The 42,550-nt window shown below is 54.3% G+C and carries 46 protein-coding genes and 5 pseudogenes; 15 read left to right on the plus strand and 36 right to left on the minus strand.

Features of this window, described 5'->3' with window-relative positions; all coding sequences use genetic code 11:
* Window positions 1–198, plus strand: a 198-nt coding sequence (locus FHC51_RS23145; protein WP_309236295.1) for a hypothetical protein, incomplete at its 5' end; no start/stop codon positions are given.
* Window positions 199–632: 434 nt separating this feature from the next.
* On the opposite strand, the gene FHC51_RS02055 is transcribed toward FHC51_RS23145, so the two are convergent.
* The 5 genes from FHC51_RS02055 to FHC51_RS02075 all read right to left on the minus strand — a co-directional run bounded on the left by FHC51_RS02055 (window position 633) and on the right by FHC51_RS02075 (window position 7,179).
* A complete protein-coding gene (locus tag FHC51_RS02055; RefSeq protein ID WP_000851062.1) occupies window positions 633–1,637 on the minus strand; it encodes a LacI family DNA-binding transcriptional regulator in 1,005 nt (334 codons plus the stop codon).
* A gap of 29 nt (window positions 1,638–1,666) precedes the next feature.
* The gene (locus FHC51_RS02060; RefSeq protein ID WP_220434805.1) at window positions 1,667–3,067 is read right to left on the minus strand and encodes a sucrose-6-phosphate hydrolase; all 1,401 of its coding nucleotides are present in this window, start codon (window positions 3,065–3,067) and stop codon (window positions 1,667–1,669) included.
* A complete protein-coding gene (locus tag FHC51_RS02065; RefSeq protein ID WP_000345203.1) occupies window positions 3,067–4,437 on the minus strand; it encodes a sucrose-specific PTS transporter subunit IIBC in 1,371 nt (456 codons plus the stop codon). The genes FHC51_RS02060 and FHC51_RS02065 overlap by 1 nt, the downstream gene beginning before the upstream one ends.
* A 135-nt stretch (window positions 4,438–4,572) precedes the next feature.
* Window positions 4,573–6,090 carry a carbohydrate porin gene (locus FHC51_RS02070; RefSeq protein WP_220434806.1) on the minus strand — a complete coding sequence of 506 codons (1,518 nt, stop codon included), beginning with the start codon at window positions 6,088–6,090 and terminating at the stop codon, window positions 4,573–4,575.
* Between the two features lie 165 nt (window positions 6,091–6,255).
* The gene (locus FHC51_RS02075; RefSeq protein ID WP_000992321.1) at window positions 6,256–7,179 is read right to left on the minus strand and encodes an aminoimidazole riboside kinase; all 924 of its coding nucleotides are present in this window, start codon (window positions 7,177–7,179) and stop codon (window positions 6,256–6,258) included.
* Window positions 7,180–7,352: 173 nt separating this feature from the next.
* Between FHC51_RS02075 and FHC51_RS02080 the strand changes: the two genes are divergently transcribed.
* Window positions 7,353–8,500, plus strand: a protein-coding gene (locus tag FHC51_RS02080) for an IS3 family transposase (protein ID WP_220434807.1) whose coding sequence is annotated in 2 segments (ribosomal slippage) — window positions 7,353–7,590 and window positions 7,590–8,500 — 1,149 coding nt in all. Because the reading frame shifts where the segments join, the coding sequence is not laid out codon by codon here.
* A 234-nt stretch (window positions 8,501–8,734) separates the two neighbouring features.
* On the opposite strand, the gene FHC51_RS02085 is transcribed toward FHC51_RS02080, so the two are convergent.
* From FHC51_RS02085 to FHC51_RS02105, 5 genes are all read right to left on the minus strand, one after another.
* Complete coding sequence (locus FHC51_RS02085; protein ID WP_220434808.1) at window positions 8,735–9,853, minus strand: FAD-binding oxidoreductase; 1,119 nt, start codon at window positions 9,851–9,853, stop codon at window positions 8,735–8,737.
* Between the two features lie 32 nt (window positions 9,854–9,885).
* Window positions 9,886–10,959 (minus strand): Gfo/Idh/MocA family oxidoreductase, encoded by a 1,074-nt coding sequence (locus tag FHC51_RS02090; protein ID WP_038992757.1) that lies wholly within the window; start codon window positions 10,957–10,959, stop codon window positions 9,886–9,888.
* Window positions 10,959–11,705, minus strand: a complete 747-nt coding sequence (locus FHC51_RS02095) for an amino acid ABC transporter ATP-binding protein (RefSeq protein WP_220434809.1) — start codon at window positions 11,703–11,705, stop codon at window positions 10,959–10,961. The genes FHC51_RS02090 and FHC51_RS02095 overlap by 1 nt, the downstream gene beginning before the upstream one ends.
* Before the next feature lies 1 nt (window position 11,706).
* Window positions 11,707–12,519 (minus strand): amino acid ABC transporter permease, encoded by an 813-nt coding sequence (locus FHC51_RS02100; protein WP_032693912.1) that lies wholly within the window; start codon window positions 12,517–12,519, stop codon window positions 11,707–11,709.
* A gap of 73 nt (window positions 12,520–12,592) precedes the next feature.
* Window positions 12,593–13,414, minus strand: coding sequence for an ABC transporter substrate-binding protein (locus tag FHC51_RS02105; RefSeq protein WP_032693914.1), 822 nt, complete (start codon window positions 13,412–13,414; stop codon window positions 12,593–12,595).
* A 195-nt stretch (window positions 13,415–13,609) separates the two neighbouring features.
* Here FHC51_RS02105 and FHC51_RS02110 point away from each other — a divergent pair, with 195 nt between their 5' ends.
* On the plus strand, window positions 13,610–14,686 hold the full coding sequence (locus FHC51_RS02110; RefSeq protein ID WP_032693915.1) for a LacI family DNA-binding transcriptional regulator: 1,077 nt from the start codon (window positions 13,610–13,612) through the stop codon (window positions 14,684–14,686).
* Between the two features lie 148 nt (window positions 14,687–14,834).
* On the opposite strand, the pseudogene FHC51_RS23190 reads toward FHC51_RS02110, so the two are convergent.
* From FHC51_RS23190 to FHC51_RS02120, 3 genes and pseudogenes are all read right to left on the minus strand, one after another.
* Window positions 14,835–15,223 (minus strand): annotated as a pseudogene (locus FHC51_RS23190) (IS3 family transposase); the annotation flags it as partial.
* 397 nt (window positions 15,224–15,620) lie between these two features.
* The gene (locus FHC51_RS02115; protein ID WP_255584729.1) at window positions 15,621–16,112 is read right to left on the minus strand and encodes a DMT family transporter; all 492 of its coding nucleotides are present in this window, start codon (window positions 16,110–16,112) and stop codon (window positions 15,621–15,623) included.
* Between the two features lie 50 nt (window positions 16,113–16,162).
* Window positions 16,163–16,282: pseudogene (locus FHC51_RS02120) on the minus strand (IS5/IS1182 family transposase); the annotation flags it as partial.
* Between FHC51_RS02120 and FHC51_RS02125 the strand changes: the two are divergent.
* Together FHC51_RS02125 and FHC51_RS02130 are read left to right on the plus strand one after the other, a co-directional pair.
* A pseudogene (locus tag FHC51_RS02125) lies at window positions 16,276–16,374 on the plus strand (IS1 family transposase); the annotation flags it as partial. The pseudogenes FHC51_RS02120 and FHC51_RS02125 sit on opposite strands and share 7 nt — an antisense overlap.
* A gap of 605 nt (window positions 16,375–16,979) precedes the next feature.
* Window positions 16,980–17,969, plus strand: coding sequence for a tyrosine-type recombinase/integrase (locus FHC51_RS02130; RefSeq protein ID WP_220434810.1), 990 nt, complete (start codon window positions 16,980–16,982; stop codon window positions 17,967–17,969).
* Between the two features lie 50 nt (window positions 17,970–18,019).
* On the opposite strand, the gene FHC51_RS02135 is transcribed toward FHC51_RS02130, so the two are convergent.
* Window positions 18,020–19,167 (minus strand): IS3 family transposase gene (locus tag FHC51_RS02135; RefSeq protein ID WP_220434811.1). Its coding sequence is split into 2 segments (ribosomal slippage): window positions 18,020–18,930 and window positions 18,930–19,167, totalling 1,149 coding nucleotides; the frame shifts between segments, so codons are not numbered across the junction.
* A gap of 179 nt (window positions 19,168–19,346) precedes the next feature.
* Between FHC51_RS02135 and FHC51_RS02140 the strand changes: the two are divergent.
* A pseudogene (locus FHC51_RS02140) lies at window positions 19,347–19,445 on the plus strand (IS1 family transposase); the annotation flags it as partial.
* Between the two features lie 197 nt (window positions 19,446–19,642).
* Here FHC51_RS02140 and FHC51_RS02145 read toward each other — a convergent pair.
* The 3 genes from FHC51_RS02145 to FHC51_RS02155 all read right to left on the minus strand — a co-directional run bounded on the left by FHC51_RS02145 (window position 19,643) and on the right by FHC51_RS02155 (window position 21,687).
* Window positions 19,643–19,816, minus strand: coding sequence for a hypothetical protein (locus tag FHC51_RS02145; protein ID WP_168194531.1), 174 nt, complete (start codon window positions 19,814–19,816; stop codon window positions 19,643–19,645).
* A 90-nt stretch (window positions 19,817–19,906) separates the two neighbouring features.
* Window positions 19,907–20,479 carry a hypothetical protein gene (locus FHC51_RS02150; RefSeq protein ID WP_104677981.1) on the minus strand — a complete coding sequence of 191 codons (573 nt, stop codon included), beginning with the start codon at window positions 20,477–20,479 and terminating at the stop codon, window positions 19,907–19,909.
* Between the two features lie 86 nt (window positions 20,480–20,565).
* Entirely contained in the window at window positions 20,566–21,687 is a 1,122-nt protein-coding gene (locus FHC51_RS02155) for a tyrosine-type recombinase/integrase (protein ID WP_220434812.1), read from the minus strand.
* A 356-nt stretch (window positions 21,688–22,043) separates the two neighbouring features.
* Between FHC51_RS02155 and FHC51_RS02160 the strand changes: the two genes are divergently transcribed.
* Both FHC51_RS02160 and FHC51_RS02165 read left to right on the plus strand, forming a co-directional pair.
* Window positions 22,044–22,346 carry a hypothetical protein gene (locus FHC51_RS02160; protein WP_220434813.1) on the plus strand — a complete coding sequence of 101 codons (303 nt, stop codon included), beginning with the start codon at window positions 22,044–22,046 and terminating at the stop codon, window positions 22,344–22,346.
* A 441-nt stretch (window positions 22,347–22,787) separates the two neighbouring features.
* Window positions 22,788–23,552, plus strand: a complete 765-nt coding sequence (locus tag FHC51_RS02165; protein WP_220434814.1) for a hypothetical protein — start codon at window positions 22,788–22,790, stop codon at window positions 23,550–23,552.
* 52 nt (window positions 23,553–23,604) lie between these two features.
* On the opposite strand, the gene FHC51_RS02170 is transcribed toward FHC51_RS02165, so the two are convergent.
* Window positions 23,605–25,110, minus strand: a complete 1,506-nt coding sequence (locus tag FHC51_RS02170) for a terminase (RefSeq protein ID WP_220434815.1) — start codon at window positions 25,108–25,110, stop codon at window positions 23,605–23,607.
* Window positions 25,110–26,522: a hypothetical protein gene (locus tag FHC51_RS02175; protein ID WP_220434816.1), complete on the minus strand. Its 1,413-nt coding sequence runs from the start codon at window positions 26,520–26,522 to the stop codon at window positions 25,110–25,112. The genes FHC51_RS02170 and FHC51_RS02175 overlap by 1 nt, the downstream gene beginning before the upstream one ends.
* 606 nt (window positions 26,523–27,128) lie before the next feature.
* On the opposite strand from FHC51_RS02175, the gene parM reads away from it, so the two are divergent.
* Both parM and FHC51_RS02185 read left to right on the plus strand, forming a co-directional pair.
* Window positions 27,129–27,992 carry a ParM/StbA family protein gene (parM, locus tag FHC51_RS02180; RefSeq protein WP_255584969.1) on the plus strand — a complete coding sequence of 288 codons (864 nt, stop codon included), beginning with the start codon at window positions 27,129–27,131 and terminating at the stop codon, window positions 27,990–27,992.
* A complete protein-coding gene (locus tag FHC51_RS02185) occupies window positions 27,989–28,417 on the plus strand; it encodes a hypothetical protein (RefSeq protein ID WP_104677974.1) in 429 nt (142 codons plus the stop codon). Before parM ends, FHC51_RS02185 begins: the two co-directional genes overlap by 4 nt.
* A gap of 753 nt (window positions 28,418–29,170) precedes the next feature.
* On the opposite strand, the gene FHC51_RS02190 is transcribed toward FHC51_RS02185, so the two are convergent.
* The 11 genes from FHC51_RS02190 to FHC51_RS02240 form a co-directional block, all read right to left on the minus strand.
* Window positions 29,171–29,404, minus strand: coding sequence for a hypothetical protein (locus tag FHC51_RS02190; protein ID WP_104677973.1), 234 nt, complete (start codon window positions 29,402–29,404; stop codon window positions 29,171–29,173).
* Window positions 29,405–29,413: 9 nt separating this feature from the next.
* On the minus strand, window positions 29,414–29,914 hold the full coding sequence (locus FHC51_RS02195; protein ID WP_104677972.1) for a hypothetical protein: 501 nt from the start codon (window positions 29,912–29,914) through the stop codon (window positions 29,414–29,416).
* 6 nt (window positions 29,915–29,920) lie between these two features.
* Window positions 29,921–30,295, minus strand: a complete 375-nt coding sequence (locus tag FHC51_RS02200; protein ID WP_104677971.1) for a helix-turn-helix domain-containing protein — start codon at window positions 30,293–30,295, stop codon at window positions 29,921–29,923.
* Window positions 30,296–30,375: 80 nt separating this feature from the next.
* Window positions 30,376–30,651 carry a type II toxin-antitoxin system RelE/ParE family toxin gene (locus FHC51_RS02205; protein ID WP_104677995.1) on the minus strand — a complete coding sequence of 92 codons (276 nt, stop codon included), beginning with the start codon at window positions 30,649–30,651 and terminating at the stop codon, window positions 30,376–30,378.
* A 157-nt stretch (window positions 30,652–30,808) separates the two neighbouring features.
* Entirely contained in the window at window positions 30,809–31,345 is a 537-nt protein-coding gene (locus FHC51_RS02210) for a hypothetical protein (RefSeq protein WP_104677970.1), read from the minus strand.
* Window positions 31,342–31,782, minus strand: a complete 441-nt coding sequence (locus tag FHC51_RS02215; protein ID WP_146090762.1) for a hypothetical protein — start codon at window positions 31,780–31,782, stop codon at window positions 31,342–31,344. Before FHC51_RS02215 ends, FHC51_RS02210 begins: the two co-directional genes overlap by 4 nt.
* A gap of 23 nt (window positions 31,783–31,805) precedes the next feature.
* Window positions 31,806–32,219: a hypothetical protein gene (locus tag FHC51_RS02220; protein ID WP_104677968.1), complete on the minus strand. Its 414-nt coding sequence runs from the start codon at window positions 32,217–32,219 to the stop codon at window positions 31,806–31,808.
* A gap of 421 nt (window positions 32,220–32,640) precedes the next feature.
* Entirely contained in the window at window positions 32,641–32,961 is a 321-nt protein-coding gene (locus tag FHC51_RS02225; protein WP_220434817.1) for a helix-turn-helix domain-containing protein, read from the minus strand.
* Window positions 32,954–33,160: a hypothetical protein gene (locus tag FHC51_RS02230; RefSeq protein ID WP_220434818.1), complete on the minus strand. Its 207-nt coding sequence runs from the start codon at window positions 33,158–33,160 to the stop codon at window positions 32,954–32,956. The genes FHC51_RS02225 and FHC51_RS02230 overlap by 8 nt, the downstream gene beginning before the upstream one ends.
* A gap of 439 nt (window positions 33,161–33,599) precedes the next feature.
* Window positions 33,600–34,190, minus strand: coding sequence for a hypothetical protein (locus FHC51_RS02235; RefSeq protein WP_139157132.1), 591 nt, complete (start codon window positions 34,188–34,190; stop codon window positions 33,600–33,602).
* Window positions 34,187–34,840 carry a VRR-NUC domain-containing protein gene (locus FHC51_RS02240; protein WP_220434819.1) on the minus strand — a complete coding sequence of 218 codons (654 nt, stop codon included), beginning with the start codon at window positions 34,838–34,840 and terminating at the stop codon, window positions 34,187–34,189. Before FHC51_RS02240 ends, FHC51_RS02235 begins: the two co-directional genes overlap by 4 nt.
* A gap of 880 nt (window positions 34,841–35,720) precedes the next feature.
* Between FHC51_RS02240 and FHC51_RS02245 the strand changes: the two genes are divergently transcribed.
* Window positions 35,721–35,900 carry an MbcA/ParS/Xre antitoxin family protein gene (locus FHC51_RS02245; RefSeq protein ID WP_114388498.1) on the plus strand — a complete coding sequence of 60 codons (180 nt, stop codon included), beginning with the start codon at window positions 35,721–35,723 and terminating at the stop codon, window positions 35,898–35,900.
* A gap of 316 nt (window positions 35,901–36,216) precedes the next feature.
* Here the strand turns inward: FHC51_RS02245 and FHC51_RS02250 are convergent, their stop codons facing one another.
* From FHC51_RS02250 to FHC51_RS02265, 4 genes and pseudogenes are all read right to left on the minus strand, one after another.
* Window positions 36,217–36,456, minus strand: coding sequence for a hypothetical protein (locus FHC51_RS02250; RefSeq protein WP_114388499.1), 240 nt, complete (start codon window positions 36,454–36,456; stop codon window positions 36,217–36,219).
* A gap of 88 nt (window positions 36,457–36,544) precedes the next feature.
* A complete protein-coding gene (locus tag FHC51_RS02255) occupies window positions 36,545–36,961 on the minus strand; it encodes a type II toxin-antitoxin system HigA family antitoxin (RefSeq protein ID WP_114388500.1) in 417 nt (138 codons plus the stop codon).
* Window positions 36,958–37,707 carry a type II toxin-antitoxin system HigB family toxin gene (locus tag FHC51_RS23150; RefSeq protein ID WP_375373802.1) on the minus strand — a complete coding sequence of 250 codons (750 nt, stop codon included), beginning with the start codon at window positions 37,705–37,707 and terminating at the stop codon, window positions 36,958–36,960. Before FHC51_RS23150 ends, FHC51_RS02255 begins: the two co-directional genes overlap by 4 nt.
* Window positions 37,590–38,158, minus strand: a pseudogene (locus FHC51_RS02265) (IS3 family transposase); the annotation flags it as partial. The gene FHC51_RS23150 and the pseudogene FHC51_RS02265, both read right to left, overlap by 118 nt.
* Before the next feature lie 128 nt (window positions 38,159–38,286).
* Here FHC51_RS02265 and FHC51_RS02270 point away from each other — a divergent pair.
* Window positions 38,287–38,607 carry a hypothetical protein gene (locus tag FHC51_RS02270; RefSeq protein ID WP_114388503.1) on the plus strand — a complete coding sequence of 107 codons (321 nt, stop codon included), beginning with the start codon at window positions 38,287–38,289 and terminating at the stop codon, window positions 38,605–38,607.
* 38 nt (window positions 38,608–38,645) lie between these two features.
* Here FHC51_RS02270 and FHC51_RS02275 read toward each other — a convergent pair whose 3' ends face one another.
* The gene (locus tag FHC51_RS02275; protein WP_114388504.1) at window positions 38,646–38,951 is read right to left on the minus strand and encodes a Lar family restriction alleviation protein; all 306 of its coding nucleotides are present in this window, start codon (window positions 38,949–38,951) and stop codon (window positions 38,646–38,648) included.
* Between the two features lie 347 nt (window positions 38,952–39,298).
* On the opposite strand from FHC51_RS02275, the gene FHC51_RS02280 reads away from it, so the two are divergent.
* From FHC51_RS02280 to FHC51_RS02290, 3 genes are all read left to right on the plus strand, one after another.
* The gene (locus FHC51_RS02280; protein WP_114388505.1) at window positions 39,299–39,916 is read left to right on the plus strand and encodes a ParA family protein; all 618 of its coding nucleotides are present in this window, start codon (window positions 39,299–39,301) and stop codon (window positions 39,914–39,916) included.
* A 52-nt stretch (window positions 39,917–39,968) separates the two neighbouring features.
* Window positions 39,969–40,208 carry a plasmid partition protein ParG gene (locus FHC51_RS02285; protein WP_114388506.1) on the plus strand — a complete coding sequence of 80 codons (240 nt, stop codon included), beginning with the start codon at window positions 39,969–39,971 and terminating at the stop codon, window positions 40,206–40,208.
* A 522-nt stretch (window positions 40,209–40,730) separates the two neighbouring features.
* Complete coding sequence (locus FHC51_RS02290; protein WP_114388507.1) at window positions 40,731–41,603, plus strand: RepB family plasmid replication initiator protein; 873 nt, start codon at window positions 40,731–40,733, stop codon at window positions 41,601–41,603.
* Between the two features lie 257 nt (window positions 41,604–41,860).
* Here FHC51_RS02290 and FHC51_RS02295 read toward each other — a convergent pair whose 3' ends face one another.
* Entirely contained in the window at window positions 41,861–42,445 is a 585-nt protein-coding gene (locus FHC51_RS02295) for a tyrosine-type recombinase/integrase (RefSeq protein ID WP_255584730.1), read from the minus strand.
* Between the last annotated feature and the right edge of the window lie 105 nt (window positions 42,446–42,550).

A 42,550-nucleotide genomic window follows, 5' to 3' on the forward strand; every position in this document is an offset into this window, starting at 1 on the left:
AATAGCCTAAATAGGCTGATTCGATGTGTTTGCGGGAAAAAAATCGGCCCAGATCCGCGAAATTTTAATCAGCGAGTCAGCTTGGGAAGAAATGACCTGCTTATTCGCACCTTCCCTAGCAAAATGAATCCCGGACGTATTATTAGCGACTCGATAATAATACGGATTCATAAAAATGTGCATGGTCATCGAGAATAAATAGAAAGGACGTGCCAACAACTGTAAGAGTATCTGCATGCACATACTGCGATCCATGCGGCGCAGATTTACGATTGTGTTCAGTAGTTAGCTGCAATTGCACGGCGTAATACCGGGAAAAAAAGAATGTCGCCATTCCACACTTGCGATGAAGAGCACGCTTGTTGTGTAAGTATCCCTGCGAAACGAACCATCAATTTTTAGAGAGTCTCTGGCATCCCCAACTTCCGCTTATGGCACAAAACGGACTGTCATTGTCAGGCATTTTGTCAGCGGTCAGTTAATCCAGTCTCCCTGCGTGAGGCCAGGCAACTGCTCAAACGCCCTAATATGGTCGTTACCAGCACGATGCCGGCGCCAATGGTATGCCCGGCGATCGCCGGGCCGTTCAGACCAATCGGCATCCAGCGTCGCTATTCAAAAATACTCAGTTATTACTGATGCCGAAACTGCAGCGTTGCGGGCAGGTAGCGTTGTAGCGTTTCGGGCGTATCGCCCTCGATCAGCTGGCTTATCAGATCGTAGCAGTGCCAGGCCAGCTGGCGATTATCCTGCTGGACAGTGTCGATACGCAGCGACAGCGAATCATAAAGATAGTGATCGTCAAAGCTCGTCAGATGAATATCGGAGTCGAGTAAATGGTGCTGGCTCATATAGCGCAGAACCCCTTCGAGCAGCCCGCAGGCGGCGGTGAATAGCGCCTTAGGCGGCCGCCCAAGGCGCGCGCAGAGTGCGGCAAACATCTCATAGCCGGAGCTGGGGTGGTAATTGCCGTTGATCACCCATTCCGGGCGCAGGGCAATACCCGCCTGAGCCAAACCCTGCGTGAACCCGGTCAGACGATCGCGGGAGGGCGACAGACGCGCCTGACCGCCTAAAAACCAGAACTCATCGCTATGCTGAGGCGCGATGCGGGAAATCAGTTCCGCCGTTGGGGTAATCGAATCGGTCATTACCAGCGGCAGCGCGCTTTCATTGGGGCACCGGTCAAACAGCACCACTGGCAGCTGTTGGCTGAGTTTGAGATAGTCGGCATCGTTGTGCATACAGGAAGCGACGATCATCCCGTCGACCTGGCGGGCAATCATATTATTGACCACCACGCTCTCCTGACCGGGGTTTTCATCAGTACAAGAGATCAACAGCTGGACGCCCGCCTCGCGGCACAGCATCTCCAGCTCATGGGCAAAGACCGCAAAGCCGTGGTTGGTGATCTCCGGCACCACCAGCCCGATGGTGTGGCTGCGGTTGTTGCGCAGCGAGCGGGCATGAATGCTTGGCTGATAGTGATGCTTACGGGCAATCGACAGTACGCGCTCACGCGTTTCCTGCGCCACGCGCAGCTCCTTGCCACGACCATTCAGTACCAGGCTGGCGGTCGCTTTGGAGACGCCAGCCTGTTCGGCTATATCTTTAATGGTTACGCGTTTGGTTTTCATTACGACGCCATGAGCCTGAAGCAAAACGCTTATTCTACCATGCAAGTTCGCAGCGGCCAGTAGCAGAATGCGTCCGGCGTGATGCCGGAGAATGTTAGCTGACCGGCGCAGGCCGGGAAGTAGCGGCTGCTCATCACCCCTTCACCGCCGTTTATGAAAATCTCCACGCTCGACTGGTCGATGAAAACACGCAGCGAGCGGACGTTTCCGCGCCAGTAACGATAATGCATCTCGTCGCTGGCGAGACTGCGTCGGGCCAGGCGGAGTCCGCTGGCATCGCACTCAAGGGTTAATACGCCGCCAAAATCGAGGCTCAACATATCGTCCCCGCGGGTTTGCAAATCGATTTCCATCGGTGCCAGCGGCAGGGCGTTCCCCGACCAGCCGTTCGCTTCACCGCGCAAGGCGCTCAGTTCCCGTAGCGGACGCTGGTAGAGCTGACCGTTGATAAACTCCAGCTCACGCAGGCAGGTCATCTGATGGATCCAGCCGTTGATGAGGGTCGGCTGAAGCATCTCTTCGCCCTCCGGCACGCCCATCCAGCCGACCAGCAGACGACGGCCATCACTGGTAAGCATGGTTTGCGGGGCGTAGAACTCAAAGCCGGCGTCCAGTTCGTGCAGTTCGCCATGGCTGAAAGCGCCACTAGCGTAATCAAACTCGCCCGCCATCCATACTGCCGGGTAGGTGTTCAGGTAACACTTTTCCTCGCGGGCAATCCCCTGCGGACAGCAGATTAGAATATGCTGGTCGCCGAGAGGAAAAAGATCCGGACACTCCCACATATAGCCGACGTCGTCGAGGCCATTGATGCCGTGGCCGGCGATTTCACTCATACTCGTCCACTGATGGAGATCCGCAGAGCTGAACAGCAGCACCTTGCCGCGCTTTTGCCGATCCTGCGCACCCAGCACCATGTACCACAGGTCTTCGTGTCGCCAGACTTTTGGGTCGCGCACGTGGCCGGTGTAGCCCTCCGGCAGCGGCAGGACCGGGCCGATTTTGCGGAAGGTGCCGTCGGCGCTTTCCCTTGCCAGGCATTGCCAGGCGGTTCGCCCTCCGTCGGCAAACTTCACGTTGCCGGTATAGCACAGGGTAAGCGTACCGTTGTTATCCACCGCGCTGCCGGAGTAGCAGCCGTTACGGTCATACTCTTCGTCCGGCATCAGCGCAATGGGCTCATGCTGCCAGTGCAGCAGATCGGGGGAGCTCCAGTGCGCCCAGCACTTAAACGTATGATCGCAGGCGAGCGGGTTCCACTGATAAAACAAGTGATAGCGTCCGGCAAATTCGACAAAGCCGTTGGGGTCGTTCATCAGCCCGGTGACCGGCGCAAGGTGCCAGCGCGGATAGTGGCTATCGGCCAGCGCACGTGGCTGGCCCTGTATTACGGCCTGCAAAATCGCAGGCAGTCGTGATGGAAGAGACATTATTCAGCGTCCGTTTTGTATTTCAAAACCAGGGAGACCGTAAAGGCGACGCCAAAGGCGATAACCATCCCGATAATGTAGTTCAACAGCGAACTGGCCTGCACGATGGCCATGCCGGGGATCGCTGTCAGGCCGACCGCGGTCATGTAGACGTGTACAGATACCACCCATGCGCCGCCCGCCGCACCACCAATCAGCGCCGCAATAAATGGCTTCACAAAGCGCAGGTTAATACCAAAAATCGCCGCCTCGGTGATGCCCAGCATGGCGGAAAACGCCGAGGGCAGAGTAATGGCTTTAATTTTTGCATCTTTGGTTTTGAACCACACCGCCAGACAGGCTCCGCCCTGAGCGACGTTGGCCATCGCCCAAATCGGCAGCAGGAAGTTGACGCCGATGGAGGGATTGCCCAGCAACCCGGCTTCAACCGCATGGAAGCTGTGATGAATACCGGTAATGACGATAACTGAATAGAGACCGCCAAACAGTAACCCGGCGAGCCAGCCGGCGTGGCTAATCAGGGTGCTGAGGACAAACGAGATACCGTCGCCCAGTGCGCGACCGGCCGGGCCGATAATCAACAGGGCGATAAAACCGGATATAATCACCGTCAGGAACGGCGTCAGGATCAAATCCAGGGCATCGGGGATTGCGCGACGCAACTGCTTCTCAACGATGCTCATAAACCATACTGCCAGCAGTACCGGGAACACCGTACCCTGATAGCCGATCATGGCAATTTCGAAGCCGAAAAAGTTCATGGTGTGGAAACCCGCGGCCACGCCCCAGGCGTTAGTCAGCGCTGGATGAGTCAGAATGCCGCCAAGCGTCGCGCCGAGATAAGGATTACCGCCGAATTCGCGGGCGGCGGTAAAGCCAATCAGAATCGGCAGAATGATAAATGCCGCCGAGCTGCACATATCCAGCATGATGTAGATGGCGTTGCCCGGGTCAACCCAGCCGTATGTTTTGACCATTCCCAGCAGGCCCATCAGCAGACCAGAGGCGACGATGGCAGGGATTATCGGCACGAAGATGTTTGATAGCAGGCGGGCGATGCGCTGGAACGGATTGAGCTTTTTTGCCGCGATGTCGGCGGCTTCCGATTTGCTGGATTCGCTAATACCCGCCGCCTGAGTAAAGGCAGCGTAGACCTTATTTACCACCCCGGTGCCGAAAATAATCTGCATCTGTCCGGCATTACGAAAACAGCCCTTCACCCCTTCAACTTTGCCGATGGCCTGCTGGTCGGCCAGCGAATCATCGACCAGCACCAGGCGCAGGCGCGTGGCGCAGTGCGCGGCGCTGGCGATATTTTCTTTGCCTCCAAGAAGCGGAAGCAGCGAGCAGGAAATCTGTTCAAAATCCATAGTACCCTCTTAAGGCTTAAACATTTTTATGTTGTCGTCCCGCGTTCACGGGAGCGCTTTTTCTGCGTCTTAGTTGAGTCCGGGGTGACAAAGATGCTCTGACCCCCGGCTATTCCTGTCATCAGGCGTAAGCCGTCAGAACCAGGTTTCCATCTGCACACCGAAAGACCATTCGCCGCCCGAGTTAAAACCGTCACTGCCCAGGGCGTCGTCGCTGGCGTAATTATTCAGTTTTTTGCTCCAGTCCATCCAGGAGGTATAGAAACGAATCTCCGGGCGACTGAAGAAATCACCGATACTGCCGACCTTAAATGTCGGGGCGAAGGTGAGCTTGTAGAAGCTACCGTTCACCGCCTGACGATCGTTATAACCTTCGGGTTTAAGATCCATGTACTGGTAGCTGCCTTCGTAGGCGAGAGCGAAATTCTGATTGATTGCCTGAATCAGACGCAGGTTGAATGTTGCCCACTGATAGCTGTCGCCATCGGCATAGCGGTCTTTACTGCGTTGCGCCAGCATTGCCGGGGCAACAGACCAGTTTTCGCTGAGCGGCGTGGTGCCGTAACTGGCAATGCGCCATGTGTCGGCTCCCGGACGAAGTGCGCCATCAGATCCGATACCTTTAACCTCTGCGCCCAGACCATGACCATAAAGCAGAGCGGTTTTACTGCTACCGTCGCGCAGGCCGTAGAAACTGTCGTTATGCAGGCCGAGCAGCGCATGCACGCCGGTGTTTGCCGCATCGCCTTTTACCAGATTGCCGTTGCTATCTTTACGCTCGTCGTTATCCTTCGCCCGCAGACCGCTGACCATCATCTGCAGCGGACCTGCGAAGTGATTCATGGTGAGGATATAGTTCTGCACGCTGTTGCTGGAATCATCAATGTCGCCGAAGTTACGCCCGTACAGGGAGAAATTACTCCGCAGGCCGTTGTTCCACTTCACGTCATAGATACCACCACCGGTACCGGCGAGGAACACGACATCAGAGTCAATCCAGTGAATATCGAAATTGTCGCGGTCGAAACGTTTCCCGGCCCACAGGGTGGAGCCCTTAAATGGCCCAGCGAACGTCGGCAGGTTACCCAATTCGACAAAGGCCTGACGAACGTTCAGATCGCTGGTGCTTGCAGTCCAGTCGTTATAAGAGGTTTGCCCGTCGGCGACCATCACCTTAAAGCGGGTCGTGGCCCCATTATCCAGGGTCTGCTTATGTTCAAGATTCATTTCAACATAGGTATCGGCCTGGTTTCCCAGACGGCCGATAGCTCCGCCGGTTTCACCTGCCGGCGTTATGTAGGCTCCGGATTTGGTGCTGGCGCCGGAATCATTCATTATCACGCCGGAGCGGGCGTAACCGTGAAACTCAAATCCGCTTTTGTCATCGGCTTTTTTCTCAAGTCTGGCGGTACGCTGAGCCACTTCCTGAGTCGAGTTCTGGTTTTTTTGCTGCTGCGCGGTGAGTTGCTGAACTTTTTTCTCCGCCGCCCCGGCGCGTTTTTCCGCCGTTTGCGCCCTGTTTTCTGCCTCCTGCAGGCGTTTTTCCAGCGCGTTGAGTCGGGCTTCAATGGTGCTTATATCCGTTTGCGCATGGGCTGAGGCAGCGCTGGTTAGCAAAGCGATAAGCATCGCAAGTGTGCTTTTTCTGTACATGCTGTTGGCATCCCAAAAGTAAAAATGGAAAATTATAATTTTTGCTAAACCGGTTTAGGCGCTATGTTAAGCCCGACCTTTGTTTTTCTTAAAACAAATATGCTAAACCGGTTTAATAAATGTGATGCATGCAACAAAGTGAGCCGCGCAAAGCGGCTTTAAGGATTAAAACTGACGGTTGAGATCGCGCTGATAGGGCAAGGCGGTCATCGCACCTTTGGCTGTGGTGGCCAGGGCGCCGCAGGTCTGTGCAAGCGTGAGTGTCGGTTCCAGTGCGGTCATGTCCGTTGGCATCCCGTTAGCCGCAAGGCTGGCGAGCAGTCCGGCGACAAATGCGTCTCCCGCGCCGGTGGTGTCCACGCTGGCCACAGGCCGGGCGTTGAAATGGGTAAACTTCTGCTGAAACGCGGCAAGCACCCCCGCTTTGCCCCGGGTCACCAGTAGCAATTCTGGCTGATAGCGCTCCGTTACGCTGGCGATTCCGTATGCTAAATCATTACTGCTGCTGATGAAGACCAGCTCCTCTTCCGATAGCTTTACCACGTTGGCCATGTGCAAAGCGCGATCGAGGCATGCTAGCAGCAAAGCCTGATCCTGCCAGAGATCGGGACGAATATTAGGGTCAAAGCTGACCCGACCGCCGGCAGACCTGATGCTCTCCATCGCCGCGAAGGTAGTGCTACGGCTGGGCTCGGCGCTGAGCGCGATGGAGCAGACGTGCAACCACTGTCCGGCGGCAAACTGTGGCAGGTCTTCTTCAACCAGGAACAGGTCCGCGCTGGGGCGTACCATAAAGGTAAAGGTGCGTTCCCCCTGGTCGTCAAGGTCGACGACCACAGTGGACGTGCGGTGCTGATCGTCGAGATACATATGGCTGACGTCGACCTGCTCCTGTTGCAGGGTATGACGCATGTAGCGGCCAAACGGGTCACCGCCGACGCGGCCGATAAATCCGCTGTTGCCGCCAAGGCGGGCAACCCCTACCGCCACGTTAGCCGGCGCGCCTCCAGGGCACTGCAGCAGGCGCCCTTCGCTCTCCGGCAGCAGGTCCACCACCGCGTCGCCCAGAACCCAAACTTTTGCATTCATGCTAAAACCCTCCAAAGCTAAACTTAATTAAACCGGTTTAGCATATTAAATCACAGTGACCGAGTGGGTGGAACGTTCCAGCCGGAAAAGCGCGGCTCATGACATAAAAATGAATCGCCACAGGTTTAACAGACACCTCAAAGTCATTTAAAATGGTTTAAAGAGAGGTGCACATGAGCAGTAAGCGTTATCCTGAAGAGTTTAAAATTGAAGCAGTCAAACAGGTTGTTGATCGTGGCCATTCTGTTTCCAGTGTCGCAACACGTCTCGATATCACTACCCACAGTCTTTATGCCTGGATAAAAAAATACGGGCCGGACTCTTCCACCAACAAAGAGCAGTCAGAAGCTCAGGCCGAGATCCGCCGACTCCAGAAGGAGCTGAAGCGGGTTACTGACGAACGGGACATATTAAAAAAAGCCGCGGCGTACTTCGCAAAGCTGTCCGACTGAGGTACGCCTTTATACGTGACAACTCCTGTTGTTGGCCTGTTCGTCTACTCTGTCGGGTGCTGAATGTTCATCCGAGTGGGTTTTACACCTGGCTTCAGCAACCGCATTCACCACGCCATCAGGCAGATCTCAGACTGACAGGACAAATCAAACAGTTCTGGCTGGAGTCCGGTTGCGTTTATGGCTATCGCAAGATCCATCTCGACCTGCGGGATAGCGGGCAACAATGTGGAATTAACCGGGTCTGGCGGCTGATGAAGCGTGCCGGGATAAAGGCTCAGATCGGGTATCGAAGCCCACGAACTCGTAAAGGTGAAGCTAGTATCGTGACACCCAACAGGCTCCAGCGAAAGTTCAACCCGGAAGCACCGGATGAACGTTGGGTAACGGACATAACTTACATCCGAACCCACGAAGGCTGGCTGTATCTGGCCGTAGTTGTTGACATGTTCTCGCGCAAAGTTATCGGTTGGTCAATGCAACCCCGGATGACAAAAGCTATTGTTCTGAATGCGCTTTTGATGGCCGTGTGGCGACGTAATCCCCAAAAACAGGTGCTGGTTCATTCTGACCAAGGTAGTCAGTACACAAGCCATGAGTGGCAGTCGTTCCTGAAATCACACGGTCTGGAGGGCAGTATGAGCCGTCGTGGTAACTGTCACGACAACGCAGTTGCAGAAAGCTTTTTCCAGCTACTAAAGCGTGAACGGATAAAGAAAAAGATCTACGGAACACGGGAAGAAGCCCGCAGCGATATTTTTGATTACATCGAAATGTTTTATAACAGTAAGCGTCGGCATGGTTCGAGTGATCAGATGCCACCGACGGAATATGAAAATCAATATTATCAACGGCTCGGAAGTGTCTAAATTATCCGTGGCGATTCAAGTAGCTAAATTAAGTTAACTAGTTTAGACCTGATGGGATGTTATACTTTGGTAGGTAATTGATTTACAACAGTGATGTTATGTTTAAAATGATGAAAATATTAAGTAGTCTGCAGTAAATGTCCGCTCATAGATTATATCGGGGAAATGAGCGGTGTGTGACAGGCAAAAGGGAGTGTATTCAGCGCCACCGACATCGTGGCGCTGGCAATAATGTTAGCTAAATCTTTCCGGGCGGAAGGTCGCCAGCATCGGGTGTTTGACGCCGGTGAGTATCTCCTGCGTCAGTATCTCGCCGAGGATTAACGCCAGCGTGGCGCCGGAATGGGTGAAAACGACAAAACAGCCGGGAACGTTCTGCAACTCGCCGACCACTGGTTCGCCATCTCCTGGAATGGGCTTCAGACCAATTTTCCAACTGTTGGCTGTTAACGGCTCGCCGTCACCTATCAGGCTACCCGCTTCCGCCATCAACTGGTTAATGACAGATGTATCAATGCTGTACTGCCCGTCAGCCTGAGCGACGATATGCTCTTCATACCAGTCATGATCGACGGCGATAGTGTTGCCAGGGTTAGGGCGGACCGCAGCGCGTGGTGTATTCAAGACCACCTGGAGTGCGTGATCGCAGGGTTGGCTGGTCACCAGCATTGAGACCGGAGAGCTATTGGGTATCTTCACGCCGAGTGGGGCAACCACTTCCGGCGTCCACGGGCCACACGCCACCAGTACCTGATCGGCCTGCAGCTCACCGAATTTTTCACTGCGAATGCCGCTGGCCCGGCCGTCTTTGGTTATCACGCTGGCTTTACCAGCGTGCTCAACGACTTCTCCGCCCAGCGCACGAAATGCCTGCATCAGATGCTCAACCAGATGCGGCAGACTGACCCAGCCTTCACCCAGATTTGCAATCGCGACCTGACTCAGGCTGGCCAGATTCACCTGCGCATCGACATCACCGACCGTGGCGTGATTGATCAGCTTTGAGTCGTAGCCCTGCGCTTTTTCATAGTCATGACGCGCTTTGGTGCCCGCGACATCGTCTGCGGCCCAGTAAATAGCACCATCGAAACGCAGCCAGTCAAGCTGTGGATGGCGGGCAAATAGCGTGCGATAGCGGTCAATACCCGCCATCCGCAGCGCATGATAAGGCTGCGAACGCTCACCAGCTGAGTTGAGCCAGGAGAGGGAACGGCCGGTGGCGCCTGAGCAGAGCGCCGCTTCCGTCACCAGTGTGACTTGCGCGCCCGCCTGCGCCAGCTGCCAGGCGGTTGAGACTCCGAGAATGCCGCCACCCAGCACGATGACGGTTTTTGCCACGGTTTTGTCAGACATCATTTATTCCTTCTGTTAAAAAATGTTCGCCCTCAGGCAATACGTACGCGATGCTGCCGATGGAGTTGCTCAATAAGCTGTAAAACACTGAGCGCTTCACGTGCATCAACCGGCGGCGGCCCGCCGTGTAACAGCGCGTGGGCTAACAGCTGATAGAAAGCGGGGTAGTGGCCACGTTCAATGGGCACCGTTGTGGTTGCCCCGACCGTGCCGGCCCGGGCAAAATTACCTGCCGGCGTGACGCCGTACTGGCTATCGGTGGGCGACATGCCAGCCGCCAGCTGCGGCTCCTGATTATCCAGCCCCCAGTGGGTGAAAGCGCCTTTGCTGCCCAGCAGGTGGAAGCGCGGCGCATTCAATGCCGCCTGACCATTCATCCACAGCCGGGAACGCACCCCGTTGTGATGCAGCAATGAGACGAAACTGTCTTCGTCACTGTCCGGCTGAGGCCCGGAATGGCGTGCCAGCTCCGCCGTGGCGTGGACTACCGGGCCAAATAGCTGCATGGCCTGGTCAATCAAATGGCTTCCGAGATCCAGCAACAAACCGCCGCCCTGCGCAAGAGTGACGCTGTCACGCCAGTTGCCAAATCCCTGCGGTCGCCACCACTCGAAACGCGACTCAAAACTTCTTACGGTGCCAAAGGCTTCCTGTTGTACCAGGCGCTGTAATGTCAGAAAGTCACCGTCCCAGCGTCGGTTATGAAAAACGGTGAGCAAGGTATTAGCCTGCTGCGCTGCGGCGATCATCATTTCGGCCGCTTGTACATCTGCTGCAAACGGCTTATCCACCACCAGATGGATAGCACGCTGGCTGGCCTGCACAGCCTGCTCCGCATGTTGCGCCGGCGGCGTGGCCAGCACGATGAGATCGATGCTAATCTCGCCGCCATCAATTGCCTTAAGCAACGCCGGCCAGTCCGGCAGCACCCGCGCCTGTGGGTAACGTTGCTGCGCCGTCGCTACGCGTTGGGCATCGCCAGTGACGATGACGTCGAGACGATAGTCGGTGTTAGGGGTAATCAGCGGCGCATGAAACACGCTTCCGGCGACGCCAAAACCCACCAGAGCCGTGCGGATTGGGCCTCTAACCTGTTGATGTGGCATCACAGTACCTCCGACAGAAAACTCTGCAGGCGTGCAGATTGCGGGCGGTCAAAGATTTGTTCTGGTGTGCCGGCTTCTACAATCTCGCCTTCATCCATAAACACTACCTGGTCTGCCACGCGCCGGGCGAAGCCCATCTCATGCGTCACTACCACCATGGTCATGCCTCGCTGGCACAAATCAGCCATTAGCGTCAGAACACCTTTCACCAGCTCAGGATCGAGTGCCGAGGTTGCTTCATCGAACAGCATCACTTCCGGCTCCATCGCCAGCGCACGTGCTATCGCCACCCGCTGTTGCTGGCCACCCGAGAGGTCGCGCGGACGGTGATCGGCTCGCTGAGCAAGGCCAACTTCGGCCAGCCGCTGGCGGGCAATCTCCAGAGCCTCGGCTTTCGGGAGGCCTTTCACTTTCCACGGTGCCAGCGCCACGTTTTCCAGCGCGCTATGATCGGGAAAAAGGTTGAAATGCTGAAATACCATGCCAATCCTCAACCGTAGCGAATCGGGCTTATCCTTCAGGACAGATCGCCCGGCCAGTAATACATCCCCTTTCTTCGGCTCATGCAGGCGATTGATGCCACGCAGTAAGGTGGATTTTCCCGATCCCGAGGGACCGATGATGCAGGTGGTGGTGCCAGGTTCGATGCTCAGCGACACATTACGCAGCACCTCAATCGGGCCGTACGCCAGGGTCAGATTGCACAGCTCCAGGCTCGCGCCGTGAAACGCAGAAGGTATAGCCATATTAATGTCCTTGCTCGCTGGTAAGGGAGACCGAGACCGCCGGAACCACATTGCGCTTTTGCTGCACTTCATCGAGCTCCTTCAGGCCGCTTTGTGGCGCAGTGGCGCGACGCCGTCCGGTACGGTAGCGGATGTCGATATAGTTCACGGCGTGGGTGAGCGGCACGGTGATCACCAGATAGAACAGCCCGGCCAGCATCAGTGGAGACAGGTTGCCGCTCAGCACGGCAGCATCCTGACCGACCCGGAACAGCTCACGCTGACCGGTCATCAGGCCCAGCAGATAAACCAGCGACGAGTCTTTGATGATGGCGATGAACTGATTGACAATCGCAGGTAATACGCGGCGGATGCCTTGCGGAATGATCACCAGGCGCATCGCCCGGCCATAGCTCATTCCCAGTGCCCGGCACGCTTCCATCTGCCCCTGTTCCACGCTCTGAATACCGGAGCGGAAAATTTCGCCCATGTAAGCGCTGGCAATCAGGCTCAGGGCAAAAATGCCCAGCGGATAAGGAGTAGGGCCAAACAGCTGATAGCTAAACCGCGCCAGGCCCTGACCAATCAACAAAATGGTGAGGATGGATGGCAAGCCCCGAAACAGATCGGTATACAGCCGCGCGGGCACGCGCAGCCAGCGGGAGGGCGAGATGCCCATCAGCGCCAGTATAAGGCCGAATAGCGTGCCCAGCACGGTGGCTGCTACAGAGATAATGATGGTGTTAACCAGTCCGGTTGCCAGCAGCTGAGGCAGGACGTCCATCATCGATGGAATATCAAAAAACGTACGGGAAAGAATAGTGATCAGATCCATAGCCGATTCTCGGTTGCGGGTGACGGACATGTGCCGTCAACGGATGCAGTCTCACGCATAATGATGCGCAGGGTTATTGGCCACCGGGCAGATACTGTTGCGGCATTGGCGAACCAGGGAACCATTTCTGGTACAGCTGTTTCCAGGTTCCATCCTGCATCGCTGCTTTGATGGCTTTATCCAGCGCAGCTTTGAACTCAGGCTTACCTTTGGCGATGGCGACGCCCGCAGGCGTGTCAAAAGAAGGGATGTTCGCCGCCGTGACCAGCCTGAAGCGGGTGGCATAATCTTTGGCCGCTTCGTAGTCGAGGAACATGGCATCGAGCGTGCCGTTGTTTAGCGCGGACACCGCTGCGTTGTTATCGGGGAAACGCACCAGATCGGACTGTTTGAAATGCTGCAGCGCATAGTTCTCCTGCAGTGTGCCCTGAATCACCCCAACTCGTTTATGCGCCAGGGTTTCAACGTTCTTCACGCCTGAATCACTGCGGGTCAGCACAGTTAGATAGCCCGCGAGATAGCCAGTAGAGAAGTCGACTGTTTTTTCACGTAGCGGCGTGATTCCAATGGCGGCGACACCGGCATCATACTGACCATTTGCCACAGCCGGCAGGATGGCGGAAAAATCCTGACCGATAAAGTCCACCTGTTCAATACCCATGCGATGTGCCACGTTTTTGAAGAATTCGACATCAAAACCAGTAAAATTGCCGTTTTTATCGGTGAAAGTGTAGGGCTTCGAGTCTCCCAGGCTGGCTACACGTAGATGACCGGGTTCGATCAAACCCCAGGGATTGCTGTCATTAGCGGCGTATGCACTCCAGCAGGCTGAAGCCAGCATAGCTGAGCCGAACAGAGCAGCGGTCAGATGATTGAAGCGTTTGTGCGATGTCATAAGGCTCTTCCGTTTTTGCAGGTGAAACTTCAGAGTTCGCCAAGCCGGTTTATAATTATTGAGACCGGTCTCAACGAGGTGTAAAATAAGACAGATCTTGGCGTTGAGACCGGTCTCATTTGGGTGTATTGATATTAAGCACACGCTGTCAGCAGCGTCAATAATGTTGTTATCAACTTGTGATTCTAAATAATTATGACCAATGAAAATGCTCGTTTACGAAGCCCAACCGTCGCCGACGTCGCCCGCGAAGCCAATGTTTCCAAGGCTCAGGCGGCACGTGCCTTGGGCGGATATGGTTCAGTGAGTGATGACGTGCAGACCCGGGTGAATCAGGCAGCTGAAGTGCTGGGATACAGGCCGAACGAGTTGGCCCGCAGTATGAACACCGGCCGATCTAATACCATTGGGGTAATTGTCGGCGACATTGAAAACCCGCATTTTGGCCTCGCGCTGCGCGGAATGGCGGACGTTGCGCGACAGGCGGGATTTCACTTGCTGCTGAGCAACAGCGATGAAACTCTGGACGAGGAGCGGGAGGCCGTGCGCGTGATGCTGGATAAGCGCGTCGATGGCATCATCGTCGCGCCGTGCAGCTCACTGTTTGAGGATAACGAACATCTTCGCCAGGTGCTGGCAGAAGGGCGTTCATTAATGATGTTTGACCGGGCAGTTCAAGGGATGGAGGTGGAGACCGTCCAGGCGAACTTTGTTACAGTGGCTAAACAGGCCACGGAGCTGTTACTGGCGGCCGGGCATCAACGTATTGCTTATATCTCCAGCATGCGCTGCGCTACACCTTATTCGCCGACCATCACGTTGGGCCCAACGCCGGTTGCGCAACGTGTTAGCGGAATGATTGACGCCTACCGGGCCGCGGGTAGGGAGCTGGATCCGGCGCTCATTCGGCTTAATGCACTCAGCGAAGCCACCATTGAGCAGATACTGACTGAACTACTTGCGCTCGCCGAGCCACCGAGCGCGCTGATTGCCTCGGACAACCTGATTGCGATAGGCATCCTGCGTGGTCTGACCAAACGTGGCCTGCGCGTACCCGAAGATATCTCTTTTCTGATGTACGATGATTTTCCCTGGACCGAGCTGATGTCACCGCCGCTGACTGTGGTCGCCCAGCCGGTATATGAAATGGGACGCGAAGCCGCGCGCCGATTGATTTGCCAAATCCGCAAGCAATCCGCCGGCACCTTACCTACGTTTGATAGCTGGATGGTAGTGCGCGGCTCGGTAGGGGGAAATTCATCCGCTGGGTGATATTGTGCCGATACGGGTTTGTGATAATTCCAGTCAGCTATTTTTTGGGGCGCCATAAATGGTGGCCCTATAGTGAATTGCAGAGTTTTGTTCCTTGATGCGCACCATAGAGATACGAAGAAAGCAAGGTGAGCATCACATAGATATAGTAGAGTCGGTAAATGCGTTTGTGATTATCCCGCCTGAGCATGACGTGAACCCTGCGGTAGCCATAGTTAACCCGGGTTTCGGTGTTCTCCCTGATACGGAGGCGCAACGCACTGTCGTCTACTGCTACAGAACGGTAGCGGAAAGATCTGCGGCTGACTCGTAGCGAAAAACAGACCTGCCTCTCACTGGTTCCGTAGCGTGCCTGCAGGTCTCGGCCCCATTCGTGCAGACGCGCCAGCGTCAGTTCTTTTTTGCCAGCACATCCTGCAGCATGGCCTTGTCGAGGCTCAGATCGGCAACCAGTTTCTTCAACCTGAGATTCTCTTCCTCAGGCTGCCGCATGTATTTCAGCTCCGAAGGATAAATCCCGCCGTATTTCTTGCGCCAAGGTTTCGTCAACTGAGGCCCGCTAAAGTGGGAAGGTCAAAAAAATAACCTTGACGGACAATAATTTTCGATATTCAAACTGCCCCCTTTATGATGGAGCTGGAAGGGAAACGGTTCAACAGCGACGTGATAGTGACAATACCGGGCAGTTATTTACGATTTCATCCAGGGCATATAACAGTCTGGGAGAGATGTATTCCGACCCCCGTGCCGACTGGGAGAGGTCTGCCGCGGCGCAGTTCCATATTGGTATGAACGTGTCCCGGGACGGGGTGACGCCAGTGAAACTGCGTTCACGGACGGTACCCGGAGCTGTCAGGATACCTGTCCGGTAACGCTGAGTCGTACCGTCTATATGAACGGAAATGCCGCCAACACCCTCGCCCGCAGGCGAGGGTCAGGCGCTGACGTGCCCCTCTCTGGCGACCGTCAGCGCCAGCAGGATAAGCAGCGCGCCGCCCACCTGCGACAGAGTCATCACTTCGCCATACCATAGCGCCGAGAAAATGGCCGCCCACACTGGCTCCATCAGCATGATGAGCCCTCCGTTGGGCGTATAGGCTAGCCGCTGCGCATAGTTTTGCAAAAAGAAGCGCAAGCAGGTGGGAATGAGAATGCTGAGCGCAAGCCATGTCCAACCAGCCGCGTTGAGCTCGCCAGGCCACGGCTCAAGCCACAGGCTCACCGGCAACGCCAGCAGGCCCACCGCGATCATCTGCATGGCGGCGAATAGCACCACCGGATGGTCGGTGGCGAAGCGATTATTCAGGCTGAAGTAAAAGGCGAAAATCGCCGCCGCACCAAAAAACCAGAACTGGCCCGCCTCGAACCGCCACTGGAGAAAGCTGTTACCCACCAGCAGCGCAATGCCGGGTAGGGCGAGCAGCATGGCGAGCCCGATGCGCTGACCTGCTCCCCGTTGATTAGTACACCCCGATGTTAGGCTTTGTACGAAAAGTATTGCCGCATGCAACGTAGGCTGCAGGCCAAGGTGACCATGGCTGCAAAGCTCTTGGCCAGCTTGTCATAGCGAGTGCCGATCCTGCGATTTTCTTGCAAGGCTGGGACGGAAGTCACTGTCGTTCTCAAAATCGGTGGAGCTGCATGACAAGGTCATCGGGCATTATCTGAACATAAAACACTATCAGTAAGTTGGAGTCATTACCTAAGTATCCTACTTAATCTAACCAGTTACTTTTATATATTCCCATATATATCATTTCTCCGTATTTTAGTATGGTATGCCTAGACTTTAAACTGCAATCGATACATGCTCTAAAACCATCGATAATGCATAAGCCCATTAACCGCCTGTTATGTACTTCGCTATGAGCATATAGCAGACATGCGAGGAGGATTGCCAAGAGTCGCCTTTTATATGCGCCCTATTTCTCTCCAATTTCTTGAATAAATGACATAACGTTTTTTGAATCGAAGTTCGATAAACTCGATTAACTATTTACTATTTACTATGTGCCAACATAAAAATCAGAATGGTAAAAGCCAATCAATCCCACAATAAGTTTAATGATGCTTATTGTAGAATCATCCTCTTCCATTTTTGCATTGCTTTTAGATAAAGCTATTGGCTTATCAATAGTATGTTGTAATCGTACAGCTAAGAACAAGTGCTTCTAGTCTACTTATTAAAATGTATCTTTGAAAAAGTAGAGTTCCTGCGGTACGCTTTACGGAACCATTTATCCGATTTTTCACGCAGCGTGCCGGACAGTTACCGGCCGGACCGGAGCCTGACATGGCCCTTATGACGGATGACGATCCTGACCTGAACCCATTGACGGAGTTACATTCTCCTGATAATGAGTATTTCCCGGCCCTGTCAGCCAATGACATGCCGCTGAACCCGGCCCGGGCCTATCTTCTCTCCCTGAATTCTCTCCGCAGCCGGCAGACCATGGCCTCGTTCCTTGGGATTGTTGCCGGGATGCTCGGCGCCGGCAGCGCTGACACCTGCAGCTGGGGCAGCTTGCGCCGGCATCACGTCATGGGCATTACTGAGCTGTTGCGAGACACCGGCCGGGCTACGGCCACCGTCAACACCTACCTTTCGGCCCTCAAGGGGGTGGCGAAAGAAGCCTGGATGCTCCGGCTCATGGATGTGGAGAGCTTCCAGCATATCCGGGCGGTGCGTAACCTGCGCGGCAGCCGGCTGCCCAGCGGTCGGGCGCTGCCCCAGGGGGAGATCCGCGCCCTGTTTGCCGTCTGTGAAGCCGATCGCAGCTGCCTCGGGGCGCGGGATGCAGCGATGCTGGCGGTCATTCTCGGCTGCGGCCTGCGACGATCCGAAGTAGTGAGCCTGGATTTGCGTGACGTTGTCACTCAGGGTCGTGCGCTTAGAGTGCGAGGTAAGGGAAACAAGGAGCGACTGGCATATGTCCCGGCCGGTGCCTGGCAGCGGCTGCAGATCTGGATCGATGAGATCCGGGGCGAGACCCCGGGCCCGCTGTTCACACGCATCCGTCGTTTCGGGGATGTGACTCTAAACCGGCTAACCGACCAGGCGGTGTACCATATCCTGCAGGTGCGCCAGGGTCAGGCCGGCATCACGAAATGTTCTCCACACGATCTGAGGCGAACCTTCGCCACCGCGATGCTGGATAACGGGGAGGATTTAATTACCGTGAAGGATGCGATGGGCCACGCGAGCGTCACCACCACCCAGCAGTATGACCGTCGCGGAGAGCAACGCCTGCAGGACGCGCGGGATAGACTCAACCTTATTTAGGGCTAAGTAAACACAAACAAGGGGGCTGTACCTGAATCGCCACGGATAATCTAGACACTTCCTAGCCGTTGATAATACTGGTTTTCATATTCTGTCGGTGACATCTGATCGCTGGAACCATGCCGACGCTTACTGTTATAAAACATTTCGATGTAATCAAAAATATCGCTGCGGGCTTCTTCCCGCGTTCCGTATCTCTTTTTCTTTATCCGTTCGCGTTTCAACAACTGGAAAAAGCTTTCTGCAACCGCATTATCATGGCAGTTACCGCGACGGCTCATGCTGCCCTCCAGGCCGTGTGATTTCAGGAACGACTGCCACTCATGGCTTGTGTACTGACTGCCCTGATCCGAATGAACCAGCACCTGTTTTTGGGGATTACGGCGCCATACAGCCATCAGCAGTGCGTTCAGGACAATGTCCTTTGTCATCCGGGATTGCATGGACCAGCCGATAATTTTGCGTGAGAACAGATCAACAACCACGGCAAGATACAGCCAGCCTTCGCGGGTCCTGATGTAGGTTATGTCCGTTACCCAACGCTTATCCGGAGCATCCGGATTGAACTGTCGCTGGAGCCTGTTGGGCGACACGATACTGGCCTCGCCTTTACGAGTTCGTGGGCTCCGGTATCCGACCTGAGCCTTTATCCCGACACGTTTCATCAGTCGCCAGACTCTGTTCACTCCGCACTGTTGCCCGCTGTCCCGCAGATCCAGATGGATTTTGCGATAACCATAGACGCATCCCGATTCCAGCCAGAACTGTTTAATCTGTCCTGTCAGTCTCAGGTCTGCCTGATGGCGTTGTGAATGCGGCTGCTGAAGCCAGGCGTAAAAACCACTGGGATGAACATCCAGCACCCGACAGAGCAGGCGAACAGGCCAGCAACAGGAGTTGTCACGGATAAAGGCGTACCTCAGTCGGACAGCTTTGCGAAGTACGCCGCGGCTTTTTTTAATATGTCCCGTTCGTCGGTAACCCGCTTCAGCTCTTTCTGGAGACGGCGGATCTCGGCCTGAGCATCTGACTGTTCTTTATTAGCGGAAGAATCCGGACCGTACTTCTTTATCCAGGCGTAAAGGCTGTGGGTGGTGATATCGAGACGTGTTGCAACGCTGGCAACAGAATAACCGCGATCAACAACCTGTTTGACTGCTTCAGTTTTAAACTCTTCGGGATAACGCTTACCGCTCATGGGCACCTCTCTTTAAGCCATCTTAAATGACTCTGAGGTGTCTGTTAAACCCGTGGCGATTCAGTAATATCCAACGATATAGTCCGTTATTGCGTGAGCTGCATCGCTGAAGCTTACATAGCCCGTCGCTGGCACCCATTCGTTCTTCAGACTCCTGAAGAAGCGCTCCATTGGGCTGCCTGGCACGGCTGGGACGGAAGTCGCTGTCGTTCTCAAAATCGGTGGAGCTGCATGACAAAGTCATCGGGCATTATCTGAACATAAAACACTATCAATAAGTTGGAGTCATTACCTCGAAAATGAAGTAGGTGGTGATGAAGGCTATGCGCTTGCGTGGGAGTTCAACCAACACCTGTCAAAAGATGTCCAAAGGCGTTTCCGCAACATGATCCTGCGTGCGTAGTAGCAGCTCCGAATGGTCATAATGAAAAAGGCTCCCAGTGGGAGCCTTACTGTCTGATCGGGATAATGAATATTATCCGTGGCTTACTGGCTTTACGCCTTTCTTCGGCCCGACCATATCCATGTCTTTTTCCTTCAGGCCTACTCTGGCAAGTTTGTTGCCGTCGATGGAAGCCCAGAAGGCGAGAGAGCGTTTCGCACCAGCAATAGCTTTATCAGAAGTGATTCTTTTTTGTTGTTTAATCATTTTTAACCTCTTTGGCCAGAGCCTGTACTACTAATTTTATAACAAACGCGTACATTAAACAAACAGCCTGTCGACTGCTGGTTTCGGTTGTCATTCTTCATCAGGGTTAACGCCATTCACCTTCATGCGTATGGTATCGAGCACGTCGAGCGCACTTGCTGACATCTTATTGTGGTCATCCCATACCTGAGCAAATCCATAACTGCGATAACGTGGTTTTGCATCGTCTGTCGGATCTTTAATATAAATGTCGTCAAGATCAGCGATTTCGCAGAAAGTTGTCGCGTAGATGAGAGCAATAATTAATACATTGCCTGTCAATTCAGTTTCTTCATCCGAAATGAAATTTTCTAACATGCAAATTAAAAATTGCTCACGGCGCTGATCGTATTTACAAATGATAACTGCCTGCAGCTCTTCTGGCGCGTCGCGGTCGCTCAGCTTTAAGGTTATATCCAGTATTCCGTCATCAGCGTTTCCGCTATAAGCCTCCATTGCCCATCGCCAGTTCAAGTTACTTTGTAAGCTAGCGTCTTCAAGCTGGCGTTTTTCTTCTTCACTTAATATGCCAACTTCGATATTAGTCCACCCAATCACTTCAATAGCTTGTTGTGTAGTGGCAAGGCAATGCTCGTGGAGTTGCTGTGTGGATAGGATGCTCAATTAATGTCGTCCTTTATCTTAAGCTTGGAGCAATTATATCGTCCGGGCGTATCAAAGTTAACCATTTACGGCTTCCCGGTACGCTGCTAATACTTTCTGGCACGGCGACGCGCCATTGCCGACTCTCCGGCCAGAATGTCACGGCAGTAACGGATCACCATCCTTTCGCTTGTCCAGCGCCCGGCCTGCATGATCTCCAGCGTGTTGTACCCCTCGGCCGCCAGGTCCTGCGAGGCCCCGACCCGGGCGGAGTGTCCCGACCAGCGCGGGATCCCGAGCGTCTCCAGCCCGAGCGCCTTCCAGGCCCGGGCGAAGATATTCTCCACCGTATCGACCGAAAGCGGGCCGCTGACATAGGCGGCATTATTGTGTTTCGTCACCTTGCCGAACAGGTACTGATCGCCCTCGAGCTTGCGACCGGCGGCCGTCAGGTAGTCCAGCAGCACGCGAACTCCCTGGCGGGAAAGCGGGGCCTTGTCCGGTTCGCCGGAGTGGTTAGTTTTCGTGATAGGTATGGTCAGGATGGCGGTGCCATCACTGGATATGCGCAGGTGACTGCAGCGGATCCGCGCCACCTCCGATGCACGCAGCAGGGTTTCATACGCCACCACCAGCAGGGCCAGATCGCGCCTGCACACCAGCAGCGGCGATTCACGCCACATTTCTACCAGCTGATCGAGGTGGAGCTCGCGCAGCGCCGAGGCCTGCTCGGTGGTTTCTTCCGCCTGCACCTTGGCCCGCACCAGGGCGGCGAAGGTGTCCTTCAGGCGCTCATCCGACGTGGGGTCCGGGCAACCGGCGGCGCGGCTTACCCGACCTATGGCCCAGCGGTCGATCGCCAGGGTGTTGCGATGCACCGAACCGGCACGCTCGGTCAGGTAGGCCTCCACGTCGGCCACGTCAGCGGGTAATGGCGACCGGTCATCATATTGGCCGCACCAGCTGACGTAGCGTTGCCAGGCACCGGTGAGCGATTCAAGCGTGCGCTCGGAGTAGCGACCGGCGCGGAACTGAAACGCCTCGAGGTTCTGCCTGATGGCGTCCTGGATGCGCGGGTGCTTTTCGATACGATGGCCATGCAGCCGCGCGCGGCGAATGAGGTCCCCGAGGTCACCCGGAGAAAAAGCATCGAGATCCAAACTATCAATGCTGCTTATGATTTCAGCCGGAAACAGTTGTCCGGCGTCGGGATTAATGAGCTGCGTCATAAAGGAAATTCCACTTTTTTGTAATTATTAGGCGCGTCGGTTGCGCTGTTGTATTATGGGCTCAATTCGGAATAACTGCCATTAGTCCGAATTGAAAATTACGTCTTTTTATGAGGGTGGAGCTTCGCTCAGATCAAGAGCAATGTTACTATATGTCAAAATGTGTAAACCGTTTATTATGAGCCGGTTCCTGTTTTACAGGGACGCCCTGTAGTTACCCCTGCAAAGATTCATAATGTCTGTCAGTATTGGCGGCCGTGGCCATCGCACCGGGAAAATCCCGCACGCCCCACTTATGTGACAGAATACAGATGGTCCACCCGCCAGCACGGGTGAAACATATTGAGGTCGAAGGAATGGAAGTAAGAGAAGTGGTAAACAATATTGACTTTGTTTACAGCCGCGCCACCGGACGCAATCGGGCCTCTCTTCAGCTCCCGGCGAACATCGCCGACGTGGAAGCCGTATGTGGAGGTTCAGATATCTTGTCCGCGTGGATCATTTATCAGTTTGCGATCCCAGACAGCCTCCAGGGCGAAATAGCCAGAATCCGTCGCCTGTTCGTGGCCGCCATGAAGGAGATTAAATACACCCCAGCGACTCAACTGACAGAACTGGCCCGCACGACCGCCAGCGACTCCTTACCGGTGGAGTGCTAAGCCGGGTTCCTGTAGATATAGCCATCCAGGCCGCAGTGTGATTAATCTTAATTTCCCTCCCTCTCGACTTCCTAACGGATACTCCTTATCGACTTGCTGTACGCATATGTAGCATAACTCTTTGCATCCTTGCACTGCACGCATTCAATACTCAACTACACTTCACCATAGCTGGCGCCATTCTCTGGCTATTCCTGGTGCTCTTTGCGGCTAACAGAGACGTTAAACGCCGCTAAACCGTATCGACGCCAGTTCCTCCCAGGTTCTGGCGTAAAGCCTTGATTCACTTCCTAAGCTCTTTTAAACGGTCCTTTTGTGAGCTAATATGACCCGGCGTATTGATCCGGTACCCCCCCGTATTAAGGTCGCATTTATCTGAAGTTACATTAGGCAAAGGTAAAACCAACCATGGCCATCGACATCGCTCGGTACGAAAAGTTTTTGAACGTTCGAAATACCGCTATCCAGATCATCGAGAGCTTTTCGGTCCATTACGAAACTAAAGAAGAGAATATCCCGCTGGAAGAGCGGACCGACCCGGCGTCACTGAATGCACCCGCCGCAGTCGTCAAACACCGCCACGTTGCGGTGCTGTCGGACAGTGACACCATTCTGGAGCTGGAGCGCCTCACCCAGGAGTGGGAAAACCGCGCACGCGATCTGACCCTCGCGGACCCTGTACGCTTCCCGAGCAACGCCTTTGTGCTGGCGCCGGTACCGCAGGTGATCCACGGTGTGCGCTCGATGTCGATCGGCGTCGGGAGCGCAACCACCAGCAAGAAGTACACCAAAGCGAGCATTCTGGGCCGCTATGACCGCGCTATCCGTCACGCGCGTCAGGGCGTGGATGTGAGCCACGACAGCACGCTGCTGCGCCAGCTCGAGCGTGAGCGTGAACTACTGGCCGGTGACAACGAGACGCACTACCGGATCCGTAACACCTGCAGCACGGAAACAATCTGTACCCTGACGTTCAAGGATGGCACCAGCAACAAGGTACGGGTACCACGCGTAGGGATCGCGTTCGCCGCCCCAAACAGCAGTATCGAGATCCGCACGCCGCGCGTTATGGCGCCGCGTTCTGACCGTCTCGAGCATCTGGGTGTGGTACCGCTGGATTGTTCCCTGTCCGGGCTCGCCGGGCTGGTCTACAAGGAAAGTGAGATTCTGAAGGCCCGCGCCCGCTATCAGGCGCGTCAGAAGTAAAAAAATCAGTGTAGTCTCTGCACCCCGCCGCAACCCTTCCCCAGGCGGGGCATCAGACATCCTCCGCAACCAGATCACGCGCCCATCCAGCCACTGACTCGCGCTCTTTGACCATATCGCCGGTAATGACCATTTCTGCCGGGACATAATCAGCCATGAAGCTGAAGCAGTACGTATCCCAGCGGTCGGGAGACGGCAGGCCCAGATCCTTGCGCATTGTCTCTTTCGGCATCATGCACCAGAGCCCCTGCTCATTGAGCTTACACGGGAGACGGGAGGCCTGATCGAGGGTCTTCTCGTGCCGGTCGAGGCGCAGGCGGCCGGTTCGCACGGCATCGCGCGCCATGATGTTCGCGTAGGCGCGTTTGTTGAGGAACCGTTTCTTGTCTTCCTGGGAGAAGCACGGCTGACCCCAGCGGATGCGCTGCACCTGCCGACCGGCCTCCTCCAGAATCGTCGCTGTATCGGCCCCTACGCCGTCGCCGTCAACGGCATAGGAAATATTCGGGTACTGGTCTGGCGTGTACTCAGCGGCCAGCAGGCGCCCGAAATTGACCGGATCGATGGTACCCGGCCATTCCTTCACGGACACCGGCACCACACGGCGTTCGTAACGGTCGCCACTGACGCGTACCAGCGTGGCCACGGAGCTGTCGCGGCCGTTGCCCACGTCGGCCAGCAGCAGCCAGCCCCAGCCCTTGGCCAGCTTCGGTGTGGATTTGGTGGCGCGTTCGCACTCGTCGCGCGACAGCAGGTTAGCGGCGCTGGTGCGCGGGAACTCACCCCGGACCTTAATCATGTATTCCGGCGCGTCACGGGAGCCGCCGTATTCGCGGATCTTGGTACGGATAAACGCCGTGGTAACCAGCGGTGACTGCTCGGAGTTGAGCTTGATCGCCGTGTAGCCTTCCTTGTCGCCCGGGTGGCGCTTGGCCAGCTTGTGGTGACAATCGTAGAAGTAGCCGCTCGGGCGCGTTGGCTGGCTCAGCAGCAGGATGCGGTTGTCTTCCTCGGTCAGTGCGCCGGTCATAACCCCGAAGGCTTTATCCGAGACGCCGGAGGCCTCATCGACGATGTAGAAGAGGTGTTTGGCGTGCTCACCGGCGAGGGATTCTTCGTTACCGATACGGCAACCCTTCGGGCTGACGAACCAGACGCCCTTACTGGAGCGCTCGAAGAAGGTCGTTTCCGTCAGTACGAAATACTGCTCCACCCACGGGTGACGGCGGCAGAGCTCGTGGTAGTTGATTTTGAGGTACTTCCAGACCACCTGCTGCACCTGGCCGATTTTGTTGGCCACCACCACCACACGGGCGCCGGGGAAGCACAGCATGTAGATAAGGATCATGATACTGGTCATGTCGGACTTGCCGGTACCGTGGCCAGACGAGACGGCGGTTTTGGAGCCGGTTTCCTGCACCGATTCGAGAATAGACTCCTGCTGCCAGGTGGGGTGTTTGCCGAACAGCTCCACGGCCGCCATGATCCAGTCATAACGGTACCGGCGCACCAGGTCACGGTAGCGCGGGTCGCGGGTAATCGAGCGGACCCTGCCCATTACCAGGTTTCCTCTGGCTCAGCGTTCGGGTCGGCGTCGTCTTCATCCGGAAGGGCGTCGTCCGGGTTCCACGCGTCCACGTCGTCACCCACCAGCACGCCCTCGCCGCCTGCGTCGTCGGTACCGGTGAAGTCGTCCTCCTGCAGGAGCTCACCGGCCTGGTGTGCGGCCTCGTTGGCGATGATGGCGGTAATCTCTTCATTACGGGCCGGAAGCCACTCTTCGCGCACCCGCTGCTGCTGCTCGCGGTAGGCGCGGGACTCTGCCTCGAGCTCCTCGTCAGTGACGCCGCCTTCTTTATCGGCGGTAGGCTCTATCCAGCTCACCTCTTTGAGCATTTCCGCGTGCAGCGATGGCGGGTACTCGAGGTGCTCCAGGTCGAACAGGCGCGCCGTCTCCAGGGCTGACAGTTCATTGTCCACCCGGTGTTGCATGATGGCCCGGGTACGCTCGATACGTTCGGCCAGCGGCATCGGGTGCCGGTTCCATTCGGCCAGCGCCTGCTTGCGGGCATCGAGCGCCTGTTTCTGCCGGTCGAGCTCGAGCTTCATCAGCCCCAGCTTGTGGCGGGCGATCGCCGACTCCAGCTCGGTCATGCGCTGGCTGGTACCGAAGATAGCCTGCGCCTCAACCTGGTCGCGCGGCATCGGCTGGCCTTCCTCATCCACCCACGGCTCGCTCGAGTAGTCTTCGGCTATCTTCTTAAGGATCTGGTTCTGCTTGCGGTACATGGTCATGTACCGGCCCTGGGCTAAAATGAGGTCCCGGTTATCCATCCCGGTGGCCACGGCCAGCGACACAATGTCGTCGTCCATTTCCAGTAGCGAACAGTAGCCCCCGAAGTCGAGGGTATGCGCCCCGCCGAACTCACCGTACAGGCTAACGTCTGTCGCAACATTTGGGCGCGTCGGGCAATGGTCCCGGAAATTCTGATCATGCGCGCCAGGCGGTTGATCAGCGTGCGTGTCACCCCCCGCTTTTTTACCCTTACCTCCCCCGGAGGCCTTTCCTGATGCGGGTTCCCGCTTCCCTCGCCCCTTCTTTTGATCACCCTGATTGTGATCAGAATTTTGATCACCACCGTTTTGATCACTGATTTGATCACTTTTTTGATCACGTTTTCGGGCTGCGCGCTGGTCGGCGGACATCTGGCGGACTTCACCGCGCAGCACCTTGCCGACCTTCAGCGCGGGTGTCGGTTCGTCGGGGGTTTTGGGAGGCTTTTTGCTCTTGCTGGCGGGTTTCTTATCGGCGGGCAGGCTGGCCAGAGCCACGTTGATGGCAGGCTTCATTTCACGACGGACGGTATTCGGATTTAAGCCGTTAGCTTGGGCGTATTGCGCCAGCGTCTGCGTGCTGGCGTAATGCTCTAGGTAGTTAGCTATGTGATACTGCCAGTCCGTCTTTGCCACGCCCGCGCCTCTGTTACGCCCGCCCACATACATCCTAACGATTTTGCCTATCTATTGTTATGTAAACCAGTAACAAAAACAGGCACCGGTTCGGTCGCATATGAAGCGTACAATCGACCCATATTAATACCACAAAATCCCTGTTTGCTTTTTTTTGCCCCTTTTTAGCCATTTGAGGAAATTTCAGTACCTTAAAATCCAGGCGTGACGTGAAGACATCTGCAGCGCGAATTATTATTCAGGTTTTTTAGGGGAAAATAGGTTCTTTTGAGAGCCACTTACGGCTATCATGTCGTCTGGCTTATCAGCCTCATCTGACATCAAGGAGCAAAGAAGATGAACGTTAAAAAAAATTAAAGCAGCGGCAGAACATCCTAACCCGGAATCGCCATTTATTGCGCTGGTAGCATTAGACGACGGCAGCGGCAACATCGCCTGTTCGTTCCATGACGCTGAAGGTGCCCTGTATGAAACCCACCAGCCCTCACTGATCGAGCAAGGTGCCTCCGCCGGGTTCGGTTCCTCCCATATGAGCAACAGCGTCTGGGAAACCGCTGAAGGCAACCGCTTTACCGTGCGTCGTAACCCGACCAACCACTGACTACTCTGGATCCGGCCTACCAGCTCGGCCAGCTGAACCGCGTTCTGGCCGTTGATACGATGTCTAAAGCGAATCTGGGCGGCGTGGCGTGCGTGGTTGGCTGCACCCTGCCGGTGGAACAGTTCTATAACCGCGGCGACGCCTCGCAGCCGGTTAACCTGGCCCGTATTCAGGCCAAAAAAGACAACCTCATGGGCGGCTGCACCAACGTGTACGGCGCGTATGAGCCCCCGGTCATCCTGTCCGTAACCGTCTACCCGGAAGCCCTGCCAGCCTATTACTACTGCGCCACCCGTGAGGAAGGTAACCAGTCCTACCCGGAAGAGCATAAGACGCTGGTCGTTGACCTGGGCGAGTTTACCGCCGATTACGCCATCATCAGCACCGGCGACGAGATCGTGGACTTCAGCACCCATGAACACGGCGTTCACCTGATGGTTAGCCACTTCCGCACCCTGCTGGCGCGCGAACGTCACATTGAAGACGTGCAGTCGATGCTAGACTCGGACGTGAAGGCCGTGATCAGCCGTGGTTACATCGGTTCCTCACTGGAAACCCCGCAGGCCATTGCCGCCCGTATCGACGTTTCTGATCTGGTTACAGAGGCTGCTGAATACCTCAACAACATGCTGCAGGCCGATATCCGCGAATTGACACGCGGCCAGATGAACACGCTGGACCGGATCGTATTCGTGGGAGGCGGCGCGAACTGGCTGCGCGAGCAGGCGAGCCGCTGGCATCACTCTGTAGACATCCCGGAACAGCCTCACCTGGCTATCGTGCGCGGCGTGCAATTGCTGCTGCAGGCCGATGCCGATCGCTTAATGGATGACGCGGCGACCGCTCTGGCCGTAAGGGGTATTGCATGACCACTAAACTGGGTTCCGCGAAATACGTGCTGATGCCGAAGGCCGACAACGTACATGGCCGATTCTCTCGTCTGTATGAAGCAGGTACCGCAGGTAAGGGCCTGCTGGTTACGCAGTGCGTTGCGGGCGGGATGTTGCTTAAAGAGTGTGGCGTACTGGATACGCTCATCATGCTGGATCAGCACCCTGCGTATCTGGCCGGTACGCCATCGGTGCGTCGGAACATCCTGATCAATGAGCTGCTGGCCCTGCTGGGTCAGGCGCCCACCAGCCTGACAGAAAGTGACGTGGTAACCGCGAAACCTGTTACTCCGGTTGCGGAGGAAGCACCGGTGCAACACGCGCCTCAAACGGTGCAGACGCCACCAGCAGAAACGAAGCAAGCTCCTGCGCACAGACCAGCTCTGCCGAAGATCGGCCAGTAACCAATCTACCAGCATAAATAAGGCTCCTTTTGGGGCCTTTTTTTTTAAAATTTAGACGGGAAAACTTCGCTTTTGACACCGATAGAGCTTAGGTTTGACGCGCTTTTTGACACAAAAGCTGAAGAAATCAGCAGTCGATCAAAAATTCATTTTTTTTTCTGAAATATTGACATGACATCCAGGCCTTACGGTACGGGCACTTGCGATTTTTTATTGCTTGACAACCTCAATTTAACCTCAAAATCAACTCTTGTTCAGGAAATAAACTCCTTTAGAATAATCACTGTCAGTCATAGAGTTAGAAAGACCAGACGCAAAAAACCCGACTGGTAAGGTCGGGTCTTTGCGGTTCCGGATGAGCTGGTAACTCAACCGGGGGGTACTCTCTTTAGCTGACAGGAAAAATGATACGCGAATATTTTGGTCGCGGCAAACGACGTTTAGATACAAAACACATCTAAAAGTCCTGGCTTTGTAGAACGGGTGGTACCGCGATACAAAGTGCTCTCATAGGTTGGAGTGCTCTCTTTAGCTGACACGTAAGAGAAAAAAACCGATGTAACAGGCCATTTGGAGTAGACGTCGGTGCTCTCCCTCCGCATCGTTGGCGGTACGTATGATTAGTAAATTAATCATCGTTCTGAAAGGCCTGATCGTCGTTGCAAAACTGGCGCTCGAGCTTTTAGAACAAATCAGTAAGTTTTTTGACTGATACGAAAACAAAAGGCGCCTTCGGGCGCCTTTCTTATTGGGTTAATGTGCCGGTTCCGGCGGGTTCTCCGCCTTTTTCAGCACGTCCTCCACCCGTCCACGATATTGCAGCAACAAGCCCAGCGTCGCGTCATCCAGCGCGATAGAGTCACCCGCATCGGTGCGTATCCAGACCTGGTAGCCGTCGAACCGGGCATACACTCCATCATGAATGTAGGTTTCCTGCGACGGATCAAACGGCATACTCCACGGGAAGAGCGGTATTTCCTGTTCCATCTGTTCTCCTCAGTGACTTTTCGACAGGTGCGAGATACGCATTTGCATGACCATCACGCCCTGCTGGCTGATCTCCGGGTGTAAGCGTGCCCAGGCGTAGAACTCCTTTACCAGCGCCGCAGAGACGGCAGGATCGGCCTTCCCACCCCGTGCATGAAACTCACTGGCGATATGCTGGCACATAGCTTCCCCTTCCTCGTGCGGAAACGGTGTGGCGGCGAGCAGCTGATCGCGTTCCTCATCAAGCACGTCGTAAATATGACACTTCTCAAAGGTGACGCTATCCCCGTCGCGCAGGCCATGTTTGGCCGTATGCACCAGATCGTTGTTGATACGCCCCGTTACGGTGTCACCCTCGACCGCCGTCACCGCCACCCAGAAACGCTCCCGTTCTACGCAGACCTTCACGCTTGACCCGACCACAACCGAATCCAGTTCGGTCTGGCCAGGTGCGGCGAAGGTATCCGGGTAAAGGCGCTCCATACGTTGTGCATCATCAAACGTAGCCATTGGCGCTTACTCCAGTACCAGTTGGGTAACGCGACAGTTATACAGCGCCGCCAGCTTCTCCAGCGTGGTCTTCTGGGGTTTCTTGCGCTTCTCCATATTCGAGACACCAGCTTGTGTGATGCCCAGCTCTTTGGCCACGTCTTCCTGCGACAGCCCCCGGAACAGGCGCCAGGCAACGTGCATGGGTACGCCCTCCTTTCGGTGCAGCTTGACAACCTCGTGAGGGTACATCTCATCGTCGCTTTCGCCCGCTTCAGCGGGTACGGATTCATACAGCTCGTCCAGATCGCTTTGTGCCACCAGCCGGTTAAACAGGCTGATAGGAATAATGGCGCTGATCCGGTTGCCGTTTTCGTCGGTCACATATTGTACTTTGCTCATGATTACTCTCGTTTTAGGGAGATTCAGTTTCCGGCAATTCATGGAGAGGCAGGTTCCGGCGGGTTTCCCCGCCGCTCCTGTTAGCGTTTTTTGTAGGTTGTTGTAGTTCGTTTCAGCACTTCCAGCACCTCGATAATCACGGGTTCCCCTTTGATTACCGTCCAGAGTACCCGGTAGTTGCCTACTGCTAACCGCCACCGCCCTTTCTTGTCATCCGTCAGCTTCTTCACGTTCAGGTGTGGAATGTTCGGCCACTTTTGCAGTTCTTCCACCCCCTCCTCTATCGCGTCACCGTCAGCGGTAAGGAGCTTTAGAAGTTGTTTAGTGGCTTTACCTGTCCAGACAATTTCAGGCATTTGCCTCTCCATGTTTTTAAAGAACATATCCCTCGTGGGATGAGTCCAATATAACAGAATTTAGTTATGTGCAAACATATTTAGTTATATTTATAGTTATATGGTGATATTCATCACCCGCAACTGGCACAAAAAAAGCCTCCGCAGAGGCTCTGAGTCAGGTCGCCGTGGCGTCAGCCGGGGGAGCAGCCTCCAGCTCGAGCGGCATGAAAATCTCATGCACGCGGGGCTGGGACATGAAGGCGTCTTTCACCAGCACACGCAAGCCTTTACCGAGCGTGCCGAACAGGCCGTAGCTCGTCCAGTTACAGACCGCCCCATCCTTCCTCTTCTCGCCGCTGTTGCAGGTGTAGGGGTCGCTGGTTACGCCACTGCAGCACGGGCAACGGAATTGCTTGCTGGGGATCGCCGCCTGCAATGCGCCAAGGCTGGCAAACACCGTCACACCCTTGAGGCTAGGGAAATTGGACTGCTGGTAGTAGTTCGGGGCTGTGTAGTCCCGCGCCTTCTCGACCGCCGCCAGCACTTCGAGCGGCGTCACCTCCAGCAGGGCGGCATACTCAGCGGTGAACTGACGGATGAACTGCACCGTGCGCACGACGCTATCCGCTGAAAAGCCTGAGCATTTCGCCTGAATGCCTGCCAGCAGTCCCTCGTATTCATCCACCAGCGGCTTAATGTGCTCGCATGTCATGCCTTCTCTCCTTGCGCCTGTTGTGCGGCGATGATCTTCTTCTGGCGGGCCTGGAAATAGTCGAAACAGACATCCATTTCCGCGTCTATGGACACCAGTTCGCGTTCAAAGTACACCCGCGCGTCTGTCTCGTTGGCTGGTGGCAGTTCGCCGGGGCCTTCGAGGGCATCGATCAGCCACTCGATCCCGGCCTCTGCACCCTTGCCGTGCTCGCTTTCAATGATGGCCGCACGCATGGCCAGTATCATCTTGCCAAACAGCAGATCCGACTCCTTAAAGCGCATACGGATGTACTGGTTTTCCTCACGCAGCAGCGCCACCTCGGCGCACGTCGCCGGTTCGTCTATCCGGTGGGCCATCAGCTCACTGGCCATAAGACGAACATAAGGATCGGCGCTGGCCATCAGCTCCGTTACCTGATCATTACTCAGTTTCATCGCTTCCACCTTCTCCCCGCCCATCAATGAAGCACTACGCCCGGCGCTGCGCCGCGCAGATCGCTATCTGACTCGTCTTCGCGTTCACTCTCAGCACGCGCACGGCAGGACTCGCAGTCACACGGGGTTGCGCTGTTGTTGCGCACTTCCAGCATCTTAACCAGCTCCGGGGAAATATGTTCCGACTTGAGCATTTCAACGGCGCCCAGCATGTTCATAGGGGCTGGCGTTTTGCGGCTGTCGATGTAGGAGCTCAGCACAATACCGTGAAGCCCGTCCTGCACCTCGATACAGAAGCCCGCCACCATCGGGATGTTGTGCGCCGTGCAGAGATCCTGCATTTCCATGGTCAGCTTATGCAGCCGGGACACGGCGTCCTCGTCGGCGTTAAAGTCGAGGATGGGTTTGTGTTTTTCGTTGTTGTTAGGCTTATCCATTTAATCTTCCCGGTAGATTTGCATTGCGAATAGTTGGTTGGCCAGCTTCACACTGACAGCGTGGGGATCAGCTCATGTCCCCTCAGTACAATTTCAGGGCTCAGCATTCCGCGCTTTATCGCCCACACTGCTCTCTCGGGCCCCAGCGCCTTCATGAGCGCCCGGCAGTCAAACTCCCGGCACAGCACTGGCGCGCGGCCGTGGATGGAACAGCCCGCGTCGGTGAGGTATACGCACGTCAGATCCTCTTTGTGCGCCAGCATCCGGATGCCCTGGGCGGCCAGTTCGGGCTTGTCTGATACTGGCTCACGTCTTCTCCGAGCTCGGGGCGCAAGCTGATCGCGTCCCCCTGCAGCACAGTGTGCAATCGTCACAGGGCACGGCGCTGGTGCGCACAGACACGGCCCTGCTACGCACCTTGTCAGCGGCCATGCTTGTTAGCCTCACGAAGGGTCACCGGCGCGGGAGCGTAGCCCTGTTCGATAGCTGACAGCGCCGCTGGGGTCATTTTCAGCGCCTCGGCGCCGGCCATCAGCGTAAAGCCCGCCCGGGTGCGGCGACTTTTCAGAATCTGGCCGTACTCAGCCCAGCGCAGGGCCTGCGCCGGTACCTTTCCCTTGCCTTCACAGCGGAAACAGGTCACCGCACCATAGCGGTGCTTAGATAAGTCCCGGCCGCCGTTGATGAACGCACTTTTGCAGCCCGCGTCCGCGCAATCTGTGCAGGTGATCAACTCACTCATAACTGGCCCCGATCTTGTCGTTGAACATCACATCGGTAACCAGCTCAACGATGTTTTGCGGCAGGCCATCCACCAGCGCCTCCACGTTCGCCGTGAACTCACCCGGCCGGTTCGTAATAGGTTCGATAAGCACGGCCTTTTTCAGAGCCGTCATCAGGCGTAAAACGCGGCTGTTACCCCAGCCGAACAGGCGCGCCACGCCAGTTGGTCCTGGTGGCTATTCAGCAGCTCCAGCAGGGCCTGACATTTTGTGTTTTCCATTTGCATCACAGCACTTCCCCGCTAACCCGATAATCCATCCCAAGCCGGTCAGCCTCACGGCGCGCCAGGGTCATCAACAATTCACCACGGCTGCTGAACCTCGTTACATCCACCAAATCGTCCAGCATCTTTCTTTCGGTCAGTGAGATACGCAGTCCGCGCAGCTCGAGGATCCCCAACTGACGTTCACGCTCACGACGATCCCGCTGATAGTCCGCTTCCTTTTTATGGTTCCGGCGGCGAACCGGACCCGGTTTGCGGCGTTTTACGATCTGAATCGCTATTATTTCCCTCGCGTTAAACCCATTGATTTGCGCAACAGAAAATCGTTAGGATGTTTGAGGGGGGTAGGGCGCCGCAATGGCCCCCCCTTAACGTCAGTCGGTTTTCTTTTCCAGCCCGTTCTGCACGGCCACACGGTCAATCACTTCACGCCAGGCGCTCAGCGGCAGGTCACCAAGTTTGGCGATCGGCTGGTTCTTCGTGTTAGTCAGCATCACCCGGCGCTTGCGCACGCCCTCACCCGGGATCGCCAGCTCCCACCAGTGGCGGGTATTGTTAAACAGCACGTTGGCGCCGTACCCGGCCGCGATCGCTTCCAGGTCCCGGCGGAAAATGCGCGGCCCCTGGTTACAGTCCCAGCCCAGACGGTCAGTCGGGGCATTCTGCAGATCGAGAGCCTTACCGCTATCGCTCAGCATATACAGGTGACCCCAGCGCAGTACGCCCGGTTTCACTTCCACAAGGTAGCCCGCGTCAATCAGTCCGTGCGCGGCCATGGCGCTGGCTGCAGGTACGCCCTTGGGCTCCTGGGCTTCGCCGTCCATCAGCACCACCAGCTTCGCTCCGGACAGCAGGGTCTGGCGGCGGTGTGCGGGCACGCTGGCCATCGGGCGGATCATCAGGTACTCCGCTGGTCCGCTCTTCAGGGCGCGGACGATATCGGCGCGCTTGCTTGTCATCTTCACTGTTCGTTGTTCTCCTTTTCTGCCCAGGCAACATTACGCGGCCACGTCGGTATGGATTCACCCGGGGCAAGGTGACGATACTGCATAAGCAACTGATATGCCTCCTCCACCCCTTCAGCCAGCGTGCAATAGTAGCCCTGTTCGGCCAGCAGGCGCAGCTTGAATATCTGCGCTTCGCTGATACGCCCGCCCTTCGCTTTCAGTTCCAGACGGCAACCGTGATATACACCACGCGGCATATCGACCATAACATCAGGGTAGCCATTTTTCAGGCCGCTGGCCGTCATCATGCCTGCCGTCTTTACTGGGCGGTAACCCCCGTTCGGGATCGCACTGGTCAGAGCATACAGCTCCGGGTCTGCGACCTCGATACGGGCGAACAATTCGACCTGCTCGTAATACTCCTGGTTCCCTTTCCGTAGGTCCGGCTTCTTCGCCAGCATGGCCATTGCCACGGCATGAGGCGAAACGTAGCCCGGGTCACCGAGGCGCGCGCCTACAGGGCGCTGTACCTTCTTTTTGCTGGAGGGCTTGCTGGTCGGGTTCGACAGATTGAAGCTCTTTCCGGAGCCGCTGCGCAGGCCCTTTTCGGCCCACTTCTGACGGCGTTCTAGTTGTGTCTGCAGAAAGTCTTCCCCGAACCGTGCCATTCACTCTCCATCGTTCATGATTATGTAATTTAATTACTGTCTTAGGATATTAAAACAACCGACGCGCCCAAAAGAATGACTTAGATTCAGGTTAATTAAAAAGAGTTCAGGCGTCTTGATGTGAGGGAGGGAAAAAGTGGTGAAAAAGTGACAATAGGAGCGAAAAATTTGATCCGGGATCCCTAAAATGATCTTCCAGGCGAAGCGATACCAGGATACTGTATGTCCCTGAAACGAAGAAACCCCACGTTCTCAGGCGCGGGGTTTAATCGGGTAAATGAGTTTTCTCAGGACTCATTTGCCGGGTAACTGAACCGTGGGAGCGGACCAGTCACCATAATGTAAAGTCAGTGTATCTGCCTTAAGGCATATGTTCAAGCCGATTAAAGCAGCAATATGGGAAAATTTCCCATCACCTCGCACTATTTTTCCGCTCCCTGGTTCCAGTTACCGCATTGGCTAACGCCTTTGGCGGCGATTTACCGTGCCTGCGCGACGTGGAGTGGAGAGATAAGTCCGCGCGTGGACGCGTTAGCCTGGGCCAGACGGGGAGTCTGATTACAAGGCCCAGCGTTGGAGCGAGCACCCAGTAGGTCAAGCAGTGCCGGAACAGGTGAGGAGTGCGATACCGCCACCGAGGAGAAAGAGCGGATATCCGGCTGCAAAATGAGACGGGGTGTGATGTCAGGACGCAATCAGGGGAGCGCAGGCGGGTAACTACCTGTATCTCAAAGCTGGCACGGTTTCGCCTACTTCTGGCTTGTAGCGTCGCTTTTTTGTGATGCTCGTCAGGAGTAGCGGAGCTATGGAAAAACAGCCACCAACATTACCGTTTAACGCCCGCCCTGCTTATGCTGAAGTAACGAACCGGAGATGAGCCATGAACATTGATCGAGTGATCGCGCTGTTTGAAGGCAACGAGATTGAAGCACAAAATTGGATGAGTCAGCCTAACAGGGCCCTGAAATGGAAGACGCCATCAGAGTTGATGGCGTCCGAAGCGGGGACCGATGAGGTTATGAAACTGATCACTCGTCTGGAGCACGGTGTGTACTCCTGAGCCTCTGCGGGCCTACACGGGGCACTCATCACTGGCCGCACGGTTGATGAAGTAAGTCCATTCACTTCCTCTGCAGCGCTCCCTTCCATCGTCTCGCCGTCATTGAATATAAGCGACTTCCCCATTACCCAGGCGAACTGGGTACGGCCTCCAGACAGCACCAACAACACCTGCCCATTAACGAGCTGGCTGATGGGCTCAATCACCGCAAAGCCCGTTGAGATATCCAGTATTTGGGTGTCGATGCCAACGCCGCAGATCTTCTCTGGAGTGAGCCTGCTCTCTACGTAGTCGTTAGCGGGTGATGCGAAGGCCATCAGAGCACCCTCCCCATAGTACGCAGCATCCAGAGTTTATTCTGGCTGTCATCGGGTGTCTTATCGACGAAAAACGTCTGGTTTTGCTCTATCCAGTTGTTGGCGTCTTGCCAGTTGAAGTGCCAGTGAACTTTCGCCAGCTGGCTGATGAAATCGTCAGTGCGCACACACTGAAAACCCTTCGGATTGTTATGTATTGCTGCGACAAATGCGCTATGAATTTCGTATCGGCGGACCATGATCTACGCTCCTTTTTACTGTTTTTATATACAGTATTTTTTATGAAGGTGTAGATCAAGGTGGTTTACAAGATAGGCTGCTCTGTTCTTAATCGATGAAAAGCGCAGGTGAAATTCCAAAGCGCGCTGCCAGCGCTTTGATATGGTCTAATGATAATTTACGCTCGCCTTTAAGCACGCGAGATACCATCGATTTTCCGCCAATCTCCGGTAAGTCGGAGAATGTTAAATCATGTTGGCTTATAAGAGTGCGTAATACCGCAACGCCTGTAGGGATCGCGGCTAATCGCGCGTTAAATTCTGCATATTCCGGCGCGGTACTTTCGTATTCTTTAATTTTCGCAGCGACGATCTCAAAGAGTGGGTTGTCTGTATCGTTCGCGTCGAAAAGATTTTCTACAAATTCCAGCGCGGCGGCGTGCTGTTCTTCGGTATGAATCCCAGCGATGAAAGGCGCAACGGCAAAAAGCGCCGCGCCTGCTTTAGTGATTTCTGGCATGTTCATTTTATCTTTCCTTTCTTCGCTTTGGCGTTGAATACGTCATACTCTTTATGAGTAAAAATACCTTTTACGAAAACGATTTGATTAACAAAGTCGATTTTCAAAACAGCTCGCCATTCGTTATGACCGATATCGATAATGTAGTGTCTATTCAGATCCTTATGGTTGTCCAACGAGCGGAAAAATTTTCTTAGGTCTTCCGGCGTTGCGAAAGAGCCCTTTTCTATCGTCTTAGCCATTTCGATAAGCTCAGCAGCCGCGCGCGGAAATTTTTCTGCTGCCTCCCTGATCGTCTTCCTTGAAATTAAGTGCATTTCGAGCGCTCTGTGTTGTCTGTATGTCAACAGAATATCTTTTTGTTGCCTAATGGTCAACTTTATGCGCACAAAAAACCGCCCTTTGTGGGGGCGGTAGAGCTCCGGGGAAAGTTCGGCTGCGACCCTCTCGCACCAGGACGCAGGTACCAGCGGATTTTCTGTCGCCTTGCTGCGAACGGTATAGTAATACTCATCCATAGGGGCGTGCTGCGTGTCGTAGAAATAGCCCTCGTTCAGGTACGCTTCGGACACCATCAGCAGGCGGTTGTCCTCTTCAGTGAGGCCCCCCAGCAGCGCCTTCAACGCCGAATCGGGTATCCGACCTGAGCCTTTATCCCGACACGTTTCATCAGTCGCCAGACTCTGTTGACTCCGCACTGTTGCCCGCTGTCCCGCAGATCCAGATGGATCTTGCGATAACCATAGACGCATCCCGATTCCAGCCAGAACTGTTTAATCTGTCCTGTCAGTCTCAGGTCTGCCCGATGGCGTTGTGAATGCGGCTGCTGAAGCCATGCGTAAAAGCCACTGGGATGAACATCCAGCACCCGACAGAGCAGGCGAACAGGCCAGCAACGGGCGTTATCACGGATAAAGGCGTACCTCAGTCGGACAGTTTTGCGAAGTACGCCGCGGCTTTTTTTAATATGTCCCGTTCGTCAGTAACCCGCTTCAGCTCTTTCTGGAGACGGCGGATCTCGGCCTGAGCATCTGACTGTTCTTTATGAGTGGAGGAATCCGGACCGTACTTCTTTATCCAGGCGTAAAGGCTGTGGGTGGTGATATCGAGACGTGTTGCAACGCTGGAAACAGAATAACCACGATCAACAACCTGTTTGACTGCTTCAATTTTAAACTCTTCGGGATAACGCTTACCGCTCATGGGCACCTCTCTTTAAGCCATCTTAAATGACTCTGAGGTGTCTGTTAAACCCGTGGCGATTCATTTTTCCCAGTGATGCCAAACACTGGTCCCCTGAGAACTATGTATGTCTATCAGCTGGAGGTCATATGTCTTTACGTGGTACTGGAGAGTTTGTCCGTGACAGCATAATGGCTAATCGTCTGGCATTTAATGCACATAAAGAGCTTTATCATTTTCTTATGGCCGCTAATCAGTACGGCTTAAAAGCTATTGTAGATGAAACGACAACTTTGCTAATGGAAAGGGGTTATGACTATTTGTCTGCGATCAACATGTCGGTCTCGCGGGCAAATTATTTATTTGAACTAGCAAAAGGCGAACAGAGGATTTATCAGGAGGTTAGAGGCCGCCTGGATAATTCTGGTGGTTTTCCCAGCGACGCCCCTTCACCAGATTGGCCAATATAGCATCCAGATGTAGCCCCGCTTGGACGGGGCTTTCGTTATTACTTCCGAGTATTCCAATCATTAACTACTGATTGCATTGCCTTTTCATACTCTGAAAGCGCTTCCGCCTCTGTTCGCATCAAAGATGCCGTTTCGTGATATTCTCCTTTCATTGATGCCCCACAGCAACACTCGATCCAAAACACTGCAGTGCTGGTGATATTGCTGAGTTCCAAGTTATCTTTTTCCCCGCAAAAAGGGCATGGCTTGAGGGTGTGACCATAATGTGAACCGTCATCCGAATAGCTCCCGCTATAGTCACCGGGAAGGCCATAAATTTGAATTTTTTCAGCACTGCCACACATTATTATGTTCTCCTATCGCTGTGTTACTTCAACCAACCTGTCTGCCAAAATTTTACAGAGCGCGGACTCAATTTTTTCTCTAGCCCGTCCTGCCAACAATACAATCTTAATGTATTCAGTGCAGTATTAATTGCGATCCATGCCAGTCGCTGGGAAGAATCTTAGTCACAACACTAAAAAACGAGCAGGAACGTTTAAATAGGGTTTACTCAAAAACTCAAATGAGTAAAAACACATTTATTCATTTACACATTCATTGTGATGCGATAAGGTTGGCACTCAAAAACTCATAACAGTAAATACTCATTTACTCATGAGAGTAAATGTAATGAAAAATGAGGCGCTAAATGAAAGTTATCTCTTTTCTGAATCCTAAGGGCGGAAGCGGTAAAACTACCGTGACAATCAACGTTAGTACCAGCATTGCAAAAAAACATCGCGTAGCAGTTGTCGACACAGATCCACAGCAAAGCCTGGCTAACTGGAACAAAGCAGAAAAAGCAAACTTCGATGTTTTTACTGCAGCATCTGAGAAAGATGTCTATACCATCAGAAAAGAACTGGCGGACTATGACTATGTCATCATCGATGGTGCTGGCGCTCTTTCTGTTATAACTGCAGCTGCTGTGATGGTTAGTGACTTGGTCATCATTCCGGTTACGCCGTCACCTCTTGATTTTTCTGCCTCGGGTGCAGTTATCAGTGTTCTTGAAGCACAGTCGTATAACAGACCGGTAGAATGCCGTTTCCTTATTACTCGCAAAATCGAGCAAGCAACAATGCTCACTGTGTTACGGGAAAGTATCGCTGCAACAGGTATCGCTTCCTTAAAGACTGCAATCACGCAGCGGCAGAGCTACGTTAAATCTGTGCTTGATGGCGAAACTGTATTTGATACCAACGATGGTGCAGCGAAAGGCGAGATAGAAGTTCTGGCAGGTGAAATCCTCAAGTTAGTTGATTAAATACACATTTACACATAAACTCAAATGAGTAAATGTGTATTGGAGTAATTCGATGAGTTTAATAAAGCAGAATCGCAATCAGCCACCACCTGCAAAGGTGATGACTTTCGGTGAAAACAGAGACTTAAATAAAGTCATTTCGACAGCTCCCGCGGCTGTACAAAAGCGTGTGAACTTCAACATGCCAGAAGATAAACATCAAAGACTGAAAGCCGCATGTGCTCGAAAAGGAGCATCGATTTCTGACGTGATGAATGACCTTGTCGATGCATGGCTAAAAGATAATGAGTAAATGAGATTTTACTCCTAAACTCATTTACTCAAATGTTCATCGGGCTATTTGTCTACGCTTATCTAAATTGGGTTATGGTCAATGTTAGTTAACAAACCAAGAACTACGAGTCCGGTTCGAAGGATACAATCGTAGTGCTCGCCACAGCCTGTGACCGGGTTTGCCCGCGAACAGGCGAGGAAGCGCAATTGCTTAAGGATCTAAGGTAGCACTTACGCTCGAAACACGACCTTGCATATGCTTCTGTAGCATCATGATTACTATCAATTTTATCCACATATCCAACGGATAGATCAATTATTCAGATCAATATATAGATCATGTAAGTACAAAAGAGATCACCCTTTCTATAAGCATATGATCCATAATTAAAAAAATAGGATCCTGACGGTTACTTTCATAAGAAAAGCGGTTACTTTCATGACCGTAGCGTTTACTTTCATAACTGAGGCGGTTATTTTCATAACCTAGATGCGGTTACTATCATAATCATGGCTGCTTTTACTCACTGGATGTGGATAAATGGAAAATTCTGAAGCGCAGCAAAGTCCTTTTGCTATCAACAAGAAAGATTCTGGAGAAAGTTATGAACTGACTCCGAACAGTAATAAGACAGTTCAGCCTGTAGCTCTGTTACGTCTTAGCGTGTTTACTCCTGTGTCGCCAAAGGAAAAGGGAAAACGCGATTTTCTGATTGATGCTTCTGAAGAACTATCCAGCCTGGAGGTGGCTCGACAGGAAGGCTATACCAACATCAAAATTCAGGGCGCAAAGCTCGGCATGTCAACTGACTTTAAAACCTGGATTGGCATCATTTCTGCTTTCTCCAAGTACGGATATACTGCGGATAAAATTTGTCTGCCGTTCTCTGAGTTTGCGAGGATGTGCGGCCTCCGGCCAACAGACATCAATGGGCGTGCCCGTAACCGGTTAAGTGAGGCGCTGTTTAATCTGTCCAGCGTTACTCTCTCGTTTCGTAGCCAGGATGGAAAGCGCAGCCTCGTTACCCACCTTGTGCAGCGTGCCCAGCTGGACATGGATACTAATATGGTCGAATTAGTCGGTGACCCAAGCCTCTGGGAATTATATCGCTACGATCATAAGGTTCTGCTTGGTCTGAAAGCACTCTCGGCACTCTCACGTAAGGAGTCTGCTCAATCTCTCTATGTCTATTTCGAAAGCATGCCAGCAGGTACGCTGTACGTCTCTATGAAGCGTCTACGTGAAAGGCTTGCTATGGAATCTCAGGTTAAAGACCAGAATTCAACCATACGACGTGCGATGAAGGATCTGAAGGGCATTGGTTATCTTGATTACAACGAAACCAAAAAAGGTCGGGAAATCATGTTCATTGTTCATAACCGCTCGCCGCGACTCGCGTTGACCGTCGCGTGAAGGCGGTCACATTCATAACAATGACGCTACAAGGCGGTCATATTCATAATATTCCAATTAAAAGCGGTCGTTTTCATAAGTGCAGTCTATTCTGAGGGCTTTACGCCGGTCAGATGAGCCGAGTTTTATGAACGCAGCGATACCTTATCTATGATCATGTTATGAAAGTAACCGCCAGTTATGAATGCTCCCGCCCATTTATGATAGTGACCGCTTTCCGTTGGATGTTAGTTAAGCCATTTTTAACGTGAACAAGGCTAACGATTGCCGCGCAGGAGCTGCAGCGCATCCTGAGTATCGAGTGAGAACCGGACCTGCTGACTGGCGGCCACATCGAGCGCAAAAATTTTCGTATACACCTCAGTCGACTCAAACTTCTCGTGCCCCATCAGGCCCTGGAGAACCTTCGGATGAACATGGCCATATAACAGGTGCATCGCGAAGCTGTGTCTGAACGTGTGCGGGCTGACCGGAATACTGAATCTCACCCCGTCCCGTTCTGCTGCCTCGACGGCACGCTCAAGCCAGTTGCGCACCGTGCGGTCGGTAACGCCCCAGACCGGCATGGCCCGGCGTTCACCTGTTAGCTTGTCGTCCTCGAATCTTTCCCGCGTGCTCGCAAACAGCCGACGCATTTCATCCACGTATCCGGGATCTGACAGCGGGATCACCCGGTTCGCACTTTTTCCCTTTTTCGGGCGACCGCCAGCTGTGCGGCGTTGTTTAGCCGTACGGACCACCACGTGCGGGATCTCATCATTGAGGTGAAAGTCCCTTCTTCTGAGTGCCAGTGCTTCGTTGAGGCGTGCGCCGGTGTTCCACAGCGTGTTAATTGTCAACAACGGGTAAAAAGTGATCCACTTACCGCCACCACCAACGGTTTAATATTGATCCACCTTGTTTACTCAGGATTAGCTTCAGCGATAACCCCGGCCTTTCGTTTCTGC

The sequence above is a fragment of the Leclercia sp. EC_58 genome (assembly GCF_019584355.1).
Classification (GTDB): domain Bacteria; phylum Pseudomonadota; class Gammaproteobacteria; order Enterobacterales; family Enterobacteriaceae; genus Enterobacter.

What these genes read in the sequence shown, in the direction of transcription:
- FHC51_RS02285 (WP_114388506.1), top strand. Translation starts at nt 39,969, where the DNA reads ATGAGTTTAATAAAGCAGAATCGCAATCAGCCACCACCTGCAAAGGTG.
- FHC51_RS02280 (WP_114388505.1), top strand. Translation starts at nt 39,299, where the DNA reads ATGAAAGTTATCTCTTTTCTGAATCCTAAGGGCGGAAGCGGTAAAACT.
- FHC51_RS02115 (WP_255584729.1), bottom strand. Translation starts at nt 16,112, where the DNA reads ATGCTGCTCGCCCTACCCGGCATTGCGCTGCTGGTGGGTAACAGCTTT.
- FHC51_RS02250 (WP_114388499.1), bottom strand. Translation starts at nt 36,456, where the DNA reads ATGGTCCGCCGATACGAAATTCATAGCGCATTTGTCGCAGCAATACAT.
- FHC51_RS02090 (WP_038992757.1), bottom strand. Translation starts at nt 10,959, where the DNA reads ATGCCACATCAACAGGTTAGAGGCCCAATCCGCACGGCTCTGGTGGGT.
- FHC51_RS02065 (WP_000345203.1), bottom strand. Translation starts at nt 4,437, where the DNA reads ATGGATTTTGAACAGATTTCCTGCTCGCTGCTTCCGCTTCTTGGAGGC.
- FHC51_RS02215 (WP_146090762.1), bottom strand. Translation starts at nt 31,782, where the DNA reads ATGAAACTGAGTAATGATCAGGTAACGGAGCTGATGGCCAGCGCCGAT.
- FHC51_RS02195 (WP_104677972.1), bottom strand. Translation starts at nt 29,914, where the DNA reads ATGGCTACGTTTGATGATGCACAACGTATGGAGCGCCTTTACCCGGAT.
- FHC51_RS02255 (WP_114388500.1), bottom strand. Translation starts at nt 36,961, where the DNA reads ATGAACATGCCAGAAATCACTAAAGCAGGCGCGGCGCTTTTTGCCGTT.
- FHC51_RS23150 (WP_375373802.1), bottom strand. Translation starts at nt 37,707, where the DNA reads ATGCGTCTATGGTTATCGCAAGATCCATCTGGATCTGCGGGACAGCGG.
- FHC51_RS02170 (WP_220434815.1), bottom strand. Translation starts at nt 25,110, where the DNA reads ATGGGCAGGGTCCGCTCGATTACCCGCGACCCGCGCTACCGTGACCTG.
- FHC51_RS02070 (WP_220434806.1), bottom strand. Translation starts at nt 6,090, where the DNA reads ATGTACAGAAAAAGCACACTTGCGATGCTTATCGCTTTGCTAACCAGC.
- FHC51_RS02160 (WP_220434813.1), top strand. Translation starts at nt 22,044, where the DNA reads ATGGAAGTAAGAGAAGTGGTAAACAATATTGACTTTGTTTACAGCCGC.
- FHC51_RS02290 (WP_114388507.1), top strand. Translation starts at nt 40,731, where the DNA reads ATGGAAAATTCTGAAGCGCAGCAAAGTCCTTTTGCTATCAACAAGAAA.
- FHC51_RS02240 (WP_220434819.1), bottom strand. Translation starts at nt 34,840, where the DNA reads ATGGCACGGTTCGGGGAAGACTTTCTGCAGACACAACTAGAACGCCGT.
- FHC51_RS02060 (WP_220434805.1), bottom strand. Translation starts at nt 3,067, where the DNA reads ATGTCTCTTCCATCACGACTGCCTGCGATTTTGCAGGCCGTAATACAG.
- FHC51_RS02155 (WP_220434812.1), bottom strand. Translation starts at nt 21,687, where the DNA reads ATGACGCAGCTCATTAATCCCGACGCCGGACAACTGTTTCCGGCTGAA.
- FHC51_RS02085 (WP_220434808.1), bottom strand. Translation starts at nt 9,853, where the DNA reads ATGTCTGACAAAACCGTGGCAAAAACCGTCATCGTGCTGGGTGGCGGC.
- FHC51_RS02210 (WP_104677970.1), bottom strand. Translation starts at nt 31,345, where the DNA reads ATGACATGCGAGCACATTAAGCCGCTGGTGGATGAATACGAGGGACTG.
- FHC51_RS02110 (WP_032693915.1), top strand. Translation starts at nt 13,610, where the DNA reads ATGACCAATGAAAATGCTCGTTTACGAAGCCCAACCGTCGCCGACGTC.
- FHC51_RS02225 (WP_220434817.1), bottom strand. Translation starts at nt 32,961, where the DNA reads ATGAGTGAGTTGATCACCTGCACAGATTGCGCGGACGCGGGCTGCAAA.
- FHC51_RS02100 (WP_032693912.1), bottom strand. Translation starts at nt 12,519, where the DNA reads ATGGATCTGATCACTATTCTTTCCCGTACGTTTTTTGATATTCCATCG.
- FHC51_RS02275 (WP_114388504.1), bottom strand. Translation starts at nt 38,951, where the DNA reads ATGTGTGGCAGTGCTGAAAAAATTCAAATTTATGGCCTTCCCGGTGAC.
- FHC51_RS02095 (WP_220434809.1), bottom strand. Translation starts at nt 11,705, where the DNA reads ATGGCTATACCTTCTGCGTTTCACGGCGCGAGCCTGGAGCTGTGCAAT.
- FHC51_RS02205 (WP_104677995.1), bottom strand. Translation starts at nt 30,651, where the DNA reads ATGCCTGAAATTGTCTGGACAGGTAAAGCCACTAAACAACTTCTAAAG.
- FHC51_RS02055 (WP_000851062.1), bottom strand. Translation starts at nt 1,637, where the DNA reads ATGAAAACCAAACGCGTAACCATTAAAGATATAGCCGAACAGGCTGGC.
- FHC51_RS02130 (WP_220434810.1), top strand. Translation starts at nt 16,980, where the DNA reads ATGGCCCTTATGACGGATGACGATCCTGACCTGAACCCATTGACGGAG.
- FHC51_RS02145 (WP_168194531.1), bottom strand. Translation starts at nt 19,816, where the DNA reads ATGATTAAACAACAAAAAAGAATCACTTCTGATAAAGCTATTGCTGGT.
- FHC51_RS02245 (WP_114388498.1), top strand. Translation starts at nt 35,721, where the DNA reads ATGAACATTGATCGAGTGATCGCGCTGTTTGAAGGCAACGAGATTGAA.
- FHC51_RS02185 (WP_104677974.1), top strand. Translation starts at nt 27,989, where the DNA reads ATGACCACTAAACTGGGTTCCGCGAAATACGTGCTGATGCCGAAGGCC.
- FHC51_RS02105 (WP_032693914.1), bottom strand. Translation starts at nt 13,414, where the DNA reads ATGACATCGCACAAACGCTTCAATCATCTGACCGCTGCTCTGTTCGGC.
- FHC51_RS02075 (WP_000992321.1), bottom strand. Translation starts at nt 7,179, where the DNA reads ATGAATGCAAAAGTTTGGGTTCTGGGCGACGCGGTGGTGGACCTGCTG.
- FHC51_RS02200 (WP_104677971.1), bottom strand. Translation starts at nt 30,295, where the DNA reads ATGAGCAAAGTACAATATGTGACCGACGAAAACGGCAACCGGATCAGC.
- FHC51_RS02270 (WP_114388503.1), top strand. Translation starts at nt 38,287, where the DNA reads ATGTCTTTACGTGGTACTGGAGAGTTTGTCCGTGACAGCATAATGGCT.
- FHC51_RS02190 (WP_104677973.1), bottom strand. Translation starts at nt 29,404, where the DNA reads ATGGAACAGGAAATACCGCTCTTCCCGTGGAGTATGCCGTTTGATCCG.
- FHC51_RS02220 (WP_104677968.1), bottom strand. Translation starts at nt 32,219, where the DNA reads ATGGATAAGCCTAACAACAACGAAAAACACAAACCCATCCTCGACTTT.